General features: G+C 50.3%; 52 protein-coding genes and 4 tRNA genes. 44 read left to right on the forward strand and 12 right to left on the reverse strand.

The window, feature by feature from the left end; genetic code table 11:
* The first annotated feature begins 128 nt into the window (after positions 1 to 128).
* The 8 genes from galE (at position 129) to BGX12_RS08235 (ending at position 9,866) form a co-directional block, all read left to right on the forward strand.
* Positions 129 to 1,139: a UDP-glucose 4-epimerase GalE gene (gene galE, locus BGX12_RS08200; protein ID WP_109735597.1), complete on the forward strand. Its 1,011-nt coding sequence runs from the start codon at positions 129 to 131 to the stop codon at positions 1,137 to 1,139.
* 151 nt (positions 1,140 to 1,290) lie between these two features.
* Positions 1,291 to 2,436, forward strand: a complete 1,146-nt coding sequence (locus tag BGX12_RS08205) for a 1-deoxy-D-xylulose-5-phosphate reductoisomerase (protein ID WP_109735598.1) — start codon at positions 1,291 to 1,293, stop codon at positions 2,434 to 2,436.
* Between the two features lie 249 nt (positions 2,437 to 2,685).
* Positions 2,686 to 4,521 carry a glycoside hydrolase family 9 protein gene (locus BGX12_RS08210; protein WP_109735599.1) on the forward strand — a complete coding sequence of 612 codons (1,836 nt, stop codon included), beginning with the start codon at positions 2,686 to 2,688 and terminating at the stop codon, positions 4,519 to 4,521.
* A 143-nt stretch (positions 4,522 to 4,664) separates the two neighbouring features.
* Positions 4,665 to 6,044 (forward strand): RIP metalloprotease RseP, encoded by a 1,380-nt coding sequence (gene rseP, locus BGX12_RS08215; protein WP_109735600.1) that lies wholly within the window; start codon positions 4,665 to 4,667, stop codon positions 6,042 to 6,044.
* A 93-nt stretch (positions 6,045 to 6,137) separates the two neighbouring features.
* Entirely contained in the window at positions 6,138 to 7,421 is a 1,284-nt protein-coding gene (gene purD, locus BGX12_RS08220) for a phosphoribosylamine--glycine ligase (protein WP_109735601.1), read from the forward strand.
* Positions 7,422 to 7,432: 11 nt separating this feature from the next.
* The gene (purE, locus tag BGX12_RS08225) at positions 7,433 to 7,909 is read left to right on the forward strand and encodes a 5-(carboxyamino)imidazole ribonucleotide mutase (protein ID WP_109735602.1); all 477 of its coding nucleotides are present in this window, start codon (positions 7,433 to 7,435) and stop codon (positions 7,907 to 7,909) included.
* 54 nt (positions 7,910 to 7,963) lie between these two features.
* On the forward strand, positions 7,964 to 8,767 hold the full coding sequence (locus tag BGX12_RS08230; RefSeq protein WP_109735603.1) for a DUF3108 domain-containing protein: 804 nt from the start codon (positions 7,964 to 7,966) through the stop codon (positions 8,765 to 8,767).
* 106 nt (positions 8,768 to 8,873) lie between these two features.
* Positions 8,874 to 9,866, forward strand: coding sequence for a hypothetical protein (locus BGX12_RS08235; protein WP_109735604.1), 993 nt, complete (start codon positions 8,874 to 8,876; stop codon positions 9,864 to 9,866).
* An 81-nt stretch (positions 9,867 to 9,947) separates the two neighbouring features.
* Here BGX12_RS08235 and BGX12_RS08240 read toward each other — a convergent pair.
* Together BGX12_RS08240 and rimO are read right to left on the reverse strand one after the other, a co-directional pair.
* Positions 9,948 to 10,019, reverse strand: a tRNA-Arg gene (locus tag BGX12_RS08240).
* Between the two features lie 22 nt (positions 10,020 to 10,041).
* Positions 10,042 to 11,355 carry a 30S ribosomal protein S12 methylthiotransferase RimO gene (rimO, locus tag BGX12_RS08245; protein ID WP_109735605.1) on the reverse strand — a complete coding sequence of 438 codons (1,314 nt, stop codon included), beginning with the start codon at positions 11,353 to 11,355 and terminating at the stop codon, positions 10,042 to 10,044.
* A gap of 89 nt (positions 11,356 to 11,444) precedes the next feature.
* Between rimO and BGX12_RS08250 the strand changes: the two genes are divergently transcribed.
* Positions 11,445 to 11,906, forward strand: coding sequence for a hypothetical protein (locus BGX12_RS08250; RefSeq protein WP_109735606.1), 462 nt, complete (start codon positions 11,445 to 11,447; stop codon positions 11,904 to 11,906).
* A gap of 72 nt (positions 11,907 to 11,978) precedes the next feature.
* On the opposite strand, the gene BGX12_RS08260 is transcribed toward BGX12_RS08250, so the two are convergent.
* Positions 11,979 to 12,851, reverse strand: coding sequence for an SPOR domain-containing protein (locus BGX12_RS08260; RefSeq protein WP_199220749.1), 873 nt, complete (start codon positions 12,849 to 12,851; stop codon positions 11,979 to 11,981).
* Between the two features lie 190 nt (positions 12,852 to 13,041).
* Between BGX12_RS08260 and rpsU the strand changes: the two genes are divergently transcribed.
* The 3 genes from rpsU to BGX12_RS08275 all read left to right on the forward strand — a co-directional run bounded on the left by rpsU (position 13,042) and on the right by BGX12_RS08275 (position 15,523).
* The gene (rpsU, locus tag BGX12_RS08265) at positions 13,042 to 13,251 is read left to right on the forward strand and encodes a 30S ribosomal protein S21 (RefSeq protein WP_014546541.1); all 210 of its coding nucleotides are present in this window, start codon (positions 13,042 to 13,044) and stop codon (positions 13,249 to 13,251) included.
* A gap of 155 nt (positions 13,252 to 13,406) precedes the next feature.
* Positions 13,407 to 13,877: a GatB/YqeY domain-containing protein gene (locus tag BGX12_RS08270; protein ID WP_109735607.1), complete on the forward strand. Its 471-nt coding sequence runs from the start codon at positions 13,407 to 13,409 to the stop codon at positions 13,875 to 13,877.
* A 113-nt stretch (positions 13,878 to 13,990) separates the two neighbouring features.
* Positions 13,991 to 15,523 (forward strand): sigma-54-dependent Fis family transcriptional regulator, encoded by a 1,533-nt coding sequence (locus tag BGX12_RS08275; protein WP_109735608.1) that lies wholly within the window; start codon positions 13,991 to 13,993, stop codon positions 15,521 to 15,523.
* Positions 15,524 to 15,600: 77 nt separating this feature from the next.
* On the opposite strand, the gene BGX12_RS08280 is transcribed toward BGX12_RS08275, so the two are convergent.
* Positions 15,601 to 16,221, reverse strand: a complete 621-nt coding sequence (locus tag BGX12_RS08280) for an autotransporter domain-containing protein (protein ID WP_109735609.1) — start codon at positions 16,219 to 16,221, stop codon at positions 15,601 to 15,603.
* A 154-nt stretch (positions 16,222 to 16,375) separates the two neighbouring features.
* Between BGX12_RS08280 and tyrS the strand changes: the two genes are divergently transcribed.
* From tyrS to BGX12_RS08380, 20 genes are all read left to right on the forward strand, one after another.
* Positions 16,376 to 17,593 carry a tyrosine--tRNA ligase gene (tyrS, locus tag BGX12_RS08285; protein WP_109735610.1) on the forward strand — a complete coding sequence of 406 codons (1,218 nt, stop codon included), beginning with the start codon at positions 16,376 to 16,378 and terminating at the stop codon, positions 17,591 to 17,593.
* Positions 17,594 to 17,624: 31 nt separating this feature from the next.
* Positions 17,625 to 18,581, forward strand: coding sequence for a 1-phosphofructokinase family hexose kinase (locus BGX12_RS08290; RefSeq protein ID WP_109735611.1), 957 nt, complete (start codon positions 17,625 to 17,627; stop codon positions 18,579 to 18,581).
* 54 nt (positions 18,582 to 18,635) lie between these two features.
* Positions 18,636 to 19,271: a futalosine hydrolase gene (locus BGX12_RS08295; RefSeq protein ID WP_233246318.1), complete on the forward strand. Its 636-nt coding sequence runs from the start codon at positions 18,636 to 18,638 to the stop codon at positions 19,269 to 19,271.
* Between the two features lie 30 nt (positions 19,272 to 19,301).
* Complete coding sequence (locus BGX12_RS08300; protein WP_109735612.1) at positions 19,302 to 20,120, forward strand: 1,4-dihydroxy-6-naphthoate synthase; 819 nt, start codon at positions 19,302 to 19,304, stop codon at positions 20,118 to 20,120.
* 123 nt (positions 20,121 to 20,243) lie between these two features.
* Complete coding sequence (locus BGX12_RS08305) at positions 20,244 to 20,444, forward strand: hypothetical protein (RefSeq protein WP_109735613.1); 201 nt, start codon at positions 20,244 to 20,246, stop codon at positions 20,442 to 20,444.
* A 187-nt stretch (positions 20,445 to 20,631) separates the two neighbouring features.
* Complete coding sequence (locus BGX12_RS08310; RefSeq protein WP_233246319.1) at positions 20,632 to 22,149, forward strand: OmpA family protein; 1,518 nt, start codon at positions 20,632 to 20,634, stop codon at positions 22,147 to 22,149.
* Positions 22,150 to 22,160: 11 nt separating this feature from the next.
* Positions 22,161 to 24,404, forward strand: a complete 2,244-nt coding sequence (locus BGX12_RS08315) for a tetratricopeptide repeat protein (protein WP_233246320.1) — start codon at positions 22,161 to 22,163, stop codon at positions 24,402 to 24,404.
* Positions 24,405 to 24,449: 45 nt separating this feature from the next.
* Positions 24,450 to 28,259: a hypothetical protein gene (locus BGX12_RS08320; RefSeq protein ID WP_233246321.1), complete on the forward strand. Its 3,810-nt coding sequence runs from the start codon at positions 24,450 to 24,452 to the stop codon at positions 28,257 to 28,259.
* 186 nt (positions 28,260 to 28,445) lie between these two features.
* A complete protein-coding gene (locus BGX12_RS08325) occupies positions 28,446 to 29,066 on the forward strand; it encodes a MotA/TolQ/ExbB proton channel family protein (RefSeq protein ID WP_109735616.1) in 621 nt (206 codons plus the stop codon).
* A 37-nt stretch (positions 29,067 to 29,103) separates the two neighbouring features.
* Positions 29,104 to 29,997: a biopolymer transporter ExbD gene (locus BGX12_RS08330; protein WP_109735617.1), complete on the forward strand. Its 894-nt coding sequence runs from the start codon at positions 29,104 to 29,106 to the stop codon at positions 29,995 to 29,997.
* 2 nt (positions 29,998 to 29,999) lie between these two features.
* Positions 30,000 to 30,539 carry a biopolymer transporter ExbD gene (locus tag BGX12_RS08335; RefSeq protein WP_109735618.1) on the forward strand — a complete coding sequence of 180 codons (540 nt, stop codon included), beginning with the start codon at positions 30,000 to 30,002 and terminating at the stop codon, positions 30,537 to 30,539.
* A 3-nt stretch (positions 30,540 to 30,542) separates the two neighbouring features.
* Positions 30,543 to 31,481 carry an AgmX/PglI C-terminal domain-containing protein gene (locus tag BGX12_RS08340; protein WP_109735619.1) on the forward strand — a complete coding sequence of 313 codons (939 nt, stop codon included), beginning with the start codon at positions 30,543 to 30,545 and terminating at the stop codon, positions 31,479 to 31,481.
* 151 nt (positions 31,482 to 31,632) lie between these two features.
* A complete protein-coding gene (locus tag BGX12_RS08345) occupies positions 31,633 to 32,937 on the forward strand; it encodes a hypothetical protein (protein WP_109735620.1) in 1,305 nt (434 codons plus the stop codon).
* A gap of 319 nt (positions 32,938 to 33,256) precedes the next feature.
* Entirely contained in the window at positions 33,257 to 33,628 is a 372-nt protein-coding gene (locus tag BGX12_RS08350) for a hypothetical protein (RefSeq protein WP_233246322.1), read from the forward strand.
* Between the two features lie 70 nt (positions 33,629 to 33,698).
* The gene (locus tag BGX12_RS08355) at positions 33,699 to 34,721 is read left to right on the forward strand and encodes a rod shape-determining protein (protein ID WP_109735621.1); all 1,023 of its coding nucleotides are present in this window, start codon (positions 33,699 to 33,701) and stop codon (positions 34,719 to 34,721) included.
* 89 nt (positions 34,722 to 34,810) lie between these two features.
* The gene (mreC, locus tag BGX12_RS08360) at positions 34,811 to 35,566 is read left to right on the forward strand and encodes a rod shape-determining protein MreC (RefSeq protein WP_233246323.1); all 756 of its coding nucleotides are present in this window, start codon (positions 34,811 to 34,813) and stop codon (positions 35,564 to 35,566) included.
* Positions 35,559 to 36,050: a rod shape-determining protein MreD gene (gene mreD, locus BGX12_RS08365; protein ID WP_109735623.1), complete on the forward strand. Its 492-nt coding sequence runs from the start codon at positions 35,559 to 35,561 to the stop codon at positions 36,048 to 36,050. The genes mreC and mreD overlap by 8 nt, the downstream gene beginning before the upstream one ends.
* Positions 36,043 to 37,887: a penicillin-binding protein 2 gene (gene mrdA / locus BGX12_RS08370; RefSeq protein WP_109735624.1), complete on the forward strand. Its 1,845-nt coding sequence runs from the start codon at positions 36,043 to 36,045 to the stop codon at positions 37,885 to 37,887. Before mreD ends, mrdA begins: the two co-directional genes overlap by 8 nt.
* Positions 37,884 to 39,137, forward strand: coding sequence for a rod shape-determining protein RodA (gene rodA / locus BGX12_RS08375; RefSeq protein ID WP_109735625.1), 1,254 nt, complete (start codon positions 37,884 to 37,886; stop codon positions 39,135 to 39,137). Before mrdA ends, rodA begins: the two co-directional genes overlap by 4 nt.
* A 267-nt stretch (positions 39,138 to 39,404) precedes the next feature.
* Positions 39,405 to 39,950 (forward strand): ComF family protein, encoded by a 546-nt coding sequence (locus BGX12_RS08380; protein ID WP_233246324.1) that lies wholly within the window; start codon positions 39,405 to 39,407, stop codon positions 39,948 to 39,950.
* Between the two features lie 46 nt (positions 39,951 to 39,996).
* Here BGX12_RS08380 and BGX12_RS08385 read toward each other — a convergent pair.
* Positions 39,997 to 40,077: transfer RNA gene (locus BGX12_RS08385), tRNA-Ser, on the reverse strand.
* Between the two features lie 118 nt (positions 40,078 to 40,195).
* On the opposite strand from BGX12_RS08385, the gene BGX12_RS08390 reads away from it, so the two are divergent.
* Positions 40,196 to 41,341, forward strand: a complete 1,146-nt coding sequence (locus BGX12_RS08390; RefSeq protein ID WP_109735627.1) for an HD domain-containing phosphohydrolase — start codon at positions 40,196 to 40,198, stop codon at positions 41,339 to 41,341.
* A gap of 139 nt (positions 41,342 to 41,480) precedes the next feature.
* Here BGX12_RS08390 and BGX12_RS08395 read toward each other — a convergent pair.
* Positions 41,481 to 41,553 (reverse strand) — tRNA-Phe (locus BGX12_RS08395).
* 183 nt (positions 41,554 to 41,736) lie between these two features.
* Between BGX12_RS08395 and BGX12_RS08400 the strand changes: the two genes are divergently transcribed.
* The 5 genes from BGX12_RS08400 to BGX12_RS08420 all read left to right on the forward strand — a co-directional run bounded on the left by BGX12_RS08400 (position 41,737) and on the right by BGX12_RS08420 (position 46,680).
* Positions 41,737 to 44,208 carry a CotH kinase family protein gene (locus BGX12_RS08400; RefSeq protein ID WP_158278206.1) on the forward strand — a complete coding sequence of 824 codons (2,472 nt, stop codon included), beginning with the start codon at positions 41,737 to 41,739 and terminating at the stop codon, positions 44,206 to 44,208.
* Positions 44,209 to 44,303: 95 nt separating this feature from the next.
* Complete coding sequence (locus tag BGX12_RS08405) at positions 44,304 to 45,014, forward strand: ubiquinone/menaquinone biosynthesis methyltransferase (RefSeq protein ID WP_109735629.1); 711 nt, start codon at positions 44,304 to 44,306, stop codon at positions 45,012 to 45,014.
* The gene (locus BGX12_RS08410; protein WP_109735630.1) at positions 45,014 to 45,583 is read left to right on the forward strand and encodes a UbiX family flavin prenyltransferase; all 570 of its coding nucleotides are present in this window, start codon (positions 45,014 to 45,016) and stop codon (positions 45,581 to 45,583) included. The genes BGX12_RS08405 and BGX12_RS08410 overlap by 1 nt, the downstream gene beginning before the upstream one ends.
* A complete protein-coding gene (locus BGX12_RS08415; protein ID WP_109735631.1) occupies positions 45,576 to 46,469 on the forward strand; it encodes a 4-hydroxybenzoate octaprenyltransferase in 894 nt (297 codons plus the stop codon). The genes BGX12_RS08410 and BGX12_RS08415 overlap by 8 nt, the downstream gene beginning before the upstream one ends.
* Positions 46,456 to 46,680 carry a hypothetical protein gene (locus BGX12_RS08420; protein WP_109735632.1) on the forward strand — a complete coding sequence of 75 codons (225 nt, stop codon included), beginning with the start codon at positions 46,456 to 46,458 and terminating at the stop codon, positions 46,678 to 46,680. Before BGX12_RS08415 ends, BGX12_RS08420 begins: the two co-directional genes overlap by 14 nt.
* 18 nt (positions 46,681 to 46,698) lie before the next feature.
* On the opposite strand, the gene BGX12_RS08425 is transcribed toward BGX12_RS08420, so the two are convergent.
* From BGX12_RS08425 to BGX12_RS08440, 4 genes are all read right to left on the reverse strand, one after another.
* Complete coding sequence (locus BGX12_RS08425) at positions 46,699 to 47,529, reverse strand: biotin--[acetyl-CoA-carboxylase] ligase (RefSeq protein WP_109735633.1); 831 nt, start codon at positions 47,527 to 47,529, stop codon at positions 46,699 to 46,701.
* A 5-nt stretch (positions 47,530 to 47,534) separates the two neighbouring features.
* Complete coding sequence (locus BGX12_RS08430) at positions 47,535 to 47,969, reverse strand: hypothetical protein (protein WP_199220750.1); 435 nt, start codon at positions 47,967 to 47,969, stop codon at positions 47,535 to 47,537.
* Between the two features lie 102 nt (positions 47,970 to 48,071).
* Entirely contained in the window at positions 48,072 to 49,079 is a 1,008-nt protein-coding gene (gene tsaD, locus BGX12_RS08435; RefSeq protein ID WP_109735634.1) for a tRNA (adenosine(37)-N6)-threonylcarbamoyltransferase complex transferase subunit TsaD, read from the reverse strand.
* The gene (locus BGX12_RS08440; protein ID WP_109735635.1) at positions 49,076 to 50,083 is read right to left on the reverse strand and encodes a YbbR-like domain-containing protein; all 1,008 of its coding nucleotides are present in this window, start codon (positions 50,081 to 50,083) and stop codon (positions 49,076 to 49,078) included. Before BGX12_RS08440 ends, tsaD begins: the two co-directional genes overlap by 4 nt.
* Positions 50,084 to 50,270: 187 nt before the next feature.
* On the opposite strand from BGX12_RS08440, the gene BGX12_RS08445 reads away from it, so the two are divergent.
* From BGX12_RS08445 to BGX12_RS08465, 5 genes are read left to right on the forward strand one after another with little or no spacing between them, the layout of a single operon-like run.
* Positions 50,271 to 51,017 carry an ABC transporter permease gene (locus BGX12_RS08445; protein ID WP_233246325.1) on the forward strand — a complete coding sequence of 249 codons (747 nt, stop codon included), beginning with the start codon at positions 50,271 to 50,273 and terminating at the stop codon, positions 51,015 to 51,017.
* A 3-nt stretch (positions 51,018 to 51,020) separates the two neighbouring features.
* On the forward strand, positions 51,021 to 52,337 hold the full coding sequence (locus BGX12_RS08450; protein ID WP_109735637.1) for a murein hydrolase activator EnvC: 1,317 nt from the start codon (positions 51,021 to 51,023) through the stop codon (positions 52,335 to 52,337).
* Positions 52,334 to 53,458, forward strand: a complete 1,125-nt coding sequence (locus BGX12_RS08455) for an AAA family ATPase (protein ID WP_109735662.1) — start codon at positions 52,334 to 52,336, stop codon at positions 53,456 to 53,458. The genes BGX12_RS08450 and BGX12_RS08455 overlap by 4 nt, the downstream gene beginning before the upstream one ends.
* Positions 53,458 to 55,209: a single-stranded-DNA-specific exonuclease RecJ gene (gene recJ, locus BGX12_RS08460; RefSeq protein ID WP_233246327.1), complete on the forward strand. Its 1,752-nt coding sequence runs from the start codon at positions 53,458 to 53,460 to the stop codon at positions 55,207 to 55,209. Before BGX12_RS08455 ends, recJ begins: the two co-directional genes overlap by 1 nt.
* Positions 55,209 to 55,733 carry a hypothetical protein gene (locus BGX12_RS08465; RefSeq protein ID WP_109735638.1) on the forward strand — a complete coding sequence of 175 codons (525 nt, stop codon included), beginning with the start codon at positions 55,209 to 55,211 and terminating at the stop codon, positions 55,731 to 55,733. The genes recJ and BGX12_RS08465 overlap by 1 nt, the downstream gene beginning before the upstream one ends.
* Here the strand turns inward: BGX12_RS08465 and BGX12_RS08470 are convergent.
* Together BGX12_RS08470 and BGX12_RS08475 are read right to left on the reverse strand one after the other, a co-directional pair.
* Positions 55,711 to 56,151: a hypothetical protein gene (locus BGX12_RS08470; RefSeq protein ID WP_109735639.1), complete on the reverse strand. Its 441-nt coding sequence runs from the start codon at positions 56,149 to 56,151 to the stop codon at positions 55,711 to 55,713. The two genes, BGX12_RS08465 and BGX12_RS08470, sit on opposite strands and share 23 nt — an antisense overlap.
* Positions 56,152 to 56,188: 37 nt before the next feature.
* Positions 56,189 to 56,271 (reverse strand) — tRNA-Leu (locus BGX12_RS08475).
* Positions 56,272 to 56,341: 70 nt separating this feature from the next.
* Here BGX12_RS08475 and BGX12_RS08480 point away from each other — a divergent pair.
* The gene (locus BGX12_RS08480; protein WP_109735640.1) at positions 56,342 to 56,755 is read left to right on the forward strand and encodes a hypothetical protein; all 414 of its coding nucleotides are present in this window, start codon (positions 56,342 to 56,344) and stop codon (positions 56,753 to 56,755) included.
* The last annotated feature ends 120 nt before the right edge of the window (positions 56,756 to 56,875 follow it).

The following is a 56,875-nucleotide window of genomic DNA, read 5'->3' on the forward strand; positions in this document are numbered from 1 at the left end:
ATTAAATTTTAGAAAATAGCCCATTTTTTGTTTAATTTAGGCGAAAGTCAACAAAAAAGGGTGGCGAAGCCACCCACACATGTTGATGAAGAGCCAAATTTTTTTAAGAAACAATAAGGATTTGCACTATGAATATTCTTCTTACCGGTGGTGCTGGCTATATTGGTAGCCATACGATTGTTGAATTGGATAAGGCTGGCCACTCCGTCGTGGTTGTTGATAATCTTGTAAATTCAAGCGAAGAATCCCTTCGTCGTGTGTCTCAGATTATTGGAAAGCCGGTACCCTTTGTAAAGGCCGACGTTCGTAACGCTGTTGCCATGAACGATGTGTTCAATGAATATTCCATTGATGCTTGCATTCATTTTGCTGGACTCAAGGCTGTTGGCGAATCTGTTGCCAAGCCGCTTGAGTATTACGAGAACAACATGAATGCTACCTTCGTCCTGCTGGACGTGATGCGTAAGCACAACTGCAAAAACTTCATCTTCTCTTCTTCTGCAACGGTGTACGGCGATCCTGCTATTATCCCCATTACGGAAGAATGTCCCAAGGGTCAGTGCACCAATCCCTATGGCAAGACCAAGTCCATGCTGGAAGAAGTTCTGATGGACTTGCAGAAGGCCGACCCGGAATGGAACGTGGTTCTGCTCCGCTACTTCAATCCCATTGGCGCCCATCAGAGCGGTCTCATTGGCGAAAATCCCAATGGCATTCCCAACAACTTGATGCCTTACATCACCCAGACTGCAGTAGGCCGCCGTGCAGAACTTGGGGTGTTCGGTAACGACTACGATACTCCTGATGGCACAGGCGTACGCGACTACATCCACGTTTGCGACTTGGCTAACGGTCATGTTTGCGCTTTGCAGGCTATTGAACGTAAGTGTGGTCTCGCTATTTACAACTTGGGTACGGGTCACGGCTATTCTGTGCTGGATGTTGTCCACGCCTTTGAAAAGGCAAACAACCTGAAGGTCCCTTATAGCATCAAGCCCCGCCGTCCGGGCGATATCGCTACTTGCTACTGCGATCCCGCAAAGGCCAAGGCCGAACTGGGTTGGGAAGCAAAGTACGGCATCGAAGAAATGTGCCGCGATTCCTGGAACTTCCAGAAGAATAACCCTGAGGGGTATTAGGTAGTAGGAAGTAGGCGGTAGACAGTAGGCAGAAGGAAGTTGTTTTTTATCATATTGAAATAGTAATCTTTAACCCTGTAGAATGTAGATTGTTGATGGTTTGCTCATAACTTCCGACTTCCAACTTCCTACTTCCTACTAATAATTAATTATGAAAAATGTCGTTCTTCTCGGTGCTACTGGTTCCATCGGAACTTCTACTGTAGATGTTTGCCTTCAGCATTCTGACCTCTTCAAGGTTTATGCGGTGGCTGCAAATTCCAGCGTTGAAAAGGTGGCTGAAATTGTCCGCAAGTTCCATGTCGAACGCGTCTGCATGTTCAAGCCCGAAGCCGCCAAGGAACTAAGTGCCATCCTCAACATGCCGGTGCTCTCCGGTATGGAAGGTCTCTGCGAATTGGCCGCCGATCCCAAGGCCGACATTATCATCAACGCCTTGATGGGTGCTGTTGGCTGCCTTCCTACCATTACCGCCATCGAACATGGTAAGCATGTGGCTCTGGCCAACAAGGAAACTATGGTGATGGCCGGCCCCGTTATTTGGGACAAGCTGGCCGAAAATCCCAAGGCATTCATTACTCCCATCGACTCTGAACACAGTGCCATTTTCCAGTGTCTGGCAGACCGCCCTAACAAGGAAGTGGAATGCCTGGAAATCACCGCTTCCGGTGGCCCCTTCCGTACCTGGGATATTGAACGTTTTGAAAACATCACCGTGGCTGACGCCCTCAATCATCCGGTGTGGAGCATGGGCCGTAAGATTACCATTGACTCCGCTTCCATGATGAACAAGGGCCTTGAAGTTCTGGAAGCCCACTTCCTGTTCCACATTCCCTACGAACAGATCAAGGTGGTGGTTCACCCCCAGTCTATGGTACATTCCCTGGTGCAGTTCCGCGACGGTTCCCTGATGGCGCAGCTGGGCGCTCCCGACATGCGCATTCCTATCCAGGTGGCTCTCACTTGGCCGGAACGTCTGCCTCTGGAAACCAAGCGTCTCGATTTGCCCACCCTGGGTCAGCTCACCTTCTTCGAACCGGACTTCAACAAGTTCCGCTGTCTGGCTCTCGCTTTCGAAGCTGGCCGCCGCGGTGGTGTCGTGCCTGCCATGATGAACGCAGCCAACGAAGTCCTGGTGGACCGTTTCCTGGATGGCAAGTTGAAGTTCACCGATATTCCCCGTCATGTGGAAACCATCATCAATGGCGCTCCCAACTTGAGCGGTCACCTGACTCTCGATCAGGTTCTGGAAGCCGACGCAGAAGCCCGCCGCCTGACCCTGGACCTCATCAAGTAATCCAGCCGTCATCCTGAACCGCTTCGAATCGTCATCCTGAACCGCGCAGCGGTGAAGGATCCAGTGACATAAAAACGACGCTTTTGAGTAAAATCAAGGCGTCGTTTTATGTTTATTCCTTCGAAATTTGAGCTAGAGCACACATAGAGAACATTTGTTACACATGTAAACGTATTCCTGAACGAATTTGTTTTGAAAATAAGCAAAAAGGCTTATATTATATCTTGGAAAATTTTCAAGGAGTATGTTATGATTTCAAAGTTTGGCCTCAAGCAGTTTGCCCCTTTGGCAATTTCTGCCCTGGCTTTCGCCACTACTGCCTTTGGCGCAACCGCTTTCATTAACCAGATTGGTTATCGTGCCAACGATGCCAAGGAATTTACGCTTCTCGATGGTAATGGTCCGGTTGAAATTGTGGATGCTAATGGCCAAACCGTTATGACTGCAAATCCTTCCGTAGCATCTTTTTGGGATGCTAGTGGCCAGAACGTCTCCCTGGTGGATTTTTCTGAATTGAAAACTCCTGGCACTTATGCCATCAAGGTTGGCGGTCAGGCTCTTCGCGGTGATTTGAACGTTACGGATAAAACCTTCGAAGAAGTAACAAAGGCTGCTCTCAAGTGGTTCTACTACCAGCGTGCATCCATGGCTCTGGATGAAGCCTATGCTGGAAAGTGGAAACGTGCCGCGGGTCATACCAACAGCACTATCCAGAAGCATAACTCTGCAGGTAATGGCAGCATTACTTCCTCCAAGGGATGGTATGATGCTGGCGACTATGGCCGTTACATTGTAAACTCCGGTATTACCACTTATACTCTGCTTTCTCTGTTTGAACACTATCCGGACTATTTCAAGACTCTCAAGTGGAACATCCCCGCTGAAGGTACCTTGCCGGATCTTCTTGCCGAAATCAAGTACAATCTTGACTGGATGCTTACCATGCAGGATACTGATGGTGGTGTGTTCCACAAGATGACTTCTCTGGGCTTCCCCGGTGATGTGATGCCGGCTAAGGATACGGATCCTATTTACGTCATTGGTAAGGGCACTGCTGCTACTTTGGATTTTGCTGGCGTAATGGCTGCTGCATCTCGTGTTTTCAAGACTTATGACGCTGACTTTGCTGCCAAGTGCCTGGCTGCCGCCAAGAGTGCATACGTTTGGGGTACTCAGAACTCTAATGTTCGTTTTAAGAACCCCTCCGACGTTTCCACGGGTGAATATGGCGACAGCTACTTTGGCGATGAAAAACTCTTTGCTGGTTCTGAACTTTACCTTGCTACCCATGACGACTCCTATAAGCAGAATATCAGCGAAGCCGGCGTTCCTAACTGGGGCGATGTTGCCGGTCTCGCCGTTTACGGTTCTGCAACTTACGGTGCCAACGCCAATAGCAAGCAGCTTCTGACTAAACTGGCCGATGAATTCGTATCCCGCGCAAGCAAGGGCTTTGGCGTTGTCATGGGCAAGGACGACTTTGTCTGGGGTTCCAACGCGGTTGCTGCAAACCAGGGTGTTTGGCTTCTCCATGCCTATTATCTCACAGGTGAACAGAAATACTATGACGCTGCTCGCAAGGTCTTGGATTATCTCCTTGGCAAGAATCCGCTGGATATGTCCTTCATGACTGGTTTTGGTACCAAGTCCCCTAAGAAGCCTCATCACCGTCCCAGTACTTCCGATGGCGTTTCCGCTCCGGTGCCTGGTATGCTTGTTGGCGGTCCCCAGCCTGGTGGTGAAGACATCGGTTCTGAATCCTGGGAATGTAAGGATTACCGCACGGGAGTTCCCGCAACTTCCTACACCGACCACAATTGTAGCTATGCATCCAACGAAGTGGCTATCAACTGGAATGCTCCTTTGGCATACCTCGCTGGAGCAATTGAAGCTCTTAACTCCGGTTATGCTCCCAGTTTTGCCGCTCCTGGCGTGGCCCGAGGTGGTATTGATGCCATTAAGCCTGCTGTTTCTGCAAATCGTCCGTCTTCTGAAGGACAAGTTCGTCTCCGCTTTGCTGACCAAAAGGTGTTCCTGGAAAGGAATGGCAAGCGTTACGACCTGAAGGGAATGCAGATAAAGTAACATTTATTGCACCATTCTGAACCGCATAGCGGTGAAGAATCCAGTGTTGAACTGATTACGGTTCTAAAATTACAAGCTTTAAGGCGCTCCCTCGGGGGCGCCCTTTTGCTTTGCATAATTGCTTTTTTCTATCTTTCAAAACGATGGAACATGTCCTTGATAATGTCTTGATGTTTGTGCTGGGCCTCATTGGTCTCAGTTTTTTGGTGACTATTCATGAATTGGGCCATTTTTTGGTGGCTAAGTGGAATAACGTCAAGGTAAATACCTTTAGCGTTGGCTTTGGAAAGAAACTTTTCAAGTTTAGAAAGGGTGAAACAGAATATTGCATTTCTGCGATTCCTTTTGGCGGCTATGTTGCTATGGCCGGTGAAAATCCTGACTCCTTTAAGGATGGCCGAGCTCCTGGTGAACGGGACTTTACTGGCAAGTCCGTGGGGGCTCGTGCTGCGATTGCTTTTGCAGGACCGTTTATCAACGTTGTTTTTGCCTTTATTCTCCTGATGATCCTCTACATGGTGGGTGTGCAGGAACCGGTCAATAAGGAATTGATCATTGGGTTCGTGGGGAAGGAATCTCCTGCAGCAACTGCTGGTATTCAACCTGGGGATACCATTACTGCTGTTAATGGAAAGCCTACTCAGGGATGGGATGATTTCCGTGAATTGATTGGCGTGAGCCTCGGTGCCAATGTGGAACTGGAAGTCCATCGCGGTGGCGAACCTCTGATGGTTACTGTTGTTCCTGAGGAATTGGTCATTCCGGCAAAGGATTCTACTGGCTCTGTAACCAAGATGGGTATTGGCGATATTGGCATTTTCCCGCAGAATCGTGTTGTCGTACGTGATGCTCCTTTTGCAGGATCCGCAGCCGAAAAGGCTGGTATCCAAGCTCTGGATACCCTCTTCGAAATTAATGGACAGCATATTGGCCGCTATGAAGATGTGGTCCGTATGATTGATGGCTCCAAGGGTGAAGAAGTGAAGGTCACTGTCATTCGTGCTGGCGATACCTTGACTCTTCCCATGAAGGCTGTCTACAACGAAGAAACCAAACGCTATATGGTGGGGATCCCTCTTGGTTACGTTCTTTTTAGGGAAACGCATTTGGTTCGTCGTGGTCCTCTCGAAGCTTTGGAAAAGACCTGTGCTACTAGCCTGAAGATGACAACCAGCATCTTCCGCTATTTTGGCCGTCTCTTCAAGGGCCAAGTGAAGGTAGATGCATTCTCCGGACCAGTCTCAATTGTCGCTGTCATGGGTAACGTATGGATGAGTGGTTTCCAGGATTTCCTCATGCTTCTTGCCCTCATCAGCATTAACCTTGGCGTCATGAACTTGCTGCCGCTGGCCATTACCGATGGCGGCCTCCTCATGTTCCTCGGAATAGAAAAGCTCCGCGGTAAACCTTTGTCTACAAAGACTCAAACCATTATCCAGAACGTTGCTGCCGCCTTCTTCATTTCCTTCTTTGTGTTCATCACAATCCTGGATTTCGGAAAGCTGTCCCTGTTCTTGAAATAGTCGCCGCAGACGCGTCGTCCTGAGGAGCGTAGCGACGAAGGATCCAGTGGCCTTGTAAAATGCTAAGTTTGAAAACAAAAAAGGAAACACAGTATGAACATTCTCGTAGTTGGTAGCGGCGGTCGTGAACACGCCATCGCCCTCGCTGTTAAGAAGTCCCCCATGTGCGACACTCTCATTTGCGCACCGGGCAACCCTGGCATGGCAAATCTTGGCAAGTGCATCCCCGTGGATGTAGCCGACCCCAAGGCTATCGCAGACCTGGCTGTGGCAAACAACATTGATCTCGCCATCATCGGACCGGAAATTCCCCTGGTCGCAGGTGTGGTAGACGAATTCCGCGCCCGCGGTCTTCGCGCCTTCGGCCCCACTGCCGGTGCTGCCGCTCTGGAAGGATCCAAGGCTTTCAGTAAGGACATCATGAAGAAGTACAATGTTCCTACTGCTGCTTTCGAAACCTTTACTGACCTCGCTTCCGCCAAGAAGTTCCTGGCCGAACATCCCGCTCCCATCGTGGTGAAGGCTTCCGGCCTTGCCGCTGGTAAGGGCGCCATCGTCTGCATGACCGACAAGGAAGCAAACGACGCTGTGGAAGAAATGCTTGGCGAAAAGGCAGTCTTTGGCGAATCCGGCAAGACTGTGGTGATTGAAGAATTCATGGACGGCGAAGAAGCCTCCATCTTCGTAGTTTCCGACGGCAAGGATTACACCATCCTCTCTTCCGCCCAGGACCACAAGCGCGTCTTCGATGACGACAAGGGCCCCAACACCGGTGGAATGGGTGCCTACTCTCCGGCTCCGGTCGTTACCGACGCCCTGCTGGACGAAGTGAAGAAGACCATTATCGAACCTACCCTCAAGGGTATGGCTGCCGAAGGCAAGCCCTACACTGGCGTGCTCTATGTGGGCATCATGGTAACTTCCAAGGGTCCCAAGGTTGTGGAATACAACTGCCGTCTGGGTGACCCGGAATGCCAGATTGTTCTGCCTCTCTATGATGGCGATGTTCTCGCATTATTCGACGCTGCTGAAAAGGGCGAACTGGCTAAGCTTGGCGCTCCCAAGGCTCCCAAGGGTTCCGCTGCAATCGTGGTTCTCGCAAGCGCAGGTTACCCCGGCTCCTACGAAAAGGGCAAGGTAGTTACCGGTATTGAAGAAGCCGAAAAGAATGGCGCACAGGTTCTCCACGCTGGTACCAAGATGGCCGATGGCAAGCTGGTCACCAACGGCGGCCGCGTGTTCGGTGTCGTGGGGCATGGCGCCACCCTGCAGGACGCTCTGAACGTTGCTTACGAAGCCTGCGAAAAGGTGCAGTTCGAAGGCAAGTTCTACCGCAAGGACATTGGTAAGAAGGGCCTGGCCCGTCTGGCAAAGTAAGAGGATTTAAGATGTTTAACTATACTGAAAATGCAAAGGTCGGCATCGTTGCTGGTAGCAAGAGCGACCAGGAAGTTGTAGACAAGATCTCCGCCGTGCTGGATAGCTTCGGCATCAAGTGGGAATTGAACATTCTCTCCGCACACCGCACTCCAAACGCTACTGCAAAGTACGCCAAGGAAGCTGCCGACCGCGGTCTCCAGGTCATCATCGGTGTTGCTGGTCTCGCCGCCGCTCTTCCGGGCGTGCTGGCTGCCCACACCATTCTCCCCGTAATCGGTCTGCCCTGCGCTGGTGGTCCCCTGAACGGTGTTGACGCTCTCCACTCCATCGTCCAGATGCCCGGTGGCATTCCCGTTGCAACCGTGGGTATCGGTAACGGCAAGAACGCCGGCTACCTGGCTGCCCACATCGTGGCACTCTCCGATGCTGATGTCAAGGCTAAGCTCGTTGCCTACCGCAAGGGCCTGGGCGACATTGGTGAGTAGTAGGAAGTAGACGGTAGGAAGTAGACAGTGGGCAGTAGGTTGTAGGGAGTGGCGATGCGGACTTATATGGGTAAAGGCTGGCTTGACTTTGCGTTCACGCTTGTCTTCTTGTTCGCATTTCTGCTTTCTGCTCCCGCTTTTGCTGGTGAACCGAATCTTCCTGTAGTGGATGCTCCCTGGATGAAGGGCGAACGTCTGACCTTCAGTTTAGGTTGGGGGCCTATTACCGCAGGTACAGCCACCTTGGAAGTAAAACCCACCAAGGATGGTAAGACGGAATTCTACACTCTGGCTCATGATGAGGGGGCTCTCAAGAAGCTGTACCCAGTTTCCGATACGATCTATACCCGCGTCCGTAACAAGGGCTTGATGACGGAAGTGTTCCGTAAGACCTTGAATGAGGGAAGCTACCATAATAAGTCCGTCATTCGTTTTGATCGAAAGGGCGAAAAGGCCTGGCTGTCCGACACCGTTTTCACCGATGACAAAGTCCGTAAGGTGAAGCGTTCTGCTGACACGGTTTTGTCCATTCAGGGGATGGAACATAGTATCATGTCTGCCTTCTATCTCGTTCGTACACTTCCGTTGGAAAATGGCAAAACTTCCAAGTTTTCTGCGGTCAGTGGCAAGAAACGTTACGAATTGAAGGTGATTGTCCATGGTCGAGAGACTCTCAAGACTAAACTTGGGGAGTTTAATACTGTAAAAGTGGAACCGGTTCTGGATGGAGATGGCATTTTTGTGTCAAAGGGCCGTATTTTCATCTGGCTTACCGATGATGAACGTCGTATTCCGGTCTTGATGGAGTGTGAAATAGCTTTGGGTTCTATTAAGGCTAGACTGCTAAAGATGGAATAACCCGCAAAAACCAGTTTTTTTTATCAACTTTTACAAATTGGTTTTTGCATATAGGCTGTTTAAAATTTATATTCCAAAGGCGATTTTATATAATCAGAGGCTTTTAATGCTTAAAAAACTTTTATTGACCACCTGCCTTACTCTGGGTTTGTCTGCTTTTGCGTCCACTTCCTGGGCCCAGGATGAAGACGATGATGATTTCGTTTCCGCACCGGCAGCTTCCGCAGATGATGGTAGCGAAGATGAATTTGTTTCTGCTCCTGCAGCAAAGAAGTCCAAGGCTCGTGCATCCGTAGCCGAAGACGATGATGAAGAGGAAGAAGCCGATGCTGACGATGGTAGCATGGATATCAGTGCTTCCCAGAAGAAGGAACTGGCTGCTCGTAAGAAGTTTGAAGAAGAACAGCGTCAGGACGAATATGCAAACTCCCTGCGCCGTCGTGACTGGCTCCGTAACCGTCTGATTTTCCAGATGGGTATGGGTTCCCGTTATGCTTTTATGGGTGAAACAGGCATGGGCATGAGCTTCGGTATCGGTGCGGAATATATTCTGCCTTTCCACCTGGCTCTCTATGGTTCTTTCGGTCTCCTGCCTAAGGGCACTGACAGTGAATTTGATGACTGGGAACTGGAAGGCGGTACTGGTTGGAAGGCCGGTATTAACTACTACCTCTTCCCCAAGAATCCTCTCCATCTTGGCCTTTCCGTTTCTTACGGTACGGTCTATTTCGACCACGACATTATTCCTGAAGACAATGTTCGTTCCATCATTTCTGTTGAAGGTATCCAGGGCGATATCCTGATTACCTACCTTACCAACGAATGGTATTATCTGCAGTTCTCCATCGGTATGTACTATGCTCCGGAGCTGACCAAGGATAAGAAGGATAACATTAGCTTCCGTATGGAATCCAACGCAGAATATAAGAGCGAAGAAGAAATCGAATACATCTCTCGTGTCGTGAATAAGAAGGGCATGAGCAAGACTGGTATCGTGTTCGGTATTGCAATCGGTTATTCCTTCCCGGAATTCTTCCCGGATGATACCGAAAAGCGCCGTCGTCAGCGTGAAAAGGAACGTGCTCGTTCTGGTCGCTAATCAAATACGCTTGAGTTTGGATAGACTTAAAAAAAAGACCACCATCGGTGGTCTTTTTTAGTTTCGTTATGAATTTTTTAATACCCATGTCCGGAATCGAACCGGAATAACTCCCTTCGGAGGGGAGGACACTATCCATTGTGATACACGGGCGTGTCGGCGCAATATAGCAAAACTAGAGCAGGCGGACGATCAGCTCGTGCGGTTCTGCGTCAATGACTAATGCTTGCCTAAACGTTCCTACTTCGCCGTCCCCTTCCAGAACCTTGACGATATCGTCGGTGTCCATGGAATTGCCCTCGGTGCGACCATAGAAATGGTACTCGCTTTCCTCGGCTACTTCGTCAAGAATGACTGTGACAGTCTTTCCGATCATGTCTTCGGCGTACTGTGCGGCCAGTTCTTCCTGGAAGTCGGTGACTGCTGCCAGACGGGCGCGAGCTTCGCTTTCGTCTACGGGTGCCAGCTTCTTCATGGACATGACCGGGGTGCCTTCTTCTGGGCTGAACACGAAACCGCCCAGGTGCTCGAACTTGATTTCCTGAAGCAGGTCCATCAAATCTTCAAAGTCTTCGTGGGTTTCGCCCGGGAAGCCTACCAGAACGGTGGTTCGTAAGGTGACATCCGGAAGCTTGGCGCGAATCTTGCGGAGAATGTCGCGAAGTTCCTGGCGGGTGTACTTGCGGAGCATGTTCTTCAGCACGCTATCGCTGCTGTGCTGGATGGGCATGTCGATGTACTTTACCAGTCGCGGCTCCTTTGCCATCAGGTCCAGCAGTTCATCGTCAATGAATGCTGGGTACCAATACAGCATACGGATCCAGGGAATGTTCGTTTCCGCAAGGATTGCCTTCAGCAAGTTGGTGAGGGTTTCGCTCTTGTTCTTCTTTTCGCGGCCGAAGTAGGTGGTGTCCTGGGCGATGAGGGTCAATTCCTTGATGCCCTGGGCTTCCAGTTCCTTGGCTTCCTTCACCAGGTCCTCGATGGGCGTGGACTTCTGGAGTCCGCGGATGTTAGGAATGGCGCAGTAGGCGCAGCGGCGGTTACAGCCTTCCGCAATCTTCAAGTAAGCATGGTGGGGGAATCCGCCTAAATTCAAACGGGGAAGTTCTGCGGGATTGCAGCCAGCAGGCTGGTCAGTCCCTATTTTTGCCAGAAGTTCGCCGGGCTTGTAAGTGCCTACCCAGTAGTCTACCTCGGGAAGTTCCTTTTCCAGTTCTTCGCCGTAGCGACCGCTGAGGCAGCCTGCCACAATCAGTTTCTGCTTTGTCTTCTTGCTTTTCGCTTGGGCGAGAATGGCGTTGATGGATTCTTCCTTGGCGGCTTCAATGAATCCGCAAGTGTTTACCAGGATGTAGTCTGCCTTGGAGGCGGTTTCTGTAGTCTGGAAACCTGCGTTTAACATTTCTCCAACGAGGCGCTCTGCGTCGACCTGGTTCTTGGAGCATCCCAGGTGAACAACAAAAATTTTGGGCTTTCTTGTAGGCATAGTCCAAATATAGATTTTAGGATACCTCGCGTTTTGTGGGGTAAGAAAAAAGAATATATTTGCGGTGATTCATTTTTTTTGGAGGTATAATGAAATTGAACAAGCTGGCTATGACGATGCTTGCAGGATGCGCTATTGCACTTATTGGTTGCGGTGGGGACAGTGGTACTGCTGCGACAGGTGACTCTTCGGGCTATTACTGCAAGGTCACTAGGGGTGCAAATTCCGTGAGCGTGGATAATTCCTATAAGGGAGCTTCGTATACTTCTACTGCGACGATTACTAGTGACACTCAGATTTCTTTCCATTCCATTTTCGGTTACCCGACTCAGGCTATGGCTGATGAAGCCTGTGCTGCGCAGAAGGATGAGGAATCTTATTGGCAGGATGGCAGCTATAAGGTTTCCTGCTCTGGAAGGAATGTGACCGTAGATGACTATAGCGAATATTTTTCAGTCGGTCCGGACACTTTGGAAGAAGTTGCTCTGGAATTCGAGGAAATGTGTCAGGAAGGCCAAGATCGCGTTGACCGCGGTGAAGTTGATTTTTAATCTGGCTCTGTAGGACGCATAAAAGAAGCCCCGTTCGAAGGAACGGGGCTCTTTTCGTAATAGCAGTTTCGGTTAATCCCAGTCGTCGAAGTCTTCCGGTTCGGAAGCGGCGGGCTTTGCTGCGGGAGCGGGTGCCGGAGGCGTTGCCGGAGCGGCTGCAGGAGCAGGTGCCGGAGCAGGAGCAGGTGCCGGAGCAGGAGCCGGGGCCGGAGCAGGAGCCGGGGCCGGAGCGGGTGCCGGGGCCGGTGCGGGAGCGGGTGCAGGTGCAGGAGCAGGTGCAGGAGCGGGTGCCGGCTTGGACGGAGCAGGAGCCGGTTCTTCTTCTTCGTCATCCTCCCATGCTTGGGAATTGGAATAAGAATCTTCTGTATCGGGGTTGGGGTTGCCGACCGTGTCGTTTTTGGTCTTGTCGACCCACCATGCGAAGTTCAGCGGAGACAGGGCCTGCTTACCGTAGTTCTGTGCGTCGGCGCTATTTGCGAAATAGCCTACGCGGATTCGGTAGTAGGTGCCTTCCAGTTCGCCCGGATTTTCGACTTCCACAATGTAAGCTTTCACGTTGTTTTCGGCTAGCTTCTTGACGATGTCATTTGCGACCTTCTTGGAAGCCTGGATGCTGACCTGGATAACGTAATCGCCGGAGGTCAGAGGTGCTGCACCTCCAATTGCAGGTGCTGCTGCCTTGGCGGGAGCTTCTTCTGTGGTTGCGGAAAGGGACTGGAGGGGAACCAGCTGGGGTTCATCGCCCTGGGCTGCCGGTGCAGAGGGGGCTTCTGCTGCAGGCTTTGCGGGGGCAACCTTGGCCGGAGCCTTTTCGGGGGCCTTGGGGGCTACTTTAGCCGGTTCCATCTGAGGAACCAGATCCTGTTCTTCATCGTTACAGCCGACCATCAGGGAACAGGCGAGAGTCACTACGCCTAAAGAAATAGCAGATAACCTTTTCATCCAATCTCCATTTGTGTTAAAATCAATGAAACTAACGCCCCGAATTGTAAAGAAATATACATAAGTCTTTGGTGTTCCGCAAGTTATTGATAATAAAATGCGTTTTTTTTGCCCCCTTGACGGAATTTACAATTATAGGTATATTTGGCTATCCAAATTTGAATTTTTAATTATTAACCAAAGGATTATCGTGATCGGCGTTATTGTTAAGTCCAACGAACCTTTCGAACGCGCTCTCAAGCGTTTCACCAAGTCTTGCGAAAAGAACGGCATCATTTCCGATGTCAAGAAGCGTCAGCGCTTCGAAAAGCCTTCTGAAGAAAAGAAGCGCATCGAAACTGCTGCTCGTCGCAAGCGCCTGAAGGAAATCGCTGACCAGAACCGTAAGCGTCTCTACTAATTCCCTAGGCGTCAAGCCTGTCGAATTGTGGCCGCTCCTTGCTTGCTAGTCTACGCGTATCTAGTAAGCGAGTTCAAAAGCGAAACTTTGTAATCTGTGAGTCGCTAACCTTTGGTTAGTGGCTCATTAGGTGTTTATAGACAAAAGGATGAAATATGGCAAGCGAATTGCTCACTCGTATTCTCGATGATGTCAAGGCCTCTATGAAGGCTCACGACTCTGAAACTCTTAGTGTTCTCCGTACCCTTCATTCCGATATCAAGAATGAAGCAATGAAGTCCGGTGCAACTCCTGCTCAGATTACTGACAGCATTACCGACGAAATGTGCGTCGATGTGCTTGCTAAGAGCGTTAAGCAGAAGCAGGAAGCCATTGAAATCCTCAAGAAGGGTGGCTTCATGGATAAGATTCCGGCAGAAGAAGCCGTTATCGCTATCTACAAGAAGTACATGCCCGCCGAAATGACCGAAGAAGAAGTGAAGGCCCTCATTGCAGAAATCAAGGCTGCAACTGGCGCAACTTCCCCCAAGGACATGGGCAAGATCATGAAGGAATTGCAGCCCAAGGTCAAGGGCCGCTTCGATGGCAAGCGCGTTAGCGCCCTGGTCCAGGAAGCATTGAAGTAATTAGTAGACAGTAGAAAGTTTAAAATGGCGCGACTGGTGTCGCGCTGAATAAAGGCACGGGCGACCACGCCCGTCAAAATTAACTTCCTACTTCCTACAATCTGCCGCATTTTATGCAATATGGTGAACAAAGTAAGATTCAAGAATTGGAGCTGCTCTACAAGATCAGCTCCATTTTGAACCAGAGTCTAGACTTCGAAAATGTGGCTCATCCCATTCTTGAAGTGCTGGAATCGACTATGGGTGTGCAACATGCCACCCTTACTTTGTATAACCGCCATACCGGCGAAATCTCCATTGAAATTGCGGAAGGTTTGTCCAGCCGCCAGGCCCGTAAGGGCCGCTATAAAGTGGGCGAAGGCGTCACCGGCCGTGTGGTCGAGACGGGTAAGCCCGTGATCATTCCTTCCGTGGGTAAGGATCCGAACTTTTTGGACCGTACCGGTCGTGGTAAAGATGAAAACCGAGCCTTCCTTTGCGTTCCTGTGATTATGGAACACGAGGTCATTGGCGCCTTGAGTGCCGACGTCCAGGATCCCGTGGAAACGGAACTTCCCGAAAAACTTCGCCTACTGGAAATTATCGCCCAGATGCTTGCGGGTGCCGTGAAGTTGCGCCGCCAGGCCCGCGAAGAAAACGAAATCCTGAAGGCGGAAAACGAACGTCTGACTATGGAGTTGAAGGATCGTTTCCAACCGGACAATATCATCGGACGTTCCAGCGAAATGCAGCGCGTCTACGCCCAGATAGATCAGGTTTCCAAGAATCCTCTTCCGGTTTTGATCGTGGGGGAGGTGGGTACCGGCAAGGGCCTAGTTGCAGAAGCCATCCATTACCGTTCCGACCGCAATTCCCATCCTTACATCCGCGTCCATTGCGCCTCCATGCCGGAATCCGTGCTGGACCGCGAACTCTTCGGAAGTGAACGTGGCGCCTTGGTGGGCGTCCTTACGGAAACTCCGGGCCGTGTGGAACAGGCCGACGGTGGTACGCTTTTCCTGGATGAAGTGGCGGAACTTTCTCCCAACCTTCAGGTAAAACTCTTGCGCTTGCTGCAGGATGGAGAAATGGAACGTGTGGGCGCCCGTTTTTCAAAGAAGGTAAACGTTCGCATTATTGCCGCCACCACCAAGAACTTGCAACAGATGGTGGCAGAAGGGACCTTCCGTGAAGACCTTTACTACCAGCTCCACATTTCGCCCATTTATGTTCCCGCACTGCATAACCGCAAGACGGACATCGTCCTTCTGGCGGATCACTTTGTGGAACATTACTGCCGCATTGTGGGCAAGAACGTGCGCCGTCTGGCTCGCACCACCATCAACATGCTCATGAGCTACCCTTGGCCCGGCAACGTCCGTGAACTTGAAAACGCCATCGAACGTGCGGTCCTCGTGACCGACGAAGATGTCATCTACCCCCATCATTTCCCCACAACGCTGCAGACCGCAGAAACTTCCGGTACCCAGGTGTCCGGTAACCTGAAGCTCATGGTGGAAGCCTACGAACGGGACATCATCTGCGATGCCCTCAAGAGTTCCAAGGGCAAGATGGCTGCCGCCGCCCGCAGCCTCTCCACGACACCTCGCATCCTTACATATAAAATAAAACAGCTAGGAATTGACCTAGCTGCATTTACGCGCTAATCCCTTCAAAGTCATGCTGACGAAAGTCAGCACCGGCATTTAGTTCCAGGTAGCGGTAAGTTGTTCTTATCTCTCGATTAGTTGATGCTCAGAGTGAACAACAGGGAGAATGAATTTGTGGAGGCTTCATTCTTTTCGTCGTCGTATTCGCCATCGGCAGAAGTGTGGGTGTAGGAGAATGCTGCGCCAAGGAGCATGTTGTCGCCAACCCACCATTCCTTACCGGCCATCAAGTTGAATCCAAAACCGGCATCCAGGTTGTCGAATTCATAGTCTTTGTCTTTAAAGGTAACGCTGTAATCGGAAATGCCGAAAGATGCGCTTGCGAAGAAGTTGTCGGTGTTGGGGATATAGTAGGTTGCGCCGATTCCCAGAAGGAAGGTGTTGAAACCGTCGTGGGAGATAGATCCCTGCTTTTTGCCGTCCAGGTAGGTTTCAAGATCACTGTAAATCGGAGTTACGCTTATGGTTGCGTGCAGGGCAAGATTTTCGATGATGGAATAGCCAATTCGGACGTTTGATTCTGCCTGCAAACCACTGTTTTTTAGTTCTCCGAGACCACCTTCAATTTGGTCGTTAAAGCTTCCGTATCCGAAGCCGAGGCCAAGGCTCATGAAGAGACCGTCGTGTGTTTTGGGCTGGGGACCTGCAAATGCAGAAATAGCGGCTGCAGAAAGCAGTACTGCAATCTTTTTCATTGTTTCTCCTAACGTTTAGTAATGTTGTGCGAAAAATATAGTGTTTTCATCTCTTGATTAGGATTCGGATGGACACTTTGTTGCCTAAAATGCTATCTTTACCCCCGAAAAGTAAACCTCTAACCCCTAGACCCTAGTCTCTAGACCCTAAATTATGCAATTCCGTCCTGTTAAAGAACAGCTTGATATTTTGATGCGCGGCGTTATCGACATCGTCCCGCAGGATGAACTCGAAAAGAAACTCCAGAAGTCTTACGAAACTGGCGTTCCCCTTCGCATTAAGATGGGCGTGGACCCCACTGCACCGGACGTTCATTTCGGCCATACCGTCGTTATGCGTAAGCTCCGCCAGTTCCAGGACCTGGGTCATACCGTGGTTCTTATCGTCGGTGACTACACCGCCCAGATTGGCGACCCCAGCGGCCGCAACAAGGCACGCCCCCGTCTCACTCACGAACAGGTTCTGGAAAACGCCAAGGAATACCAGGAACAGTTCTTCAAGGTTGTCCGTCGCGATCAGGTGGAAATCCACTACAACGGCGAATGGTTCTCCAAGCTTGACTTCAGCAAGGTCACCGAACTCATGGGTCAGTTCACTGTAGCCCAGATGCTGGAACGCGAGGACTTCCACAACCGCTACACCGCAAATACTCCCATCAGCCTCCATGAATTCATGTACCCCATGATGCAGGGCTACGATTCCGTCGCCATCAAGTCCGACGTGGAACTTGGCGGTACCGACCAGAAGTTCAACGTGCTTCGCGGTCGCGACCTTCAGATTTTCGAAGGTATGGAACCCCAGATCGGTCTCTTCATGCCTATCCTCCTGGGTACCGACGGCAAGGTCAAGATGTCCAAGTCCATCGGTAACTACGTGGGCCTCAACGAAGCTCCCGACGTCATGTACCACAAGATCTACAGCCTGGCTGATAGCATCGTTGAAAACTGGTTCGAACTTTTGACCGAAATCCCCATGGAAGAAATCAAGCAGATGATGGCTGACGTGGCTTCCGGCAAGATGAACCCCAACGAAGCAAAGCATCGTCTGGCCATGGACATCGTGACCCAGTACTATGGCGCAGAAGCTGCAGAAGCTGCCGCCGCTCACGAAAAGGAAGTCCACAGCGGTAACGCTATTCCCAGCGACGCTGCAGAATGCTCTGTGGCTGCTGGTTCCTATGGCGCTCTCGACCTCCTGGTGGAAGTGAAGGCTTTTGCCTCTAAGGGCGAAGCTCGTCGCATGGTCCAGAACGGTGGCGTAAAGATCGGCGGCGAAAAGCTGGCTGATCCCCAGGCCCAAGTTGAAATCAAGGGCAATGACCAGCTGGTCATCCAGGTGGGTAAGCGCAAGTTCTATAAGGTGAACTTCTAAGACTTCATCAAGGTTAGGATTGGTAAGTTCTATGGCTCAGGATATTCTCATTCTCGGTTTGAACCCAGCATGGCAGCGCTTGTTCTTCCTGGACAAGTTTGAATTGGGCGAGGTCCATCGCATTTCCAAGGTCGAAGAGTATGCTTCGGGCAAGGGAATCAACTGCGGCCGCGTGCTACAGCTGTTGGGTGGTTCGCCCCTTCTGATGCACTTCCTGGGATCCGAACATGGTTCCCGCATTTTTGACGAGCTTTCCGCCTGCGGTATTCAGCAGGCTCCTGTGTGGATCAAGGAACCGACCCGCATCTGTACCACTATCGTGAGTGCAGGCGAGTCTACGGAATTGATTGAACCGTCTCCGGTCCTTACCGAAAACGAGAATGGCGATTTTCTCCAGACTCTCAACGACTATTGGAGTTCCACCCAGTATGTGGCCCTCTGTGGTACGTTCCCTAAGGGCTTTGCTGTAGAACAGATCAATTCCCTGGATTTTACAGGCAAGAAGGTCTTTGTGGATGCCGTGGAAAATATTGATTCCTGGCTGGAAAAGGGTGTGGAACTCCTGAAGATCAACATGAATGAATACAGCAAGATTCTGGATCGTCTTGGAATTCCTCAGGTGATGTCCAGCCCTCAGTTCTGGAAGATGTCCGCCACTGCCGTGCTGGAACGTCTGCCTATCAAGAATCTGGTGGTTACCAACGAGGACTCTCCCGTGCGAGCTTTCCGCCTTCAGGAAGGCGCCTTCCAGGGTGTCCAGATTCAGCCCCCTACCATCCAGGTGAAGAATACCGTAGGCGCGGGCGATTCCTTCTTTGCAGGTTGGCTTATGGCCGATAGCCAGGGTCTTTCCTTTGAAGAATGCTTGGTGAAGGCTACTGCTGTGGCTGTTGCCCGCTGTGAAACCGACCGTCCCTGGAATCTTAAGCTGGAACGCGTTGCCGAACTTGAAACCGAGCTAGCCGAAGCTGTAGAAAAGTTGGAATAATCCATGGAGTTTCCTGTGCACGAGAACTTTCCCCTGTTTGCATTTGCGACGGCTATGGAATTTTCAAAGGTGTTTCCACAGGACTCCTCCAAGGCGGAATTACACAATTCATTGATTCCCTTAAGCGGTCCTTTTCGGGGTTGCTTTGCTTGTATTCTAGGCGTGGGCATCCTGGATTTCGCAGCAGGCCTGTCCTGCTTGTTATCCGAATGTAAACAAACTAACGTAAAAATTTCTGCTGCCATTAATGTGGGAATCTGTGGCGCCTATCCCAATCGCGGTCTGTCCTTGCTGGACGTTGTAAACGTTTCAAGCGACAGGGTCGGTGATCTCGGATGCGAAGAACGTGACGGTTCTCATGCCCTGTGGGGAAGTGCGTACACCTCCGCCAGCAGTGCTTCCGTTCCTGCGGTTCTTCAAAACACGTACGGCAAGCTCCCGCAGGTAAAAGGTGCTACCGTAAATTGCTGCACCGGCACAGAAAATACCGCTCTTGAGCGGGTCAGGAACCTCGGGTGCGACGTGGAATCCATGGAGGGAGCCGCCTGTTTCGCCGTGTGTGAAAAATTCGGGATTCCCGCCTATCAAGTCCGTGCAGTCAGTAACATCGCGTCCACTCGGGATAAGTCCCAATGGAAAATCGACGAAGCCTTGGATAGGCTTCATGAAGTTTTAGTCGATAATCTTTAAAACAATCGTTTCTTTAGCCTTGAGGTTAACATGCGTCTATCTCTAGGAATATCAACTTGCCCTAATGATACATTCATCTATGAAGCCCTCATTAAGGGACTGGAAAATTCACCTTTTGACTGGGACGTCCATTTCGCCGATGTCCAGACCTTGAACGAAATGGTTCGCAGGGGAGAGTTGGATGTGGCGAAAGTCAGTGCCCAGGTCTATCCAAAAGTTGAGTCGGAATACAAGTGCCTGGGATGCGGAGGCGCGATTGGCTACGGATGTGGTCCTCTATTCCTTTCCGCTGTGTCGGAAAAATACGACCCGACGTTGCCTGTGGTCCTACCGGGAGCGGAAACTACAGCCGCCTTGTTGTTTCGCTTCTGGCATTCCAGAACCCAGTCGGCGTCCAAGGAAATTGAACCTGTGGCAAAACTTAATGTAAAGTTCGCCCTGTTCGACCAGGTATATCGTTCTCTCCTGTCTGGGGAGGACTCTCAAGGCGTCGTAATCCATGAACACCGTTTTACCTGGAAACGGGACGGACTCCATCTGCTTCAGGATCTGGGGGCCTTCTGGGAACAGGAAACGGGTACGCCGATTCCGCTTGGAATTGCTGTCGCCCGTAAGAGCCTGGGGGAGGAAACCATCGCCCTGGTGGAAAGTGAAATCCGAAAAAGTCTAGCGGATGCGCGAGGCCGCAAGGATCCTGTAACGCCTTTTATAGACGAAAAAGCTCAAATTTCCAGTCGTGAGGTCATGGTTTCTCACATAAATATGTTTGTCAATGATTTCTCCGAAAACGTGGGGGACCGGGGGTGGGCTGCCCTGGAAAACTTATGGCGGTTGGTTAGGTGTGCATAATTTGTTGAATGACAAGAATTTATTGCGATTTTTTTAAAAACTTGCGTAAATTTTAAAAAACAGCGGAATTTTGACGAAAACTTTATTTATTTTCCATTTTGCATCTTATTTTGGAGATTTCATATGAGTTTAGTGAATGATCTCGAACAGGAAGTTGAAAACTTCAAGCGTGAGTATGAAAAGTTCGAACGCGGTAATAAGTCCGCCGGAACCCGTGCTCGTAAGGTCCTGCAGGACATCAAGAAGACCTGCCAGGAGATTCGTGTGTCTATTCAAGGAGTGAAGAAGGAAGAGGGTAAGTCCGGTCCTGAGGCCGAGGACTAACCTGAAAAGCCTGTAAAACAGGCCTGTTTTCACCGATTTTCACCTAAAATTTGCCAAATTTTGCGAAAATCGTTTGACTAAAGGCCGTTTTGAAGGTATATTCCCATTTGGAATTTACGTTTGCCTCTACGGGCAAACTGTAAGCGTATGAATTTTAAGTGTTCTATGATTGGAGAAACGTAGCAGTATGACCCTAAAGAAACTGGTCTTAATCACGGCCGGGGCAATGCTTCTTACCGGAACCGCCATGGCAAAGAATATCAATGTGCCTGGTGATTACAGCAAGATTGCAGATGCTCTCGGTAATGCTGACGCTGGCGATACTATTTTCGTTAAGCGCGGTACCTATAACGAAAACATCACCTTGATCATGGGTGTTGTGCTCAGAGGCGAAGAACCGACCTCTACCATCATTGATGGTGGCCGTCGCGGTCCTACCGTCATGGGTACTTCGGGCGCAGAAATGTCCCACTTTACCATTAGAAACGGTCTCGAAGGTATTCTCTGCGAAAACGCAGCTCCTTACATTCATGACTGCTATGTGCTGGACAACCATGCAACTGGTGTCGGCGCATTCATTTCTCTTCCGCATCTTCGTAACAACGTCGTCTATGGCAACCGCTGGTCCGGCATTCTTGCCTGGGGCGCTAAGTCTCTCGACGCTTATATCGAACAGAACGTTGTACTCCGCAATGGCTATTCCGGCCTTGCACTGAAGGGACCGACCAACGTGGTCGCCCGTAACAACATCTTCATGGAAAACCACTACTACGGTGTGTTTGCTGACCCGGCTGCCGGTCAGACGAAGGTGGAATACAACAACATCTACAAGAACTATTATCCGTTCAACCAGTTCATCAAGGTGAACCGTACGAACGTTTCCCTCGATCCGAAATTCAAGAACGCCTCTCTCTCCAAGCCGGACTTCTTCTGCCAGTCCACCTCTCCGATGCTCAAGCGCGGTAAGGGTAAGCTGGACATTGGTCTGACTACCGCAGGTCTGGTTAAGGAAGAAGAAGCTGTTGAAGAAACCCGTAATCCGGATACCGATGGCGATGGCCTTTGCGATCCTTGGGTTTCCGAAGAAGGCGTCTCCGATAAGTACGCTTCCGTTTGCACCGGCCTCGACAACTGCCCCGAAGAAGCTGAAGACTTCGACGGCTTCCAGGATGACGATGGCTGCCCGGATCCGGACAATGACCGTGACGGTCTTTGCGATCCTTGGGTAGAAGCTAAGGGCATGCTCTCTAACTTCGCTCACATTTGTAAGGGTGTTGACCTCTGCCCCGAACAGGCAGAATCCCTGAATGACTACAAGGACGACGATGGTTGCCCGGATGAAGTTCCGCAGCCGCCTAAGAAGGTCTTCGTTCTTGAAGGTGTGAACTTTGAATCTGGTAAGGCAACCATTACTCCGGACTCCTACATCTCCCTGATGAAGGTGGTGGACATCATGGAAACCTTCACCGAAGCTACCTTCCAGATTGTCGGTCACACCGATAACGTTGGTAACAAGGATAAGAACAAGCAGCTTTCCGCAGACCGCGCTGCAGCCGTTAAGAACTTCCTCGTTGAGAAGGGCATTAACGAAAGCCGTATGGTAACTGATGGTATGGGTGACACTAAGCCGGTCGCCTCCAACAAGACCCCGGAAGGTCGTGCTCAGAACCGTCGTATTGAGTTTATCCGTACGGATATCAATTAAAGGAGTAGGTGATGCGTTCAAGTTTTCTTAAAACAGCAGCAGTCTTCGGACTCTCCGTAGCCAGCACCTCTTTGTTTGCAGATGCCATTTATTCTCCCCATAAGTACCAGCAGAATGACTGGTTCGCAGAATTCGGTGGCAACACCTCCATGTATGTGAACCCGGCTTCTATCGCAGAAACCGAACAGCTGGAATTTAGCGCAGCATTCTTTAGCTCCATTAGCGGTGAAGCAAGCCAGGAATACGTGAGCTTGACTTACCCCATGGACTACAAGCATACTTTGGGCTTCTCTTTCTTCGAAAACGGTGCCGGCATTGATGACGGTCCGGATTACGGTGAATATGCCTTCATGCTTGGTTATGCTTACAACCTGATGCAGTGCGTCTCCCTGGGTGTGGACCTCTCCGTCCTCTACATCAACCAGTTCGACGCTGTGAAGCAGGTTACTCTCGGTGCTGACGTAGGCCTTAGCTGGAATCCGCTGGCATCCTCCAAGTACGGTTACCTCTTGGTTGGCGTTGCTCTCCAGAACATCGCTCAGCCGGCTATCGCTACTGATCCTGATGCAAGTGCATTCGTTGTTCCGGGCTTCTTCGGTGGTGCCCGCGATGACGCTTACAACATTCCTGCAAACCTGAACCTGTCTTTCTTCTATCGTGGCTTCAACCGCGCTCTCGAAGTTAAGGCTGAAATCTCCCTCATCGACGTGTTCCACGCCGAAGAAGAAGGTGGTGATGGTCTGAGCCCGGAAATGAGTTTCACTTTGACTTACTACCTGTCTCCGCATCTTGGTGTTCGCGCTCGCTTCACCAAGGAAGGTTACCCGGTAGTTGGTGCTACTGTTAACGTTAAGGATGTTTCCATCTTCCGTTACCTGGCACTGGACCTCGAAATGTCTCACGATGACCTCTATGCCAAGAAGAACCGTGGTTTCATCTGGGCCGTGAAGATTACTTCCCGCTTCGGTGACACCCGTGAAGAAAAGATTGGTGAAGAACGTTATCGCCGTTTGAAGATTGAACCTGAAAACGACTACCGTGCAGCAATGCGTCTCTACTTGAACCGTCAGTTCCTCGAAGCAGCTTATGCTTTCGGTAAGGTTCAGACCAAGTACCCCGCATTCCACCTTGTCGACCAGGCTGCCTTCTATAAGGCAAAGTCCTTCGAAAACCTCCGTATGCACAAGGCTGCAAAGTCCGTGTACGAAGATGCTATCAAGCGCTATCCCCAGAGTGACCAGCGTGCTAAGTACCACTTCCAGTTGATGAACATCGACTATAAGGAAGGCAAGTACACTGACGCTATGTCCAAGTACCAGGGTATTGCCCAGAAGTTTGGTGAAAGCGACGTTAAGGCTGACGCTGACTACGTTGCAGGTCAGATCAAGTTCGAACAGGGCCTCTATCAGGAAGCTGTTGACCTGCTGGCTGCAATTCTCCCGGGTAACGCAAACTACTTCTATGCTCGCTATACCATGGGTATCGCTTACAGCCGTCTCGGCAAGTTCGACGAAGCTGAAAACTGCTTCCGCGACATTACCGAACAGCCCTACTCCAACCAGTCTGAAAGCGACCTGCAGGACGCTGCTCGCGTGAAGCTGGGTCACCTCTTCTTCTCTGGCGAAAAGCCGGATATTCCGGCCGCAGTAGAAATGTACCATCAGGTGCAGCCTTCTTCTCCGGTGTACGACGAAGCAGTGCTCGGTATTGCATGGTCCTTCCTGAAGGTGAACAAGCCGGACGAAGCAATGAAGCCCGCTCAGCTGATCATCAACAAGTATCCGGATTCCTTCCTGGTTTCTGAAGCTTACCTCGTGATCGGTTACTGCCACTTCATGAAGAAGAATTACAAGAATGCTGTTGAAGCCCTTGAACAGGCTGAAAAGCGTACCGAACAGCCGGTTGTATCTGTGGCTGCTCGTGACTCCGCTCGCCAGGCATTCGATGCAATGCAGGACGAATTTGATTCTGTCCAGGTTAAGGCTCTTGACCTCGCTCGTCAGCTCCCCACTCCTCGTGTGCAGAGCAAGCGCGATGCTTTGAAGCCTTCCTTCGATAAGGCTAACGCAGCTATTGAAGATTATGCAGCCTTCAGCCAGAAGGCCATCCAGAGTGACCGCTTCGAATCCAACCGTAAGCGTATCTTGGATGACGCAGGCTTTACCTTGGCAACTGCAAAGACCAAGATGGGCCAGGGCGCTGGTGTTTCTCAGGAAGCTCAGCAGCAACTCGACGAACTGGAGGACCTGGAGTAATCCGGGTTCGTCCCTTTTTTATGATTTCATAGGTGGATAGAGTACATGAAAAACCTTTTACTCGTTTCGGCAATTGTGGCCTCTTTGGTAGGCACCTCTTTTGCCGCAGACCCATGTAAGGAAAAGACTGCAGAAGCAAAGAAAATGATGGCTAAGTGTAAGGCCATCGGTAAGGGCAATGCTGGTTATGAATCCTGCGCTAGCTCTTATAAGGTTGCAAAGAACCAGGCCGAACAGGCTTGCCGTTCTGGTGGCCTTGATGAAAAGGGTATGACTGATGCCATTGCCCAGTGGGAAAAGCAGGTGAACAACTGTAAGGGTAAGCAGAATGCACGTTGTGCTTCCGCTCTCCAGCAGCTCGGTCACTATCAGTTCCAGCTGGAAGAAAAGCAGTTCCTCGACAGAACCGCTCAGTACGAAGAAGATGTTGCATGGTGCGCTGACCGCGATAACAAGCCGGCTAAGTGCGCTAACATCGATGATCTTCCCAAGGCAGATCACCAGAAGTCTCTGGGTTACTTCCTGGAATACATCGATAAGTATCCTAAGGAAAGCAAGACTCCGACCGTTATGTACCAGGCTGCAGCAGTTCTGGAAGCTAGCGGCGAAGACGACAAGGCATTCAAGCTCCGCGATCGCCTTGTAAAGACCTTCCCGGATAACGGCCTTGTTCCCAAGGCATGGCTCCGTATTGCTGAATACCACTTCATGAACCGTAAGTTTAAGGATGCTATCAACGCCTATAAGAAGGTGACTGGCTTCGATAACTTGACTGGTAAGGAAGCAGCATTGGCCATGTACCACTTGGCTGAATCCTACTATGAAACTGCAGAATTCGAAACTGCAGCAATCCAGTACTACAACTACATCATTGGCGCCGACAAGGGTAAATACCCTGCAGACTTGCGCGGTGAAGCAATGGACTTCATGGCCGCCGCATTCTCTGACTTGGAAGGTGGTGGTGTCCAGGAAGCTGAAGCTTTCTTGAAGGACAAGAAGGTTAACTTCAAGGACTCCGTCTACTACCGTATCGGTATGAAGAACAAGGACCATGACCGTAACGAAGAAGCTGTCCAGTCCTTCAAGCGTTTGATGAGTATCAACCCGGACTACATCGATGCTCCGCTGGCTGATATTGCCATGATTGAAATTCTCATTGTCCAGCAGAAGTTCGAAGAAGCTCAGCAGCATCGTTACTCTGTTGTGAAGCGTTACGACCGTAACTCTTCCTGGTACAAGAAGAACCAGAAGTATCCTGAATCTGTGAAGAATGCTGAAACTGCAATTCGCGGCGCTATGCTCGACATTCCGCAGTATCATCATTCTCGCGCTGCCAAGCTCACCAAGGAAGGTGACTTGGAAGCCGGTAAGAAGCAGTATGCAGAAGCTATTAAGGCTTACGAAGCATTCCTGAAGCGCTATGCAAAGGAACCGACTTGGGACGAATACAAGGTTCACATCAACCTCGCTCTCGTTTACCAGGAAATGGGTCAGTTTGCTAACGCTGCCAAGATGTTCAACTGGATCGTCGACACCGATACTACCCGTTACGGTCGTCGTCCCATGGGCTCCGAAGCTCTCCTGAAGAAGGAAGAAGCTGGTTATAACGCAGTGCTCATGATGGACCAGGCTCGCGAAGCTGCTAAGAAGAATAAGGCTGGTGACGATGCTGTTAAGGCATACGCACTTCCGGAAACCAAGGCTTACTTTGAACAGGTTAAGCGCTACATGGCTAAGTTCGGTCAGAACAAGGAAGCTGCAGAACTTGCTTACAACGCTGCAATCGTTCATTACGATGCAAAGCAGTTCAAGACTGCAGTTACCGAACTTCGCAAGCTGAAGCAGGATCATCCTAAGCATCAGTACATCTTGCTTATTAGCCGTATGCTTGCTCAGTCCCTGTTGGAATCTAGCCAGCTGGATGAAGCTCTTACCGAATTCGAATGGCTCTTTGCCCAGTACAGCGACAAGAAGAAGCCGACCTACAATGATTCCATGGCTAAGGAAATCGAAAAGGCTATCGCTTACGTTCTGTTCCAGCAGGCAGAAGTCTCTGTCAAGTCCAAGCAGTACGAAAAGGGTGCAGGCGCCTACCTCGCTCTCGTGAAGCGTTACCCGAAGATCGACATTGCTGACAAGGCTGTGTTCGAAGCTGCTGCAGCTTACGAATCTGCTGAAAAGTATACCATGGCCGCTCAGACCTTCATGATGTTGCCGAAGCAGTATGCTGCATCTCCGCTCACCATCAAGGGTATCGTTCGTGCCGCAGGTGCATACAAGAAGGAAAGCGCTGCAGTTCCGGCTAACAGCAAGAACGCTGCAAAGGAAAAGGAACGTCTCCTCCGCGAAGCTGCTAATACCTACTTGTTCATCACCAACAACTTCCCGAAGGATTCCATGGCATTCCTCGCCATCGCATCCGCTGCACAGACTTACGATTCCATCCCGGATAAGAAGACTGCTGCAATGACCTACGAAATTGCCTACAAGCGCTACCACGAAGATGAACGTACTCCGGGTTATCTCTATAGCGCATGCTTGAGCTACGATGAAGCTAAGATGGCTGACGAAGCTATCCGCTGCTCTAAGGACCTGGTCCGTGACTACCCGAAGAGCTCCTATGCCCTGGATGCTGCATTCTCCATCCCGATGGCTTACGCCAACGTGAAGAAGTGGGATCTGGCTGCTAAGGAATACCACACCTTCATCAAGATGTATACCGAAGATAAGGAAAAGCTGATTGCTGCCTATATCGGTGCTGCTCGCGCCTACATGGAACTTAAGGAAGAAGATAAGGCTATTGCCGACTATGACGCTACCCTTAAGAACTATGATAAGTACGGTCTGCAGATCAAGAACGCTGACCCGGCAGTTCCTGCTGAAGCAGCATTCTATCTCGGTGAACACGAATATAACAAGATGACTCCGATGGTCATCAAGGGCAAGGATAAGGAAAAGGCTAAGGTCATCAAGTCCCTGGTGGATATCCTCCAGAAGGCTATGGGTCAGTACTCCAAGTCTGCAACCTACGCATCTGAAAAGTGGACCTTCCGTGCCACCAACAAGATGGGTAAGCTCTTCGTGACTATGGCCGAAAAGATCCGCGAACAGGAACTGAACGGCAAGAAGGAAGACGAACGCTTCGCAGAACGTATCGGTATTGTTCAGCAGCTTCCCAGCTACTATGAACAGGCTCAGCCAATCTTCAAGAAGAACATCGACCTTGCTCGTGACCAGGGTTTCTATAACAAGGACGTGGTGGAAGCAGAAGAAGGCTACATCGAAATGTACTACCAGAGCGCTGCTGTGTACATGGAAGTTGCCGATGCATTTGCAAACTCTCCGCTGCCTGACTCTGCTGCCATCGTGAAGGAATACGTTGAATACGAAGGCATGGTCAAGGACGACGCTATGGAAGCTGTCCATGAAGACTTGGAAGCTTACCGTGAAGAATTGTCTTCTCGTTCTGAAGCTGCAAAGCAGGCTGCAATCCCCGTTTGCCAGACCGGTATCAAGGCTTCTGCCTACTACGGTATTGACAATCAGTGGACTGCTAAGCTGTTCGAACTTCTCAAGTCTATTGATGAAGCTAACGAAGTGCTGAACACCAAGATCGAAAAGTTCGACCCGTCCACCTTGTTCTCTGATCCGTCTTACTTCAAGACCAAGGCTCGTATTGAACAGATTTCTAAGTCCGAGGTGATGACTCCGGAAGAACAGATCGCTACCTATCGTGACATCATCAAGGAAGGCAAGGCCGAAAACGAAAAGTTGAAGGCAAAGCTTGCTGAACTGAAGAAGATGCTTGCTCCGGCTCCTGCACCTGCTGCAGCAACTGGCGCTGGCGAATTCTAGCGGTAAAAACAATTTTACGGGGGACCTTGTTCATAGGGCTCCCCCGTTCTTTTTGAAAAAAATTGGGTATTTCCGTATCGTAAATTAAGTTTTACCACCTAAATCTTCCCAATTTGCTCAAAAAAATTTAATATGAACTTCAATATTTCAAAAAAACAAAAACCACTCATTTAAAGGAGTACTCTAATGTCTAAAATGCTTCAATCTTTCAGCCCCGAATCCGATGGTTGGCAGTTCATGTGGATCATCTCGGTCGTCTTCCTGATCGGCCTTGGTTTCTCCATCGAACGTTTTGTCTACATCATGGTTAAGAGCGGTTCTGGCCGTGCTAAGTTCCTGGCTGACTTTGGTAAGCTCATCTCTTCTCAGCAGTATGATCAGGCTCTGAGCCTCGCTAACAAGACCAAGCTCCCGGTTGCTCGCGTCATGGCTGCAATCGTTGCTGCTCGTAACGGTGGCCGCGAAACCATGACTGCTGCTTGCGATGCAGTTTTCCTTACTGAAGCTCCCCGTCTGACTCGTTACATCTCCATCATCCAGGTTATGGCTTCCATCTCTACCTTGCTCGGTCTGATGGGTACTATTTACGGTCTGATCTTCACCTTCGACGCTGTTGCTAACAAGCCTGCTTCTGAACGTGCAAAGGCTCTTTCTGACGGTATCGCTATCGCTATGGGTACCACCCTCCTCGGCCTTCTCTCTGCAGTGCCCCTGCTGGTTATCGTTGGCCTCCTCAACATGAACTCCGAACGCCTGATCCAGGAAATGGAAGAAAAGGGCCTCAAGATCATCAACTCCTTGGCATAATTGTTTAGGTAATTACAATTAACTGGAGTTAATAAATATGGCAAGACAACTTAAGAAACCAGCAAAGCCTGAAGAACCGGACCTGTTGCCGGCAATGGGCTTGTTCACAATCTTGATTCCTATGCTCTTGTCCATGGCTGCTTTCTCTAAGCTCGCTATTGTGGAAGTTAACCTGCCCGAACGCAGCGTTATGTCCAACAGCGACGATCAGCCGCCTCCCGATGAGCAGGCTCTGAACTTGTCTTTGGCAATTACTGGCGATTACCTTGTTATTGGTGCTCGCGGTGGTTTCCAGCCGAACGTCTATTTCAAGGAAATGTGGACGTTCCGTTGCAAGTCCGATGCCAAGCTGATCACTCATTCTCCGGATGATGTGAAGGCTGCAGTAGAAAGTGGACATGGTCCCAAGTGCCAGGATGGCAGCGAAATGGATAAGGAAAAGTACCTTTACGAAATCGAAGCTATCCAGCTCTGGGCTATCCAGAAGGAATCTGAAGAAGATCCCGGTAAGATTATCTGGGCTGTTTACTCCAACGGTGGTACCGCTGAAGAAGCAGTCGCTGACAGTGCATACGTAGACGGCAACAACAACTTCCTCATGGCAGTTGGTGAAGGTCCTGGTGGCGCTCAGAAGCCCGCTGGCCTCGTGAAGCCCAGTGCAGGTCAGGCAATCGCAACTCTCGCAGAAAACTCTGTCCGTACTCTGAAACCGGACGTAGCTGCTAAGAATATGATTGCTCCTCTGTCTGCTTATGACCTGATCGCTAAGGATCTCATTGCAATCCATACTACGTTCATCGACCTTGATGATGCTGACAACATTATTATCGTTGCTAACGATGATACTCAGTTCGACAAGATCATTCAACTTATGGACCGTGCTAAAGAAGCCGGTTTTGGCAAGATCAACCTTGCTAAGCTGGGAGGTTAATCATGGCAAGAAGAAGTCGTAAATACGGTGAAGACGTCCCGTTCTCGATTACGTCCATGATGGACATGATGACCATTATTCTGGTGTTCATGATTAAGAACATGGACGCAGAAGGTCAGCTCTTAACTCAGGCCGAAAACTTGATCCTTCCGGTTTCTGTCTCTAAGAAGCAGCCTGCAGAAGTTTCTCTGGTTGTTATTATCGATAGAGAATATGTTGTGGTCGATAACAAGAAAGTTGTCCCGACTGATGACGTGTTCAAGCAGGAAGATCTTTGCGTGGCCCCCGTTCTCGCTGAATTGCACGAACGTCGTAAGGCTGAACGTGACGCAGCCCTCGCCGCAAACCAGCCCGGTGATGCAGCAGGTAGCGTTGTTGTCCAGATCGACAAGAACATTCCTTACGATGTGATGTACAAGGTGATGGCTACCTGCGGTATTGCAGGCGTCCCCACTTGCGATTACACTGGCCCGGATACTCGCCTGAATGGTTACACAAACGTTTCCTTCGCCGTGATGGAAAAGAACGGTGGGGAGGACTAAACTATGGCTAAGAAAGTATCTCCCGCAGTTGATCCTTTAGTAGCGTCTTTGATGCCGGAATCCGACAAGAAGATGGGCGCTATTGCAGGTATCTCTCTTGCAGTTGCCATTGCAATCTGTCTTCTCGCTTCTACCTACGAACAGGTCGTTGACGAAGTCGTCTTTGATGAAAAGGCTGACACCGAACTCGTCGCTCAGATGACCATGGAAGAAAAGAAGGAAGAGAAGAAGGAAGAAAAGAAGAAGGAAGAGCCGAAGAAGCCTCGTAAGAAGGCTGGTGGCGGTGGTAAGCCCCGTGGTAAGGGTCAGCCCAACGCTCCCCAGACTCGCGGTGTGCTGAAGCTCCTCACTGCACAGACCAAGAACGCCAGCGCTGGTGCATATGACCTCATGAAGAACCAGAAGTTCTCTAAGGACATTGACAAGGTGCTGAAGGACGTGGCTGGCCTCCAGACTACTGGTAAGACTCAGCTCGGTGGTCGTCGCGGTAAGGCAGACGGCGGCTTTAACGAAGGTTACGCAGAAGGCGGTTCCGGTGGTATCGGTGACGGTCTGGCAGGCCTCCTTGGCGGTGGTGGCGGTGGTATCGCTACTAAGGCTAAGGGTTCTATCAGAACTCCGTCTGAACGTGATATCGACATGGGCGCCGGTGGTGGTTCTCGTAGTAAGTCTGAAATCCAGAAAGTGGTTAAGCAGCGTACTCCGGGTCTCCGTCACATCTATAACAAGTTCCTGAAGAAGAAGCCTGGCTTTGCTGGTAAGGTTACCCTGAAGTTCACAATTGCTCCGGGTGGCGAAATCATCAGCATCTCCATCGCATCCTCTACTACTGGCTTCGGTGAATTCGACCAGGAAATCAAGACTTCCGTTTCTCGTTGGAAGTTCGGAACTGTTAAGTCCGGTAACACCACTGTGACTATTCCGTTCACCTTCTCTGAATAATTCTCAGAAAAGTCTAAAAAAGGCTGGGCATTCGTGCTCGGCCTTTTTTTTGTTAAAAATTCTTAAAAAAAATATGTATTTGTTTAAATTTTTATTGCGTTTTTGATTTTATAAAGCTAACTTTAAAACAGATTTTTACAGAGGAGTTTATATGAACTTAAGAACTGCTGCTGCCGTTGGTGCCGCAATTGGCGTTTTTGGTGTTGGTTCTGCTTTTGCAACCTTCGCTCGCGTTGAATCCATGGGCAAGAACACTACTTATATCATGGACGATGTAAGCATCTTCGACAACCCGGCTAATGCAAACCTTTATTCTAACTATTTGATTGGCGGTTTCGGTGCTTATACCGATAACAACCTCCAGGCTGGCGGCAACTATGATCCGCAGCACCCCACTTTCGGTGGTATCTTTGCTCTGAACTTTGGTGATGAAAACAATCCGGATCCGAAGTTCACCATCGGTGGTCTCTTTGGCCGTATCGATGATGATTTGGCTATGTATCTCCCGGGTCGTGTCCAGGTAGGTAGCTCCAGATATTCTAAGGTTCCCGAAACCGTGACTAACTTTGACGGCTTCCTGGGCTGGACTCTCTCTAGCGGCGACGCTATGGGCTTGCATATCTATATCGCTCACCAGGATGGTGGCGATCTGGACGAAAGCGGTTCCTATCAGCCGGATGAAGATGCTCATGCTTCTATCGTCAAGGCTGATGGTGGTATTAACATCCAGACTGGCAGCGGTACTTCCTACGAAGCATCCTTCGGTCTTGCTCGTATCCAATATGGCCCGGGTCACTATGACTTCTTTGAAAATGGTGACTTCTCCTTCTTGGCAAAGGCTCGCGCATTCTTCACCCTCGAAGCAATCGACGGTGAACTTGTTCCGGCAGTTTCCATGAAGCTCGCTCAGGCTCCCGGCATTGATGACAAGAACGCTCAGGCTGGTCTCGGTATCAATGTTGCCATGAACCGTGGCTTCTTCTGGATGGGTCTTGACTTCGTCTGGCGTCAGCTGAAGGCTCATGACTACTTCTATGACACTAACCTTGGTAGCTGGATCTACGATGGTCGCGACGAAGATGGTGATCACAACTGGGACAAGCGTTCCGACATCGGTGGCAAGATCAGCTTCGGTATCGAACGTAACATTTGGTGGGATTGGTTCGTAATCCGTGTTGGTGGTCAGAAGTCCATCATGTACACCGAATGCTCCAAGAACGAAAAGAACATCTACAACCGCGAACGCTATGGCATCTGCAAGGATGACGGCACTTTCTTCTCCACCAACCCGCTGGCTGATGGTACTAGCAAGGACCACGTTGGCTTCGGCTTCGGCATCAACATCGAAGAAAAGCTGAAGATTGACGTGACCGTCGCTGAAGATGTGCTGTTCCGTAACCCGTTCCAGGGTGAAGGCCGCCTCTTCTCTCGCGTAGACGCTACCTATAGCTTCTAATATAGTTGCAAAGGAAGGGGTGTACCCCTTCCTCTGGACTCCTTTCCCCACGTGGGGTTTAGACCTGCTTTACCGCAGGTCTTTTTGTTATGTTGCAAAGGGCTGGTTTTCCCCTTCCTCCACATAGAGGACAATTCTCACTAAGGCAACGAAGTTGCCAAGTGTTCATTAGTCTGGACTCCCACCCAACATTCGGGTGAATGGACCTGCCTAACGGCGGTCCTTTTTTTGTTAAGGTGCAAAGGGCGGGACTTCCACCTATCACTGGGGTGAAAGGGACTTGCTTGTTGGTGGTCCTTTTTTTCTATTTTATTGGGTGATGATGAAAAATTTAAAGTTTGTTTTGCTTGCCTTTACGGCTTTGTTTGTGGGGTGTTCTGAACCTACGGATCGTATTGAACACAAGCTGACTCCGTACCTGCAGGAGGATTTGAAATTCATGGTGGCGGAGAATATCCGTGCCAATGGAAACAAGGATGCCTTGATGGAAGAGCCGTATTATCGCGTGAAAGATTTTCGTTTGTTCGAAGGGGCTGCATCCCGTATTTATGCGGCTTACGCAGAGGTCGACTTTTTCATCTATAAGGATGTGGCGATGCATGAGAAGAGAAAGTATCGCTATGACGTGCACACTCGTCAGTGGGATCGTTATTCCAAGGAACTAAAACATGGTAAGGATTCTATTCCTTAGGTTGTTTGTTGTTCTTCTTTTAACTATAATTGTTGCGTAAAGTTTCATCTCATCCAAAAGGGCGTTTACCTTGTTCGGTCTTTTCTCTTGCGACATTGGTATTGATCTCGGTACGGCAAACACTTTGGTCCACGTTGCCGGCCAGGGCATTGTAATCAACGAACCTACGGTTATTGCTGTGGACAGCAAGAACAACCGTGTTTCTGCCATCGGTTTCGAAGCGAAGAAGATGCTTGGCCGTACTCCGGGCGAAAGCCGCGCTGTGCGTCCCATGCGTGATGGCGTGATTGCTGATTTTGAACTGGTAGAAAACCTTCTCCAGACTTTCATCAAGCGCGTGCAGAAGTACCCGCTTTGGATGGTAAAGCCCCGCGTTGTTGTGGGTGTTCCTTCCGGTATTACCGAAGTGGAAAAGCGTGCTGTGATCGATGCTGCTAAGCAGGCTGGCGCTAAGGAAGTGCACCTGGTCCACGAACCGATGGCTGCCGCTATTGGTATGGGCATTCCTGTTGAAGACCCTGTTGGTAACATGATCGTTGATATTGGCGGTGGTACTTCCGATATTGCTGTGATCGCACTGAATGGTACCGTATGTAACGCTTCTGTACGTGTCGGTGGTGACGAAATGGACGAAGCTATTGTCCGTTACCTCCGCACCATGTATAACCTCTGCGTTGGTGAAAGCACTGCAGAACAGATCAAGATGACTATCGGCTCTGCTAGCCCGCTGGACGAAGAATTGACCATGGAAGTGAAGGGTCATGACTTTATCGCTGGTATGCCTCGCACCATGACTATCAATAGCGCTGAAATCCGTGAAGCTCTGAATGAACCTGTCACCGCAATCGTTGAAGCTGTGAAGCAGGCTTTGAGCATTACTCCGCCGGAACTCTCTGCTGATATTTACGACAAGGGCATCATTATGACTGGTGGTGGTTCTCAGCTTCGTGGCTTTGATGAACGTATCCGTCAGGAAACTGGCCTTTCCGTGAATGTGATTGACGAAGCCCTGATTTGCGTATGTAAGGGTGCCGCTCGCATTCTGGAAGACTTGGACAAGTATCGTCCTGTCCTTATTGCATCCTCTAACTAAAACTACGATACATTTCGATGTTTAGGGCTTTTCGCTTTATTATCGATTTGTTCTCCCAAAGGCATGGCATTGTTGCTTTTGCCTTTTTCTTGGCTCTTGGTTTCCTGATGCGTCAGGCTCCCAATGTGGTCAGAGAGAGCATCGTCACGACCGTTACCAGTACCGTGTTCTATCCGGCCCAGCTGGTTTCAAGTTCCTTGAATGAGTTCCGCTCTATGGCGGAAGAAAACACTCACTTGAAGGAAGAGAACGCCAGACTCCGTCAGGAAACTTATCACGCGCATGAAGGCTTGCAGGAATTGGCTAGACTGCATACCCTAGTCCGCTTTGACGACAAATGGGATTTCCCCATCGTGACTGCCCGAGTGGTGGGACACAATCCCGGCCGTTTTCTTACCACGCTGGTGATTAATCGCGGTAGCATGCATGGCGTCAAGGAACATATGCCTGTGTTCTCCATGAATGGTCTGGTGGGTAAAGTGACTAGAGCCGAAATGGGACATTCCCGCGTGCAGTTGCTGGTGGACCCGAACCTTAAGTTGTCTGTAATGGAGCGTCGCACTCGCGTGGTGGGCTTCCTTGAATCCATGGATGGTCATACCTTGACTGCCATGGTGCCGACTCATGCTGGTGTGAAACAGGGCGACACATTGGTAACTTCCGGTCTTGGCGGTATTTTTCCGAAGGGTATTCCTGTTGGAACGGTAAAGGATGTGCGTAAGTCTAATTTGGATGTCATGCGCCAGATGGACGTGGAACCCTTCCAGGAATTTTCCGTGCTGGAAGAAGTATTCGTGATGGAAAAGGAACCAGATTGGATTATTCAGGAGTTGCTAAATGAATAACTTGAGCTGGCTTAAAATTCTGTTTTTGTTTGTAGCGTCTTTTGCTCTGCAGGTTTCTGTAGCTTCCTGGATTTCCATCTTTGGTGCAACTCCGGATTTGGTAATCATTTTCGTTGTTGCTACTGCAATTAAGTTGGGGCCTGCTGCAGGCTGCTTCTGGGGGTTCCTTGCCGGATTTTCCCAGGACATTTATGCCCCTGTGGAGTGGCTGGGCGCAAATGCTATTGCCATGACCGTAATAGGCTTTCTGGTGGGCCAGGTGGAAGAAAAGCTCCTGACTTTGAATAAGCCTGCGAAAGTTGGCATTCTCGGTCTTGCATTCTTTGTGTGTGACATGATCTACTATGCTGTAACTGGACTGTCCCAGGACATCATTACCAACTTGTTCGTGACGCAAACCTTGCCGGAATGCGTTTATACCGTATTCATTGGCGGTATCCTGTTCTACCTGGATCACGGCGAAAGCAGAAAGAAGCATGCGTAGTTCTGTAGCCGAAAACGAAATCCAGCAACGTAAAGCTTGGAATGTCCTTGTCTATTTGGCGGGGGTGGCCCTTGTATTTATCGTACTGTTGGTTCGTCTCTTTTTCCTGCAGTATATCCACTACGATGAAAACGTCCAGCGTTCCGACAATAACCGCTTGCGTAAAGTGGACTTGATTGCAAACCGCGGCTTCATTTATGACCGAAACGGTGAAGTCCTGGTTCGTAATAGACCGTCTTACCAGATTGCACTTCAGGCTACCAGTTTGCCGCGCAAGAAGGAAGCTAGGGATTCCGTATTTAACAAGTTGCTGCAGATTAGGGACAAGTCCGGTGAACGTCTGTTTGACTCCCTTTCCCTGGATACGGCGTTCCAGAGGACACGTTGGATTAAGAATCGTCCTATCCGATTTTTTGAGGATGCTTCCCCTGAGCAGGTGGCTGTGGTGGAAGAACACTCTTCCGAATTACCTGGTGTGGTGACATTGATCGAATCCCGTCGTGAATATCCTTATGGGACGCTGGCGTCACATGTGCTTGGATATACTAGTGAAATTTCCGATGAACAGCTGAAACTTCCGGAATATGCGGGATACTCCCAGGGGGATCGTATTGGCCAGAAGGGGCTGGAACAGTACTACGATAAAGAGTTCCGTGGTAAGGATGGCCTGAAGCTTGTGGAAGTGAATGCATCTGGTCGTGAAGTGGGTGTGTATTCGGATGTGGAGGGACAGGAACCTGTTCCTGGCCTTCACCTGATTTCCACCTTGGATCTGAAACTGCAGAAGGTTGCGGAAGCGGCTATTCCCGATAGTGCTAGAGGTGCCTTGGTGGCACTGGATCCTCGTACGGGTGAAATTCTTGCAATGGTCAGCTCTCCTCGACTGGACCCGAACATATTCTCCCTGAAGCGTCGTGAACGCAACAAGGGCTGGGCTCATGTGGCTCTGGACTCCATGCGTCCCTTGACGAACCGTGCCATTTCCGGTACGTACCCTCCTGCGTCAGTGTTTAAGTTGGTTACGGCTGGAGCTGGTCTTGAAAACGGGCTCCTTTCGGAATACAAGTATTATCCCAAGGCTTGTACGGGTGGCTATCAGTATGGTACCCGTTACCAGAAGTGTTGGGGCACTCATGGCAACTTGAATGTGGTTCATGCCTTGAGGCTTTCTTGTGACGTGTTCTTCTATCAGGCTGGACTTGATATTGACATGGAACGCATTAACGAATTCGGCAGACGTTTTGGTCTTGGCGAAGAATTGCTGGGTGTCGACATTCCTGGCGAACGTCCGGGGTGGCTTCCGGATTCAGTGTCCTTCAACAAGAGAAACAAGCGTAATGGCTGGCGTTGGGCTCGTGGCTTGATCCTGAATCTTTCCATTGGTCAGGGCCAGATTGTGACGCCTTTGCAGCAGGCTGTGTTGGTGGGATCCCTTGCCACCAATAAGGGTGTCTATAGGCCTCATTTCATGAAGGAACTGCGTGATGAGCAGGGAAATGTGGTTAAACGCTATGAACCGGAGATCATTCGTTCCGGCACGATGAAGGAATCCACCCATCGTGTCCTGATGCATGCCATGGATTCCGTGGTGAACCATCCTGGTGGAACGGGTAAGAGAGGCGCCCTGCCTGGAATTCGAGTGGGGGCAAAGACGGGTTCCGGTGAATGGAAGCGTGGCCAGAAGACCCATGCCTGGTATGCAGCGGTTGCGCCTCTGGAAAATCCTGAAATTGCTGTTGCAGTCATTATGGAAGCTGCTGGTGGTGGCGGCGCTGTGTCTGCACCTATCGCAAAGAAGGTGCTGATGGAATACTTCCACATTGAGGATCCGAAATGAGTTCCTTTAAATCTGTCGATAGTACCCTCAAGTTTGACTGGTTTTTCATCCTCCTGGTGATTGCCTTGATGTCCTGTGGACTCACCCTGGTGTACTCTGCGACTATTACGGAAGACATTCCCTTCCAGCAGACATTCTGGTTCAAGCAGCTGCTTCATTTCCTGGGTGGTTCCGTTTTGGCGGGACTTCTTGTATTGGTGCGTATTGAATGGCTGAAACGAGCTGCCATCCCTCTTTATTTTGTCTCTCTGGTGCTCCTTTGCGTTGTGCTATTTTTTGCAGGTGATGTTGTAAAAGGTGCGGGTCGTTGGATTGACCTTGGTTTCTTTAAATTGCAACCTTCCGAGTTTGCAAAGATTGCCTATTTGTTGACCATTTCTTTCTGGCTTTCCAAACATCATGTGAGTTTGTACAAGATCAAGACTTTTGTGGTTCCGTTCTTGCTGTTTATTGTTCCTTTTGGCCTGGTGCTGAAACAGCCTGACTTGAGTACGGCCCTTGTTTTCACTGCAGTGACTTTTGTGGGATTTTTCTTTGCCGGCTTGACCATTACGGATGTGTTCCTGATCGTAAGCCCGGTGGTTTCCGTCCTGTTTTCTCATTCCCAGTCCATCGGTTACGAGATTCTCTGGGGGTTGCTGATCTGTGCGGTGGTCTTTGCGCTGGTGCGTAGACGTTTGCCCAAATTCCAGACGATCTTTTTCCTTGCGGCGAATATCCTTGCGGGCTACGCCAGCTCCATGGTGTGGAATATGCTGGAACCTCACCAGCAGAAGCGCGTGAATACTTTCCTGGATCCCATGAGTGATCCTATGGGTGATGGTTATCAGGTGCTTCAGTCCATTACCGCAATTGGTAGCGGCGGCTTGACGGGAAAGGGCTTCGGCAATGGAACTCAGACTAACCTGGCCTTCCTTCCGGAAGAACATACGGACTTTATCTTTAGCGTGCTGGGCGAACAGTTTGGACTCCTGGGCTGTACCGTTGTCCTTGCGCTGTTTGGCTTGTTCCTCTGGCGCGCAACATCGGTTTGTAAACTCACCAACGATTCCTTCGTGACTCTCGTAGCTATGGGGGCATCCACGATCTTTGTGTTCCATATGTTGGTGAATATTGCCATGACCATTGGGCTTATGCCGGTGACGGGCTTGCCGCTTCCGTTCCTGTCCTATGGTGGATCCTTTGCCTTGACCTGTATGGTGCTGGTGGGGCTTTTGATGTGTCTCCGTTTCCAGAGCCGTCGTCGCTAATCAGGTAAATATTCTTTTTCCAAAAAAGTTCATTCAAATTGACTGAAAAAAGCGTGTCTAGGGAGAGCATATGTTACGTATCCCTGGAGGCTTTTTTTGAATTGGCTTGATCGTATTGGTGGTTTTGTATTTGGGCAGGAATGCATGGGCTGTGGATGCGCGTCGGAAGCGCTGGACCCTTGGCTGTGTCCTTCCTGTAGGGGTGAACTGGAAAAAATGTCCAGGGCTCCTCATTTCCCTAATGGGGATGTATTTTGCCTGTTTCCAATGCGTCCCTTGACGCGTAACTTGATTCATGCGTTGAAGTACAGGAGTATTCCCGGAATGGCGACTTATATGGTGAAGCGTTCCTGTGCCATGAAAGGGCTGGCGGTACATCAGGAAATGGCCTTGTTACCGAAGCCTCTTTACTTTGTTCCAATTCCGTTGCATCCTGCCCGTCTTCGGGAGCGAGGATATAACCAGGCGGAAAAGATTGCGGGGGCGCTTGCCTCCGCCTGTGGAGGTAGGGTGTGGAGATTGTTCCGAAGGAAGACCTTTGTGGTGTCCCAGACGAAACTTTCGAAGGAAGGTCGCGAGTGGAATGTAGCTGGAGCCTTTGAGATGGTTCCCCAGAAGCGGATTCCCGCTTGCGGTACGGTAATCGTGGTGGATGACGTCTATACTACGGGGGCGACGACCACCAGCTGCCTGGGAGCGCTGGGGAACGATTTCCCTCTGCCAGTGAAGGTCTGCACTCTACTATACGATGAACCGGCGACGGCTGCTGCTGATTTTGCTGCAGATAATCGGACTGCCTGGGATTCTCTTTAAAATACGGCCGGAAACAGGAAAGACCGGCTTTTAGCCGGTCTTTGAGCGGAGGAAGAGGGACTCGAACCCCCAAGCCTTACGGCGGCGGTTTTCAAGACCGCTGACTTACCAATTAGCCTATTCCTCCAGGGTGGACAAAGGATAGAAAAATATTAGCGGTTTCGTCAACAAATCCCCGAAAAATCCCGATTTTAGAGATTCGGCTTGTTTGAAATTAAACTTTTATTAACTAAATTAGTTGTTGTATGATGGACGTTAACGCAACGCAGAAAATTGAGTCCCAGCGAATCCTGGAACTGTTGTTCTCCTATATGCCTAAGATTGCGGCGGAACGCAGGATGGATAATCTGCTGGTGCTGATGGCTGACCTTGGTCGGTCCATGGTTTCTGCGGATCGCTGTTCCTTGTGGCTAGTGGACGAGGAAAGTGGCGAATTGTGGACAAAGGTTGCCCATGGCGTTAGCGAGCTCCGTATCCCCCAGAATGCCGGCTTTGCTGGTTGTACTGTTATTACTGGCGAACCCTTGCTGATCAAGGACGCCTACCTGGATCCCAGGTTTGATCGCCGTAGTGACCAGAAGACGCATTACCACACGAAGTCTGTGCTGACGGTTCCCCTGATGGATTCCACAGGATGCGTCATGGGGGTATTCCAGGCAATTAACAAGCAGAGCGAGTCCCAGGAATTTTCCGAACAGGATCTGGAGCACTTGCGCCTGACTGCAGTGTATTCCGCAAAGACAGTGGAATCCGCAATGCTTACTGCTGAACTTGAAGCGACCCAGCGTGAAATTATTCATACTTTAGGTGAAGCTTCCGAATACCGTAGTCAGGAAACGGGTGACCATATTCAGCGCGTTGCTGAATCTGCCAAGAAGCTGGCCGAATACTTGAACTTACCTGCGGATGAAGTGGAAAAGATTCATCTGGCCGCTCCTATGCATGACCTGGGCAAGATCGCCATTCCCGATGCCGTGCTGAACAAGCCGGGCAAGCTTACGGAAGAAGAATACGCTATCATGAAGACCCACGCTGAACTGGGCTTCAAGATGCTTTGCAATTCTAAACGAAAACTTTTGCGTTTCGCGGCAAACGTGTCCCGTTCCCATCACGAACGTTGGGATGGCAAGGGATATCCTTTGGGGCTGAAGGGCGAAAACATTCCGCTGGCGGGTCGTATTTGCGCCGTGGCGGACGTGCTGGATGCATTGGCCTGCTATCGCTGCTACAAGGCTCCCTGGCCCGAAGAAAAGGTGAAGGAAGAATTCCTCAAGATGAGAGGCTCCCAGTTCCAGCCGGAAATTGTGGACGCCCTCATTGAACATTGGGATGAAATGTATGCCTGCTATCGTGTTCAGGCGGATCCCAACGATACTGACAGCAGAAGATAAAATGTGAGGGGTGATGTTGCCCCTTGTGATTCCTTACAAGTGTTTTTGAATGGCAAGCCTCAGGCTTGTTTACTTTGTTTGTTTTTTTTTTGAACGAGGGCATAAAAAAAGACCTTAGCGTTTGCTAAGGTCTTTTTCGTGGCACCGGTCAGAGTTGAACTGACGACACGCGGATTTTCAGTCCGCTGCTCTACCAACTGAGCTACAGCGCCGTTTTGGTAGCCCAAATATAGTACATGTTGTGAGGCTTGTCAAGGGTAAATAGAATATTACTGAGATTTTTTCCTTTTTTTATAATAATCTTCTAAATTTACGATGAGATGATGATTGGGATTCCGAAATTTTTTTCGGATGAATCCTTTTTTGTAGGTGGAATTGTGCAGATTTTCAAAAAATTGAACTGTTTGGCAGTGTTTGGCTGCCTTGGACTCACCTTTGCCGGTTTGGTTGCCTGTGCCGATGAAGAAGCTGCTTCCAAGCCCAATGTTCCCGGTAACGTTGTTGTTAACCCGGATACAGGTGATACTCTCGTTGTGAATCCGGAAACGGGTGATTCCAGCAAACAGCAGATTGATACCGTTACCCATATCGATCCCATTACTGGCGATACGATCAAGAAGATTGACACTCTTTTGATTCCTCTGGATTCTACCATGCGCTGGGTGGGTAACTCTGCACTGGTGATTACCGAAATTGCTCCTGTGAACCTGAACTGGCTCGACGAAGAAGGTCGCGATCCGGGTTGGGTCGAAATTTATAATGCAGGTTCCGAGGCTGCAAACCTGAAGGGTTATGCGTTGATCGAAACCACGGAAAAGGGACGTAAGTGGATTTTCGGTGATGAACTGATTGCCGCAAAGAGCTTCCGTACTGTTTTCTGCGACAAGAAGAACCTGGTTACAGCTCCCAGCGATACGGAATTTGGTAAGGGCCGCACTCATACCAACTGGAAGCTGGAAAAGGATGGCGGTACCGTTTACCTGGTGGACCAGTACTTCGGTATCCGTGACTCCGTAAAGTATCCGTCCCTGGAATCTGGCGTTAGCTGGGGTATTGTGGACGGTGGCGCCTGGAAGTATTTTGGCAAGCCCACTCCGGAAAAGGCAAATAATGTAGAAACTGCCTATGAAGGCATGGCTCCGGAATTCAAGTTCAATGGTTCCCAGGGTGGCTTCTATAACGAGCCCGTCGTTCTGAACGCTCCTACTGTATCTGACGGTATGAAGGTGCGCTGCACCCAGAACGGTTCTGAACCCACCAAGGATTCTCCGGAATTCAACCAGACCATCACTATCGAAAAGAACACGGTTCTTCGTTGTGCTGCCTTTAAGGATGGCCTTTTGACCAAGAAGACTGTGACCAATACCTATTTCATCGGCGAGCAGGTGAAGATGCCTGTGGTTGCCGTGACTGTGGACTCTGTTTTCTTTAGGAATCATTATGTTCCGAAGTCCAGATGTTCCGGTGATGACCCGAAGACTTGTCCTGAAGGTTTGATGGCCGATGTGGAATTCCCGGCCCACGTGGAATATTTTGCCGAAGGAAGCAAGTCCAAGGAAAAGGCTTGGGAAATTGATGCTGGAATCTCCCTAATGGGTGGCTGGAGCCGTGTGGCGAACAAGAAGTCTGTGGCTGTGGTGATTCGTGAAGAATACCAGAATGGCTGGCTCCATTACCCGTTGTTCGAAACCCGCAAGGATACCCATAGCAAGTTCAAGGGTTTCAACCTTCGTAACAACGGTAATCGTTTTGTCAGCGACTATATGGAAGATGCCGTGGGTGGTGCCGCCTTGGAGGGCAGCGGCGTTGATTATCAGCGAAGCCGTCAGGTGGTGGTATTCTACAACGGCAAGTATTGGGGCATTCACGACATGCGTGAACGCTTCAACAAAAACTACGTAGAAACCAACTACGGAATCGACGCTGGTAATGTTGAAATCATCAAGATTCTGGGCCGTGCAGATTCCTCTTTGAGTGGAAACACCCTGAGCGCTGTCAACAACTTTAAGGGCTTGCTTGATATTGTCGGCAATGGCGACTTTAGTGGTGACAACAATCCGAACTATGCTTCTGTGAAGACTCTCATGGATGTGGGTAACTTTGCTGATTACATGATTGCTGAAATCTATTACAAGAATGGCGACTGGCCCAACAATAACGTTCGTGCATGGCGCGCTCCGGGTCAGCCCTGGAAGTTCATGATTTATGACCTTGACCATGGTTTTGGCTGGGTCTGGGGCGTGAACGATGGTGAATTTAAAACGAATTCTACCAACATGTTTAGCTGGATCAAGAAGGGTGGTGGAAATAAGCCCTGTAAGGAATCTGGTTGCTTTGCAAACCTTTACATCCAGTTGATCAAGAATCCTGAATTTAAGCGACTGTTCTTGAATCATGCTGCAGTGATGCATCAGAACTACCTGAATACCAGTGTGATTAGCAATGTGGTTGACCGTATTGAGGCTTCCATGGATGCTGACGATATCGAAAGAGACTACGAGGAGTTCCATTCTAAAGGCAAGACCTACTATGAAGAAGGATTCAGCAAGGACGGAACTCCGTTCAAGAGCTGGTCGGCTAAGCGCGATGACTCTGTGCTGGAAGACTATGCTGGTGAATTTGGTGTAAGCAACAGGGTGAATGTCACTATCGGTGCAAACGGCAAGGGCAAGGTTCTTATGGAAGGCATGACCCTTCCGGGTGGCAAGTCTTCCTATACGGGCAAATTCTATGCTGGCATCGGTATGGAACTTACTGCGGTTCCTGACGAAGGCGCTATTTTTGCTGGCTGGTCTGACGGTTCTACCGATCCTACCCACCTGATTGCAACGGATAGCGATGTAACTATCACTGCAAACTTCAAGTAATTGAAATTACGGAACGTATAAAGCACGGGCGAAAGTCCGTGCTTTTTTTGTGTCTGGGAAAAGACTGGAGTTTGGCAATTTCTAAATTGCGGGTCATGAGTTCCAAGAAGAAAGACCCGAATGATAAAAGCTATGTCCGTGCCATGTTCGATGAAATTTCCGGACGGTACGACTTCCTGAATCATTCATTGAGCTGTTGTCAGGATATTCTCTGGCGAAGGGCCTGCTGTAAGGAACTGAGAAAGGTAAAGCCGGGAAAGCGCCTGCTGGACTTGTGTGGTGGCACTGGGGATTTTGCGGTGACCTACGAAAAGTTTAACGGGACTCAGGACTTGGCTATCCTTGGGGATTTTTCCTTCGGGATGTTGAAGGGGGCGGAAGGCAAGAAAACTTCTGCGGTCCCTGTCCAATTGGATGCCATGAAAATGCCGTTTCAGGATAAGACCTTCGATGTGATCCTGAATGGATTTGGCATGCGTAACGTGCCCAACGTGGAAGTCGCCCTGAAGGAATCCGCCCGCGTGCTGGATGAGGGGGGCTACCTGCAGATTCTGGAATTTTTTGCGCCCAGAAATATTTTCAACAAGTTTTTCTACAAGGTTCTCGCCCCGCTGTTTATTCCCATCATGGGTGCCTTCTTTAGCAAGAAGGATGCGTACGAGTATCTTGTAAATTCCGTGACGAACTTTTTGCCGGTAGCGGATTTTGTATCCCTTGCGGAAAAGAACGGCATGGATCTGGTTCATGTGAAGCCCTGCTTCTTTGGGGTTGCCTACCGCGTGCTTTTGAAGAAGAGGGCTAAGTAGTGGGCCGTTTTATTCTTGGCGTAACAGGGGCAAGCGGGGCGATTTACGCCACGCGAACTGCCATGTACCTGAAGGACCTGGGCCATCATGTAACGGCCTTGGTGACGGCTCCTGGCCGCGATGTGGTGGCCTATGAAGGTCAGACGGCCTTGTATGACTATTGCGATGTGCTGCCGGATGTCAATGACTTCTTTGCGGAATGTGCCAGCGGGAGCGCGGATTACGCAGGCATGGCCGTAGTGCCTTGCTCCATGGGAACTTTAGGACGTATCGCTAACGGTACTTCCGATAACTTGCTTGTACGATCTGCGGATGTGTGTCTTAAGGAACGTCGTTCCCTGGTGATTGTGCCTCGTGAAATGCCTTACAACTTGATCCACCTGGAAAATATGGAACGTCTGACAAGGGCTGGGGCCGTGGTGATTGCGGCTAGTCCCCAGTTCTATAGCAAGCCTTCCTCTATGGAGGAACTGGTGGATACGGTGGTGGTGAAGGTGCTGAAGCACTTGGGCGTGGATGCTGCTGACTTGGCGAAGATTGTGGAACCCTGGAAGAAAGCTGATGTTTAAGAAAATTCAAGAATTTGGTCACCTGGTTCGTTTGAGCCACTCCTTGTTTGCCATGCCCTTTGCCATTGGCTCCATGTGGGTTGCGGCCAATGGTTTTCGTGACATGCCCGCCATGGAAATTGTCCGCATTGTCGGGCTGATTGTTCTGTGCATGGTGACGGCCCGCAATAGCGCCATGAGTTTCAATCGCATTGCGGATGCGGATATCGATGCGAAGAATCCTCGCACGGCAAAACGCCATCTTCCCGATGGTCGACTGAGCAAGAAATCCGTTATCGCTTTCCTTGCCATAAATGGCGTGCTGTTCGTTGTATTTGCAGCCTTGCTGCAGCCGCTGGCAGGTCTCCTTGCCCTTCCCGTGTGGCTGCTGTTGCTGTCCTATTCCTACTGGAAACGCTTTAGCTGGCTTTGCCATTGGTTCCTGGGTTTCGCTATCGGTATGAGCCCTCTGGGGGCCTGGATTGCCGTGCGCGGGGAGTTTGCTGTTTTCCCTATTTTCCTGTTGGTGATTCTGATGCTCTGGATGGGCGGTTTCGATATTATCTATGCCACTCAGGACGAAGAAATCGATCGTCAGATGGGGCTCCATTCCGTGCCGGCCCGCTTTGGCCGCAAGCGTTCCTTGCAGATTGCCTTCTGGAGTCATGTGGCCATGCTTGCTCTCTGTGTGGCCTTTGGCTTGGTATGGAACATGGGGGCACCCTGGTGGGTGGTAACTGGCCTTATGACCGCCGCAATTTGCTACATCCACTTGTTTAGAAAGTCCGACGATCTGGATGCCATGAATAGGGATTTCTTTTTGGCAAACGTGGCCATTAGCGCCCTTGTGATGGTGGGCCTGATTGTATGGATGATTATGGGAGGAGACGTCAATGTCCTTTTCTGATAAGAAGTTTACGAACGAAGATAAGATCAAGATGTTTGAGCGCATGGGTGCCACTGGCGCCATCGTTGCCTTAATTTTTGTGTTCCTGCTGGAAACGGGTTATGCCGGTCCGTATGTGGAACTGGTGAACATGGGCCTTACCGCAATGATCGTGGTCCTTGCGGTTTCCCTGGTGGGTAGCGTCTTCTTTAAGAGCCGCCGAAAAAAATAGTCCTGTATTTTTGAATACCTAGATTTCCAGGTCCGCGGAGTAGACGGTCTGTACTTCTCCATCATCGGTCTGGAACAGCAGGCTTCCATCGGGTTGCATATCCAGAATGCGGCCCGATTTTTTTGTGGCGCCTTCGCCACTATTGCGGTTCTCGTCCGTACAACGATTGTTGACGACGATGGTTCCGCGGGCGCCGATGAACTGGTCCATCTTTTTCCAGGCGGCCACCCACGGGGAAATTCCAAATGCCTTGAACTGTCCTACGGCACGTTCCAGATTCCCGATGAGAGTCTGGAGGAGCTTTTCGCGGTTGATGGTGCGGCCCGCAATGGCTTTCAGGGTGGTGACGTCACGATCGAGGAAAGCGTAGTCCTGCGGGTCGCTATTGACGTTAATGCCTACGCCCATGTTGAGGGCGGGCTTTCCCTTCTGGAAGACGATTTCCGCCAGGATGCCGCAGAACTTGCTTTTCCCGAAGAGGATGTCGTTGGGCCATTTTACCGTGACGCGAGTTTCGCCTGGACCTTGCAGGTCGCGGAAAACTTCAGCGAAAGTCAGGGCCGCTACCTGAGTGATTTGCGGGGTGACGTTCAGGGGAATGCCATCCAGCGGAATCAGGATGTTGAAATAGAGGTTCTTCCCTTCGGGGGAGGCCCAGGTACGTTCGTGCCTGCCACGGCCCGCGCTCTGGCTATCTGCTACAAAGAGCGTGCCCGGCTGGATAGCGCCTGTCACAGCCTGCTGTTTCATCAGGCTATGGGTGCTTTCGATGGTCTTGAATAATTGGGCGGGAGCGCTTGCAAATCCCGAAAGGTTCCAGTGGTCGAAATCTTTTTCCGGAGTGAACATGGGGACTACTTGTCCTTTTCCATGTCTTCCAGCATCTTCATGGCTTCTTCCGGGAAGATCAGGAAGTATTCCTTCTTGCGGTCTTCGAAGAGCTGCAGCATACGTTCCTGTTCGAACTGTTCACGGTCGATATTCTGCATGAAGAATTCGTCACGGGCAAAGTCGCGGGTGGTCATGAGTTTCTTCATTTCTTCGGAAAGATCCACCTGATCCCAAAGGATGTAGTAGGAACCGGTAAAACCATCGGAGAACACGTTCACGTCCAAGGTTACGGCGTTTGCCTTGGATGAATCCACCATCCTGACCGTAGTTTCACGTTTTTCGGGTCGGAAAACATCGACATCTTTTGCTTGGAGGGGGGTATCCTGTGCCATGGCTGCAGGAACCGCAACAAGTGCTGCGACAAAAAATGGGATGATTCTGGATTCCTCGTAACTCATGGGTATCAATATACGTAATTCACGGGAATTTGGTTGCAACTATCTTATGAGATGATGCAGGATGTGAATTTTCCGTATTTTTAATCACTAAGAAATACGCTCTTACAGAGCCAGGGGCATCCAGGGCTTGACTACGTCCACGGATGTTAGTTTGTTCTGTCTGACGCGACGGATTGCTGCTGCGGCGATCATGGCACCGTTATCGGTACTTAAACTACGGTCGGGAATGCAGAAACGTATTCCATGCTTGCCGCAGTAATCCTGCAGGCGAGTGCGGAGCCAGGCGTTGGCGCTTACACCACCGCCCATGACCAAGGTCTTCATCTTGGTGAGCTTTAGTGCGTTGATGGTCTTGGTCACCAGGCTGTCCACGATGGCGTCTTCCAGTGAGGCGCAGATATCGCCCAGGTTTGCCTGAATGTATTCCGGATCGTGAGTTTCCGTGTAGCGGAGAACTGCAGTCTTCAGGCCACTGAAGGAAAATTCGCAGTTGTCATGACCACGGAGTGCGCGGGGGAATTCTACAAACTTGCGATTGCCGTTGGCTCCGAGACGGCTGATGGTGGCGCCTGCGGGATACTTGAGTCCCAGCAGCTTACCGCATTTGTCAAAGGCTTCGCCAGCGGCGTCGTCGCGGGTACGTCCAATGCTTGTATACTTGAATCCAGGTTCTTCCAGTACCAGCTCTGTGTGGCCACCAGAAACGGTAAGCGTCAGGAACGGGGGCTCGATATCCGGATTACTGAGCCATGCAGCTGCAAGGTGACCCTCCAGATGGTTCATGCCGTAGGCAGGGATGTTCAAATCTCTAGCAAGACCCTTGGCAAAACTTGCTCCTACCAGAAGCGGTCCCATAAGGCCTGGGCCCGTGGTATAGGCGATGGCATCGATGTCTTCCATCTTGATGCCCGCTTCCTTAACGGCCGCTTCTGCCACAGGGACTATCTTTTGCAGGTGGGCACGGGCTGCGATTTCGGGAACTACACCGCCATAGAGGGCGTGTTCGTCGATCTGGCTGTAAAGCGGGTTGGAAAGGACCTTGAGGGGTTCATCCTGCAGGATGGCGCAGGCGGTTTCGTCACAGCTGGATTCAATTCCAAGCCAAATCATTGATCTGCCTCCTCGACGGCTTCTGCTTTAGGCTCCACTTTTTCTTCCTTCTTCTTCAGGTAAACCTTGTCCGGTTTAAGTTCAATAGCCTTGATGGATTTTTCCCGATTGACGGAAGAAGGTAAAGTCAACTTTGTTGTGGGGGGAAGGCTGTCTGCGTCTTCGATAGCGAAACGGTTGAACTCCATGATGAGTTCGATATGATCCTTGGTGATGGAATCCAGAACCTGTTCACCGCCGGTAATTTCTACAGAGACGGTGTCCGGAGAAAGGCTGTAGATGTTACGGTCGTAGAAGCCGATGAGGGCGACCGGGACGCGTTTGAAAACCTTGGAAGCCATTTTCTGGATGTTGACGGAAATCTTGACGCTGGAATCGCTGGGAGAAACAAATCCCGGGAAAGATTCAAAATTCAGGGGGACCGTAAAGACCTTACTATCCTTGAGGGTATCGAAGGTCGTGGAGTCCGTGGGGATGTCGATGATTCTTGCTAGAGCGTTGCGGGCACCGGATACCTGGATTTCTTCAGGGATAATTTTCGGTTCGTCGGCTAGCAGGTATCCCTGGGCAGCGTTAATAGTGGCATTTGCCCTGACAGGGACGTTACGGACGATTCGGGTGTCCAGATCCAGGTCTATGAACAACACTCGATTTTCGGGTTCTACAAACTTTACGTTAGCGTAGCCGGGAGCGGAGAAGTTCTTTTGGTCCAGATGTATACGGATTGCCCCAAGTTCGGCTTTCTGGAGGTCTACTACCATGGCGACGGCATTTGTATTGCCCTTGGAAATATCGCGATGGAGACGAATCAAGTCCCAGGTCTTGCCTTCCACGGTAATGTGAATGGAGTGGGGCGGCTTGGAGGCGATAGCCATTGTTTCGGGAAGCTTTACAAAGTTCAGCGGAACTTCCAGGACCAACTGATAATCCTGTCGTGAAATCACGATAAACCAGATTGCGATGCCAAAAAGCAGTGCTGTTATCTTTAATGCGATGTTTCCCATAGTCGTCTCGAAAAGAACTGGCATAAATTTAGTTATAATTCGCTTTGTGTTCGGACAACTAGGTTATTTAATATCGGAATCTTTCCGCGGAATGAGGCAGCACCGTTCGGTGATCTTCCCATCCCTTGTGACGATTTTTCTTTGCTCTCTGCTTCTTGCATCTTGTCTCACTGTTCTGGGGGCTACCATGCGGCTTCTGGACACGGAGAAAAATCTCTATGCGGTGGAAGCTTTTTTGCCGGATGATATTCCTGCAGACTCCATCAAGGCTGTTCAGCAGAGGCTTGAACACCACAAGTATGTGGACTCCGTATCCTTCATCAGTGCGGACTCCGCCCTGAGAGATTTTAGAAGTCATTTTTCCGCTGAAATGCTGGACCTGGTGGAAGGAAATCCCTTGCCGCCTTATTTCCGCATGACCGTTAAGGAAGAAAATCAAAACCCTGGGGACTTGGCGGTTCTTGTAAACGCCCTGTCCAGTGAGGATTATTTTGAGGAAGTCCAGGCTCCCGTAGATTGGGTGGAAAAGATTGCCGCCTGGAAATTCAAGATGATTTTCTGGCCCATTTGCATTAGTATCCTTTTGCTAATTACCCTATCCCTGATTATTTGCAATTCTGTACGTCTTTCCTTGCTTTCAAGAAAGTTGCTGGTGGAAAATATGAAATACGCTGGCGGAAGCTATTTCTTCATCGAATTTCCTTTTGTCATGCAGGGGGTAATCCAGGGTTTTTTAGGAAGTGGTTTTGCAGTTGTCCTGCTGTTTGCTTCCATCCGATCCTTGACCCAGTCCTTGCCCATCGTTGATGTTTATGCCCAGGGGGCAGGCTTTGTCTTTGTCGCTGTAATCTTGCTGGTCACAATCCTTTCCGGCTATTTCAGTTTCAGCACGGTGCGTAGGTTCCTGAATGTCAAACGTAGTGAACAGGACTAACGGATGCGCCTGTTCCTTTTCATCCTCTGTCTTTTTGTCGGTGTAAGTCTTGGTGCTCCCAAGGCTTCCGCGAAACCGGCGGCAAAAAATAACGTTAAGCAGGCAACGCAAAAGACGGATGCCCAGATTAAGGAGCAGAAGGATGCCCTTAAGAAACTGGAATCCGACCTGGCAAAACGTCGTCAGGAACTGTCTATCCTGGAAACGGAAGAAAAGGGCGTCTTGAATACGATCTCCCTTCTTGACCAGAATTTGAATCAGACTCGCGTCTATATTCATGAACTGACCAAGAGCGAGAACATGTTGCAGACTGCCTTGGTAAGGCTCTCCACGGAAATCGACTCGCTGGACAAAAAAATCTCGGAACGCAAGGCGGTCATGACCAAACGTGTTAAGACTTTGTATGTAAACGGCCGCAGCAGCGAAGCCAAGGTGCTTGTGAATTTACTGACTCAGAAAGGAAATCCTGAACGTCAAGCTTACTGGGTGCATCATATTCTGAGTAAGGATCGCGAGGAAGTGGAATACCTGCAGCGCCTGGTCATTGAACGTAACGAAAAGGCGGAACAGGAACAGTCTCATCTGGCTGAACTGAAAACACTCCAGTCCAAGAAGGCTGCAGAAGAAAAGGGTCTCGTATCCCAGATGAACGGTCAGGAAAAGATGCTGAAAAACCTGAAGCAGGACCAGAACATGCAACGTCGCGCTCTTCAGGAATTTGAGCAGAACCAGAAGACGATGCTGGCCTTGATCAAGATGTTGGAAGCTCGTCGTCAGAAGGAAATTGAAGCCGCCAAGAAGGCTGAAGCGGAACGTATCGCCAGGGAGAAGGCCGCTAAGGAAAAGGCGACCAAGGATAAGAAGAAAAAGAAGGAAGAACCTAAGCAGAAGGTGATTACGAAGCCCAAGGTGGTGGTGGCCGCTACGGAAGGTCCCCGCTGCAAACCTTTGGAAGGCGAAATCATCAGTAACTACGGTCTACAGGAGCATCCTGTGCTTCACATTATGACTCGTAATCTAGGCGTGGAAATTCGTGGTAAGCGTGGCGGAATGGTCCGTGCGGCTGCTGCAGGAACGGTTGCCATGGTGGCCGAAATTGATGGCCGAGGCCCGTCCGTAATTATCGAACATCCGGGTGGAACCTACTCTGTGTACGGCCATATGAAGTCAATTCGAGTAAAAGAAGGCACCAATGTGCGAAATTGCGAGGAAATTGGCGAAGTGGGCGACATCGGTTCCTTAAATGGAATTAAATTGTACTTCCAAGTTAGCGAAGGAACGCAGACTGTGGATCCTTTGCAGTGGTTGAATACGAAATGATTGATTACAGTTTAAAAGGTCCCGTATCCCAGGAAAGGGCGAGAATCCGCCTAATGTCCGCTTTGAGGGAAAATCGATTTCCTCAGGCCATCTTGATTGATGGTCCTACCGGCATAGGTAAGAAGGCTTTGGCGTTGGAAATTGCCAAGGCTCTTCAGTGTACGGATCCTAACGGCAGGCCCTGTGGCCATTGCTTTGGTTGCCGCATGGCTGCCGAAAGCGGTGCCACCGAAAACTGGATCATTCCTCTGGAAGCGGCGGAAGCCCGTGCAAAGAAAGCGGAAGACGCCACTGCCAGAAGTACCGCAAAGACCATCGAAGATATTAAGCAGGACTACATCAAGGAGATTATCAAGAATCCCTACCGTGTAGACGTCTTCAGTGCGGCAGCCTTCATTTCTGTGGAACTGATGCGTTCGATGACCAGCAGTTTCGCCATGAGGGGAGACCGAGTCCGTACGATAATTATTGCTGAAGCGGACCGCATGAATGAAGCCGCAAGCAATGCCTTCCTGAAGACGCTGGAAGATGTTCCTCCTGACACCTATTTTATCCTGACCACATCTTCCCGAGAGAAGATGCTCCAGACGATCCGCTCCAGATGTCTTGCCCTGCACCTGTTGCCGCTTACCGACGAGGAAGTCCGTAAGGAGGCAGACCGTGTGGCGGATGAGGAATTTGACCGTGCCTCCCTGACAGACGATGTTATCGGGATGGCCGTAGGTTCTCCGGGCAAGGCGCTTTATTTTGCACCACTCTGTGAACAGTGGAATCCCCTGGCGGTAGAGTTCGTCCGAAAGTCCTTGTTGCAGGATTATACAGATTTATTCTTCTCCCTGAAGGAGGCGTCCCTGGACGATCCTTATGTGGCGAACCGTTTCCTGGAAGTGATGTCCTTCCTGGTGGCTGACCTCCTGAGAGAATTGGGCGGTGCGCCCTTGCGTATGCCTACGACTACCGCAAGTATTGGCTTGAGGAACTTCCCCCGTATTGATGCGACGGCCCTGGAACTTGCCTTGGTGGATATCCAGGAGACAATGTCCCGCATCGAGTCCCGCCGTGCAACGACTACCATGAGTCTTCAGACTCTGGCCTTGAAACTTTTCGAGGGCTATAAGTAATGGATTGCGTTGCCTTGGACGAACGCAGAGCGACTGCTCTTGCCCACGGACTTCGGATACCTCATGTGGTAGCCCGTTTCCTGGTGTCCCGAGGCATCAATACTCCCCTGGATGCTCGTCGCCTGCTGTGCAGCAGTAAGGATGATGAACTGGACCCCTTTACCATGAAAGGCATGGAAGATGCGGTTCAGTGGATTCTGAACGTCCGTGAAAAGGGCGAGAAGGTCTTTATTTTTGGCGACTACGATCTGGACGGCATGACGTCTGTAACGCTTCTGACCAAGGCCTTTGAAGACTTGAAGATTGTGTCTGACTGGAGGCTGCCGAATCGCTTCGGTGATGGTTACGGTCTTTCTGTTTCTGCAGTGGATGAAATGTATGAAGCAGGTGCCCGCTATGTGGTAACTGTGGATACGGGCATTACGGCCAACGCAGAAATTGCCCACGCCAAGGAATTGGGAATGGCCGTGATGGTCATTGACCACCATCAGCCTTCTGGAGAAGGCCTTCCTTGTTGCGATGTGCTGCTGGATCCCCATCAGGAAGGGGATCCGTATGAAAATCCGGAACTTTGCGGCGTAGGCGTATCCTACAAGTTTATTTGCGCCCTCTATTCCAGACTTTCCATTCCCTGTCCGACGAAGTTCCTGGACCTGGTTGCCTTGGGAACTCTGGCTGATCTGGTCCAGATGACTCCAGAAAATAGACTGTTTACCAAGATGGGCTTGACTCAGTTGAAGAACAGTCCTTGGCCAGGCTTGCAGGAAATGTATTCCGCCTTGATGAAGCCGGAAAGTACGGTGGGTGGCATTGATGTCATGTATAAGTTTGCCCCCATCCTGAATGCTCCTGGCCGTATGGAACGTCCGGATCCGGCATTGAAACTTTTGCTGAGCCCAAACCGCGCCCAGGCAAATGCGTTGCTTGCTGAACTGAAGAACTGGAATACCCGACGCAAACAGAAGGAAGCGGAAATCACGGACATGGCCATGGAGCAGGTCAAGCTCGTCTATGGCGATACCTTGCCGACCGTCCTTGTTGTTGCGGGTGAAAATTGGCATGTAGGCGTGATTGGTATTGTGGCGGCAAAGCTGGCCCAGGAATACCATCGTCCGGCGGCTGTGCTTTCCATTGTGGAAGGTGTGGCTCACGCCAGCGCCCGCGCTGTTCCCGGCTTCAACTGGCATCGTGCGCTCTTTGAATGTAGGGACTTGTTCGACCGTTGGGGTGGTCACGCCAATGCGGCTGGCTTCTCCTTGACTGCGGACAAGATTGATGAACTTCGCAAACGTCTGGAGGTATCTGCCGCCGACCAGAATTACACGGGCGAAGAAACGGTTCTGTCGGAAGACTATCCTTACGATATCCAGGTGGCGCTCCACGAACTGACCATAGAGACTTCCCAGTACATGCCTTTCTGCCAGAACCAGAATCGTAACCAGATGTTGCCCATTCTCTGCTTCCTGGATTTGCTGGAACCTTTTGGCGGAAACTTCCCCTATCCTACGTTCCGTGCGGATAACGTGAAGGTGCACCGCTTCCGTGAGTTGTCCGGCGGTCATCTCCAGATGGAAATTTCACAGGCGGGTAGCCCGGTGTTCCAGGCTATTGCGTTTGGTCTTCGCAAGCGCAAGACGGTCTTAACGGGTACCTCTCCGGTATCCATCGTCTTTGAACCTACCTGGAACTACTACAACGGTCACAAGTCCTTGCAGTTGTGCATCAAGGCCATTGAGCAGGGTAAGTCCTAATGTTCTTTAGAAATCTGTTTGGCTTGTTCGTTATCATGCTGTTCCTCGCCTTGGTCGTGGGCGTCCTGCTAATGCCTAGACGCGGCTACCAGACTCCGGTGGATGTGCGTGAAGTGGAGGTGGAGGATGTCCATAAGGTGGAAACGCCTTTTGTGGGCCGTATGATTCTTCCTGAAGCGTCCGACATCGAGGTGCTGGAAAATTCTGCTGGAAGAGACATGGAACAGATGGCCCGTTTCCTGCAGGGACGTGCAGCTGGCCTCCATTGGCTCGCCAACGAACATTTCAAGAAGGCCTGGCGTCACTATCGCAAGAGAACGACCGTCCCTGACATCCACGCCAGGTTGATTCTTTCCGTGGATTCCATGGGCGTGTTTCAGGTGGATTCCATTATGTCCGATACGGACGATATGGACTTGGCTGCCCATCTTCAGGACCACATAAAAAAATACTGGCGCTACCGTCGTAGCACCAGTGGAAAAACGGATTTTATAGTCCCGTTTATTTGGACTTCAAAATATTAAGAAGCTGGTCGGCCTTCTTCTCGATGAGGATGAAGGCTTCGAACATACGGGCTTCGCGCCACTTGATCAGGTACTTGGCTCGCCAATCATCAGCCACCATTTCGGTGTCTTCGTGATTGCCTTCCTTTTCCTTTTCGTTCTGGTACCATTCTTCCTTCTTGATTTCCTTGATCATGTCGCCAAGTTCTGCGGCAGGCTGCAGGGAACCCTTGCAAAGGAGAAGTGCGCGGAGGTTGTCCAGGAGAATCTCGTCGGTAGGTTCATCGGCATCGTCCCGGGCGCAATCCCAGATCTCGCCGCGATGACGTTCCGTCCAGCCAATCAGGTGCTTTTCAGTCTTCTGAAGTTCGCCCTTGGCAAGCTTTTCCTCGACTGCTTCGCGGGGGTAGTAAATGCTGTTCGGATAAAAGTCGATCATGATGACCTCGCTACCTTTTAAAAGTTTGCTCAATTAATGCCCGGGGCGGGACTTGAACCCGCACGAGGTTGCCCCCAAGGGATTTTAAGTCCCCAGTGTCTACCATTCCACCACCTGGGCAGGTGTTGAGCGTGGCACAAATATATAAAAAATTAGGTCTGCTGCCTTAGTATTTGTTAAATTAAAGGATATGAAAAAGACTATTTCCCTTTTTTCCACATTTATCTTTGCCTTTTTGGTTTTGATTCTGTTGGTTCAACCCAAGGCCTACGCCTATGATGGCGATATGGATGTGTATCGTGAATTCAAGGAAGACTTGGCTCTTGCACGAGACACCTACATCAGTTCCCTGAACATGGCCATGGACGAAAAGGAAGTAAGCAATCCGTCCTGGAATGATATTGAATTTGAAGCACCGGATATGAAGTACTGTACTTTGAAAGAACTTCCCGGGGGCTTCAAGATTAAGGGTGCCCATGGCGCCTATAAGGTGGAAGTCGACATCAAGTTTGTTCCTGGTCGTGAAGACATGCGTTACCAGGTGAAACACTCCAAAGGAAGCAACGGTCCTGGTAAGGAAATCGTAGGCGAAGTCTTCAGATAGCAGGTACACTTCGCTTGAGGTCGGAGCTGCACTCCTAGAGGGATTAGAAGCCTGTAAAAAAAGGATGCCTTTAGGGCATCCTTTTTTAGTAGACAGTTATTAGTAGTCGGTAGACAGGAA

It is taken from the genome of Fibrobacter sp. UWR4 (assembly GCF_003149045.1).
Lineage (GTDB): Bacteria > Fibrobacterota > Fibrobacteria > Fibrobacterales > Fibrobacteraceae > Fibrobacter.

Excerpts from the sequence above, each read along its gene's own strand:
- BGX12_RS08420 (WP_109735632.1), top strand. The coding sequence starts at position 46,456 with ATGTCCTTTTCTGATAAGAAGTTTACGAACGAAGATAAGATCAAGATG.
- BGX12_RS08295 (WP_233246318.1), top strand. The coding sequence starts at position 18,636 with ATGGAATTTTCAAAGGTGTTTCCACAGGACTCCTCCAAGGCGGAATTA.
- BGX12_RS08305 (WP_109735613.1), top strand. The coding sequence starts at position 20,244 with ATGAGTTTAGTGAATGATCTCGAACAGGAAGTTGAAAACTTCAAGCGT.
- BGX12_RS08235 (WP_109735604.1), top strand. The coding sequence starts at position 8,874 with ATGCTTAAAAAACTTTTATTGACCACCTGCCTTACTCTGGGTTTGTCT.
- recJ (WP_233246327.1), top strand. The coding sequence starts at position 53,458 with ATGGATTGCGTTGCCTTGGACGAACGCAGAGCGACTGCTCTTGCCCAC.
- BGX12_RS08430 (WP_199220750.1), bottom strand. The coding sequence starts at position 47,969 with ATGAGTTACGAGGAATCCAGAATCATCCCATTTTTTGTCGCAGCACTT.
- BGX12_RS08405 (WP_109735629.1), top strand. The coding sequence starts at position 44,304 with ATGAGTTCCAAGAAGAAAGACCCGAATGATAAAAGCTATGTCCGTGCC.
- BGX12_RS08450 (WP_109735637.1), top strand. The coding sequence starts at position 51,021 with ATGCGCCTGTTCCTTTTCATCCTCTGTCTTTTTGTCGGTGTAAGTCTT.
- BGX12_RS08270 (WP_109735607.1), top strand. The coding sequence starts at position 13,407 with ATGGCAAGCGAATTGCTCACTCGTATTCTCGATGATGTCAAGGCCTCT.
- galE (WP_109735597.1), top strand. The coding sequence starts at position 129 with ATGAATATTCTTCTTACCGGTGGTGCTGGCTATATTGGTAGCCATACG.
- tyrS (WP_109735610.1), top strand. The coding sequence starts at position 16,376 with ATGCAATTCCGTCCTGTTAAAGAACAGCTTGATATTTTGATGCGCGGC.
- BGX12_RS08260 (WP_199220749.1), bottom strand. The coding sequence starts at position 12,851 with ATGAAAAGGTTATCTGCTATTTCTTTAGGCGTAGTGACTCTCGCCTGT.
- mreD (WP_109735623.1), top strand. The coding sequence starts at position 35,559 with ATGAATAACTTGAGCTGGCTTAAAATTCTGTTTTTGTTTGTAGCGTCT.
- BGX12_RS08345 (WP_109735620.1), top strand. The coding sequence starts at position 31,633 with ATGAACTTAAGAACTGCTGCTGCCGTTGGTGCCGCAATTGGCGTTTTT.
- BGX12_RS08335 (WP_109735618.1), top strand. The coding sequence starts at position 30,000 with ATGGCAAGAAGAAGTCGTAAATACGGTGAAGACGTCCCGTTCTCGATT.
- BGX12_RS08315 (WP_233246320.1), top strand. The coding sequence starts at position 22,161 with ATGCGTTCAAGTTTTCTTAAAACAGCAGCAGTCTTCGGACTCTCCGTA.
- BGX12_RS08415 (WP_109735631.1), top strand. The coding sequence starts at position 45,576 with ATGTTTAAGAAAATTCAAGAATTTGGTCACCTGGTTCGTTTGAGCCAC.
- BGX12_RS08390 (WP_109735627.1), top strand. The coding sequence starts at position 40,196 with ATGATGGACGTTAACGCAACGCAGAAAATTGAGTCCCAGCGAATCCTG.
- rimO (WP_109735605.1), bottom strand. The coding sequence starts at position 11,355 with ATGCCTACAAGAAAGCCCAAAATTTTTGTTGTTCACCTGGGATGCTCC.
- purD (WP_109735601.1), top strand. The coding sequence starts at position 6,138 with ATGAACATTCTCGTAGTTGGTAGCGGCGGTCGTGAACACGCCATCGCC.
- mrdA (WP_109735624.1), top strand. The coding sequence starts at position 36,043 with ATGCGTAGTTCTGTAGCCGAAAACGAAATCCAGCAACGTAAAGCTTGG.
- BGX12_RS08340 (WP_109735619.1), top strand. The coding sequence starts at position 30,543 with ATGGCTAAGAAAGTATCTCCCGCAGTTGATCCTTTAGTAGCGTCTTTG.
- BGX12_RS08445 (WP_233246325.1), top strand. The coding sequence starts at position 50,271 with ATGCGGCTTCTGGACACGGAGAAAAATCTCTATGCGGTGGAAGCTTTT.
- BGX12_RS08250 (WP_109735606.1), top strand. The coding sequence starts at position 11,445 with ATGAAATTGAACAAGCTGGCTATGACGATGCTTGCAGGATGCGCTATT.
- rseP (WP_109735600.1), top strand. The coding sequence starts at position 4,665 with ATGGAACATGTCCTTGATAATGTCTTGATGTTTGTGCTGGGCCTCATT.
- BGX12_RS08230 (WP_109735603.1), top strand. The coding sequence starts at position 7,964 with ATGCGGACTTATATGGGTAAAGGCTGGCTTGACTTTGCGTTCACGCTT.
- BGX12_RS08300 (WP_109735612.1), top strand. The coding sequence starts at position 19,302 with ATGCGTCTATCTCTAGGAATATCAACTTGCCCTAATGATACATTCATC.
- BGX12_RS08275 (WP_109735608.1), top strand. The coding sequence starts at position 13,991 with ATGCAATATGGTGAACAAAGTAAGATTCAAGAATTGGAGCTGCTCTAC.
- BGX12_RS08470 (WP_109735639.1), bottom strand. The coding sequence starts at position 56,151 with ATGATCGACTTTTATCCGAACAGCATTTACTACCCCCGCGAAGCAGTC.
- BGX12_RS08480 (WP_109735640.1), top strand. The coding sequence starts at position 56,342 with ATGAAAAAGACTATTTCCCTTTTTTCCACATTTATCTTTGCCTTTTTG.
- BGX12_RS08350 (WP_233246322.1), top strand. The coding sequence starts at position 33,257 with ATGATGAAAAATTTAAAGTTTGTTTTGCTTGCCTTTACGGCTTTGTTT.
- BGX12_RS08465 (WP_109735638.1), top strand. The coding sequence starts at position 55,209 with ATGTTCTTTAGAAATCTGTTTGGCTTGTTCGTTATCATGCTGTTCCTC.
- BGX12_RS08380 (WP_233246324.1), top strand. The coding sequence starts at position 39,405 with ATGCGTCCCTTGACGCGTAACTTGATTCATGCGTTGAAGTACAGGAGT.
- tsaD (WP_109735634.1), bottom strand. The coding sequence starts at position 49,079 with ATGATTTGGCTTGGAATTGAATCCAGCTGTGACGAAACCGCCTGCGCC.
- BGX12_RS08330 (WP_109735617.1), top strand. The coding sequence starts at position 29,104 with ATGGCAAGACAACTTAAGAAACCAGCAAAGCCTGAAGAACCGGACCTG.
- purE (WP_109735602.1), top strand. The coding sequence starts at position 7,433 with ATGTTTAACTATACTGAAAATGCAAAGGTCGGCATCGTTGCTGGTAGC.
- BGX12_RS08310 (WP_233246319.1), top strand. The coding sequence starts at position 20,632 with ATGACCCTAAAGAAACTGGTCTTAATCACGGCCGGGGCAATGCTTCTT.
- BGX12_RS08280 (WP_109735609.1), bottom strand. The coding sequence starts at position 16,221 with ATGAAAAAGATTGCAGTACTGCTTTCTGCAGCCGCTATTTCTGCATTT.
- BGX12_RS08290 (WP_109735611.1), top strand. The coding sequence starts at position 17,625 with ATGGCTCAGGATATTCTCATTCTCGGTTTGAACCCAGCATGGCAGCGC.
- BGX12_RS08440 (WP_109735635.1), bottom strand. The coding sequence starts at position 50,083 with ATGGGAAACATCGCATTAAAGATAACAGCACTGCTTTTTGGCATCGCA.
- BGX12_RS08325 (WP_109735616.1), top strand. The coding sequence starts at position 28,446 with ATGTCTAAAATGCTTCAATCTTTCAGCCCCGAATCCGATGGTTGGCAG.
- BGX12_RS08320 (WP_233246321.1), top strand. The coding sequence starts at position 24,450 with ATGAAAAACCTTTTACTCGTTTCGGCAATTGTGGCCTCTTTGGTAGGC.
- rodA (WP_109735625.1), top strand. The coding sequence starts at position 37,884 with ATGAGTTCCTTTAAATCTGTCGATAGTACCCTCAAGTTTGACTGGTTT.
- BGX12_RS08455 (WP_109735662.1), top strand. The coding sequence starts at position 52,334 with ATGATTGATTACAGTTTAAAAGGTCCCGTATCCCAGGAAAGGGCGAGA.
- BGX12_RS08425 (WP_109735633.1), bottom strand. The coding sequence starts at position 47,529 with ATGTTCACTCCGGAAAAAGATTTCGACCACTGGAACCTTTCGGGATTT.
- BGX12_RS08210 (WP_109735599.1), top strand. The coding sequence starts at position 2,686 with ATGATTTCAAAGTTTGGCCTCAAGCAGTTTGCCCCTTTGGCAATTTCT.
- BGX12_RS08205 (WP_109735598.1), top strand. The coding sequence starts at position 1,291 with ATGAAAAATGTCGTTCTTCTCGGTGCTACTGGTTCCATCGGAACTTCT.